45 protein-coding genes and 1 tRNA gene (1 of these 46 cut by a window edge) are annotated in these 57233 nt (G+C 70.5%); 23 read left to right on the top strand and 23 right to left on the bottom strand.

Going from position 1 to position 57233, the window contains the following annotated elements; translation table 11 throughout:
- Window positions 1-304, top strand: the 3' portion of a protein-coding gene (locus ACFWZ2_RS15930; RefSeq protein WP_384545911.1) for an ATP-binding protein. The gene continues 152 nt to the left of window position 1, outside the view; 304 of the gene's 456 nt are visible here — the last part of the coding sequence; its start codon lies off the left edge, out of view; its stop codon occupies window positions 302-304.
- A gap of 349 nt (window positions 305-653) precedes the next feature.
- Entirely contained in the window at window positions 654-2873 is a 2220-nt protein-coding gene (locus tag ACFWZ2_RS15925; protein WP_384545909.1) for a recombinase family protein, read from the top strand.
- Between the two features lie 1054 nt (window positions 2874-3927).
- Here the strand turns inward: ACFWZ2_RS15925 and ACFWZ2_RS15920 are convergent.
- Window positions 3928-4194 carry a transposase gene (locus ACFWZ2_RS15920; RefSeq protein WP_384545907.1) on the bottom strand — a complete coding sequence of 89 codons (267 nt, stop codon included), beginning with the start codon at window positions 4192-4194 and terminating at the stop codon, window positions 3928-3930.
- A gap of 920 nt (window positions 4195-5114) precedes the next feature.
- Between ACFWZ2_RS15920 and ACFWZ2_RS15915 the strand changes: the two genes are divergently transcribed.
- From ACFWZ2_RS15915 to ACFWZ2_RS15895, 5 genes are all read left to right on the top strand, one after another.
- A complete protein-coding gene (locus ACFWZ2_RS15915; protein WP_384545905.1) occupies window positions 5115-5549 on the top strand; it encodes a hypothetical protein in 435 nt (144 codons plus the stop codon).
- Between the two features lie 291 nt (window positions 5550-5840).
- The gene (locus tag ACFWZ2_RS15910) at window positions 5841-6548 is read left to right on the top strand and encodes a hypothetical protein (RefSeq protein ID WP_384545902.1); all 708 of its coding nucleotides are present in this window, start codon (window positions 5841-5843) and stop codon (window positions 6546-6548) included.
- Between the two features lie 361 nt (window positions 6549-6909).
- Window positions 6910-9315: a glycoside hydrolase domain-containing protein gene (locus tag ACFWZ2_RS15905; protein ID WP_384545901.1), complete on the top strand. Its 2406-nt coding sequence runs from the start codon at window positions 6910-6912 to the stop codon at window positions 9313-9315.
- 11 nt (window positions 9316-9326) lie between these two features.
- Window positions 9327-9782 (top strand): hypothetical protein, encoded by a 456-nt coding sequence (locus tag ACFWZ2_RS15900; protein WP_384545899.1) that lies wholly within the window; start codon window positions 9327-9329, stop codon window positions 9780-9782.
- Window positions 9760-10410 (top strand): hypothetical protein, encoded by a 651-nt coding sequence (locus ACFWZ2_RS15895; protein WP_384545897.1) that lies wholly within the window; start codon window positions 9760-9762, stop codon window positions 10408-10410. Before ACFWZ2_RS15900 ends, ACFWZ2_RS15895 begins: the two co-directional genes overlap by 23 nt.
- A 272-nt stretch (window positions 10411-10682) precedes the next feature.
- Here the strand turns inward: ACFWZ2_RS15895 and ACFWZ2_RS15890 are convergent, their stop codons facing one another.
- The 8 genes from ACFWZ2_RS15890 to ACFWZ2_RS15855 all read right to left on the bottom strand — a co-directional run bounded on the left by ACFWZ2_RS15890 (window position 10683) and on the right by ACFWZ2_RS15855 (window position 16510).
- Window positions 10683-11081, bottom strand: a complete 399-nt coding sequence (locus ACFWZ2_RS15890) for a type II toxin-antitoxin system VapC family toxin (RefSeq protein ID WP_384545895.1) — start codon at window positions 11079-11081, stop codon at window positions 10683-10685.
- The gene (locus ACFWZ2_RS15885; RefSeq protein ID WP_384545893.1) at window positions 11078-11308 is read right to left on the bottom strand and encodes an antitoxin; all 231 of its coding nucleotides are present in this window, start codon (window positions 11306-11308) and stop codon (window positions 11078-11080) included. Before ACFWZ2_RS15885 ends, ACFWZ2_RS15890 begins: the two co-directional genes overlap by 4 nt.
- A 282-nt stretch (window positions 11309-11590) precedes the next feature.
- Window positions 11591-11666: transfer RNA gene (locus ACFWZ2_RS15880), tRNA-Arg, on the bottom strand.
- Window positions 11667-11806: 140 nt separating this feature from the next.
- Window positions 11807-12037 carry a phosphopantetheine-binding protein gene (locus ACFWZ2_RS15875; RefSeq protein WP_384545891.1) on the bottom strand — a complete coding sequence of 77 codons (231 nt, stop codon included), beginning with the start codon at window positions 12035-12037 and terminating at the stop codon, window positions 11807-11809.
- Between the two features lie 7 nt (window positions 12038-12044).
- Window positions 12045-12713: an isochorismatase family protein gene (locus ACFWZ2_RS15870; protein ID WP_384545889.1), complete on the bottom strand. Its 669-nt coding sequence runs from the start codon at window positions 12711-12713 to the stop codon at window positions 12045-12047.
- Between the two features lie 17 nt (window positions 12714-12730).
- The gene (locus tag ACFWZ2_RS15865) at window positions 12731-14383 is read right to left on the bottom strand and encodes a (2,3-dihydroxybenzoyl)adenylate synthase (protein WP_384545985.1); all 1653 of its coding nucleotides are present in this window, start codon (window positions 14381-14383) and stop codon (window positions 12731-12733) included.
- 8 nt (window positions 14384-14391) lie between these two features.
- Window positions 14392-15606, bottom strand: a complete 1215-nt coding sequence (gene dhbC / locus ACFWZ2_RS15860; RefSeq protein ID WP_384545887.1) for an isochorismate synthase DhbC — start codon at window positions 15604-15606, stop codon at window positions 14392-14394.
- 97 nt (window positions 15607-15703) lie between these two features.
- On the bottom strand, window positions 15704-16510 hold the full coding sequence (locus ACFWZ2_RS15855; RefSeq protein ID WP_384545885.1) for a 2,3-dihydro-2,3-dihydroxybenzoate dehydrogenase: 807 nt from the start codon (window positions 16508-16510) through the stop codon (window positions 15704-15706).
- Window positions 16511-16613: 103 nt separating this feature from the next.
- Between ACFWZ2_RS15855 and fhuB the strand changes: the two genes are divergently transcribed.
- Both fhuB and fes read left to right on the top strand, forming a co-directional pair.
- On the top strand, window positions 16614-18857 hold the full coding sequence (gene fhuB / locus ACFWZ2_RS15850) for a Fe(3+)-hydroxamate ABC transporter permease FhuB (protein WP_384545883.1): 2244 nt from the start codon (window positions 16614-16616) through the stop codon (window positions 18855-18857).
- Window positions 18854-20089: an enterochelin esterase gene (fes, locus tag ACFWZ2_RS15845; RefSeq protein WP_384545881.1), complete on the top strand. Its 1236-nt coding sequence runs from the start codon at window positions 18854-18856 to the stop codon at window positions 20087-20089. The genes fhuB and fes overlap by 4 nt, the downstream gene beginning before the upstream one ends.
- Before the next feature lie 90 nt (window positions 20090-20179).
- Here fes and ACFWZ2_RS15840 read toward each other — a convergent pair whose 3' ends face one another.
- From ACFWZ2_RS15840 to ACFWZ2_RS15830, 3 genes are read right to left on the bottom strand one after another with little or no spacing between them, the layout of a single operon-like run.
- A complete protein-coding gene (locus ACFWZ2_RS15840; protein WP_384545879.1) occupies window positions 20180-21577 on the bottom strand; it encodes a DHA2 family efflux MFS transporter permease subunit in 1398 nt (465 codons plus the stop codon).
- Window positions 21574-21753, bottom strand: a complete 180-nt coding sequence (locus ACFWZ2_RS15835; RefSeq protein ID WP_384545877.1) for an MbtH family protein — start codon at window positions 21751-21753, stop codon at window positions 21574-21576. The genes ACFWZ2_RS15840 and ACFWZ2_RS15835 overlap by 4 nt, the downstream gene beginning before the upstream one ends.
- Window positions 21750-29024 (bottom strand): amino acid adenylation domain-containing protein, encoded by a 7275-nt coding sequence (locus ACFWZ2_RS15830; protein WP_384545875.1) that lies wholly within the window; start codon window positions 29022-29024, stop codon window positions 21750-21752. The genes ACFWZ2_RS15835 and ACFWZ2_RS15830 overlap by 4 nt, the downstream gene beginning before the upstream one ends.
- A gap of 71 nt (window positions 29025-29095) precedes the next feature.
- Between ACFWZ2_RS15830 and ACFWZ2_RS15825 the strand changes: the two genes are divergently transcribed.
- Window positions 29096-30304, top strand: coding sequence for a M20 family metallopeptidase (locus ACFWZ2_RS15825; protein ID WP_384545874.1), 1209 nt, complete (start codon window positions 29096-29098; stop codon window positions 30302-30304).
- Here the strand turns inward: ACFWZ2_RS15825 and ACFWZ2_RS15820 are convergent.
- Complete coding sequence (locus ACFWZ2_RS15820) at window positions 30294-31286, bottom strand: ABC transporter substrate-binding protein (RefSeq protein WP_384545872.1); 993 nt, start codon at window positions 31284-31286, stop codon at window positions 30294-30296. The genes ACFWZ2_RS15825 and ACFWZ2_RS15820 overlap by 11 nt on opposite strands.
- Window positions 31287-31458: 172 nt before the next feature.
- Here ACFWZ2_RS15820 and ACFWZ2_RS15815 point away from each other — a divergent pair, with 172 nt between their 5' ends.
- Together ACFWZ2_RS15815 and rho are read left to right on the top strand one after the other, a co-directional pair.
- Window positions 31459-32253, top strand: coding sequence for an ABC transporter ATP-binding protein (locus ACFWZ2_RS15815; RefSeq protein WP_384545870.1), 795 nt, complete (start codon window positions 31459-31461; stop codon window positions 32251-32253).
- Window positions 32254-32583: 330 nt separating this feature from the next.
- A complete protein-coding gene (gene rho / locus ACFWZ2_RS15810) occupies window positions 32584-33771 on the top strand; it encodes a transcription termination factor Rho (protein ID WP_384545869.1) in 1188 nt (395 codons plus the stop codon).
- Here the strand turns inward: rho and ACFWZ2_RS15805 are convergent.
- Entirely contained in the window at window positions 33758-35041 is a 1284-nt protein-coding gene (locus ACFWZ2_RS15805; protein ID WP_384545867.1) for a M6 family metalloprotease domain-containing protein, read from the bottom strand. The genes rho and ACFWZ2_RS15805 overlap by 14 nt on opposite strands.
- Window positions 35042-35349: 308 nt before the next feature.
- Between ACFWZ2_RS15805 and ACFWZ2_RS15800 the strand changes: the two genes are divergently transcribed.
- Window positions 35350-36012, top strand: a complete 663-nt coding sequence (locus tag ACFWZ2_RS15800) for a TetR/AcrR family transcriptional regulator (RefSeq protein WP_384545865.1) — start codon at window positions 35350-35352, stop codon at window positions 36010-36012.
- A 139-nt stretch (window positions 36013-36151) separates the two neighbouring features.
- Window positions 36152-37681, top strand: coding sequence for an MFS transporter (locus ACFWZ2_RS15795; protein ID WP_384545863.1), 1530 nt, complete (start codon window positions 36152-36154; stop codon window positions 37679-37681).
- A gap of 16 nt (window positions 37682-37697) precedes the next feature.
- On the opposite strand, the gene ACFWZ2_RS15790 is transcribed toward ACFWZ2_RS15795, so the two are convergent.
- Window positions 37698-38213 carry a MarR family winged helix-turn-helix transcriptional regulator gene (locus ACFWZ2_RS15790; protein WP_384545861.1) on the bottom strand — a complete coding sequence of 172 codons (516 nt, stop codon included), beginning with the start codon at window positions 38211-38213 and terminating at the stop codon, window positions 37698-37700.
- Between the two features lie 103 nt (window positions 38214-38316).
- Between ACFWZ2_RS15790 and ACFWZ2_RS15785 the strand changes: the two genes are divergently transcribed.
- Window positions 38317-39087, top strand: coding sequence for a dioxygenase (locus ACFWZ2_RS15785; protein WP_384545859.1), 771 nt, complete (start codon window positions 38317-38319; stop codon window positions 39085-39087).
- 107 nt (window positions 39088-39194) lie between these two features.
- Here the strand turns inward: ACFWZ2_RS15785 and ACFWZ2_RS15780 are convergent, their stop codons facing one another.
- Together ACFWZ2_RS15780 and ACFWZ2_RS15775 are read right to left on the bottom strand one after the other, a co-directional pair.
- A complete protein-coding gene (locus ACFWZ2_RS15780; protein ID WP_384545858.1) occupies window positions 39195-40271 on the bottom strand; it encodes a questin oxidase family protein in 1077 nt (358 codons plus the stop codon).
- A gap of 69 nt (window positions 40272-40340) precedes the next feature.
- Window positions 40341-40871 carry a GNAT family N-acetyltransferase gene (locus ACFWZ2_RS15775; RefSeq protein WP_384545856.1) on the bottom strand — a complete coding sequence of 177 codons (531 nt, stop codon included), beginning with the start codon at window positions 40869-40871 and terminating at the stop codon, window positions 40341-40343.
- 182 nt (window positions 40872-41053) lie between these two features.
- Between ACFWZ2_RS15775 and ACFWZ2_RS15770 the strand changes: the two genes are divergently transcribed.
- Window positions 41054-42052, top strand: a complete 999-nt coding sequence (locus tag ACFWZ2_RS15770) for an RNA polymerase sigma factor RpoD/SigA (protein ID WP_384545854.1) — start codon at window positions 41054-41056, stop codon at window positions 42050-42052.
- 606 nt (window positions 42053-42658) lie between these two features.
- Here the strand turns inward: ACFWZ2_RS15770 and ACFWZ2_RS15765 are convergent.
- On the bottom strand, window positions 42659-43696 hold the full coding sequence (locus ACFWZ2_RS15765; RefSeq protein WP_384545852.1) for a helix-turn-helix transcriptional regulator: 1038 nt from the start codon (window positions 43694-43696) through the stop codon (window positions 42659-42661).
- A 220-nt stretch (window positions 43697-43916) separates the two neighbouring features.
- On the opposite strand from ACFWZ2_RS15765, the gene ACFWZ2_RS15760 reads away from it, so the two are divergent.
- Window positions 43917-45470 carry an MFS transporter gene (locus ACFWZ2_RS15760; RefSeq protein ID WP_384545851.1) on the top strand — a complete coding sequence of 518 codons (1554 nt, stop codon included), beginning with the start codon at window positions 43917-43919 and terminating at the stop codon, window positions 45468-45470.
- A 139-nt stretch (window positions 45471-45609) separates the two neighbouring features.
- On the opposite strand, the gene ACFWZ2_RS15755 is transcribed toward ACFWZ2_RS15760, so the two are convergent.
- Window positions 45610-46863: an ABC transporter substrate-binding protein gene (locus ACFWZ2_RS15755; protein ID WP_384545849.1), complete on the bottom strand. Its 1254-nt coding sequence runs from the start codon at window positions 46861-46863 to the stop codon at window positions 45610-45612.
- Between the two features lie 138 nt (window positions 46864-47001).
- Between ACFWZ2_RS15755 and ACFWZ2_RS15750 the strand changes: the two genes are divergently transcribed.
- The 5 genes from ACFWZ2_RS15750 (at window position 47002) to ACFWZ2_RS15730 (ending at window position 52027) form a co-directional block, all read left to right on the top strand.
- A complete protein-coding gene (locus tag ACFWZ2_RS15750) occupies window positions 47002-47616 on the top strand; it encodes a TetR family transcriptional regulator (protein ID WP_384545847.1) in 615 nt (204 codons plus the stop codon).
- 186 nt (window positions 47617-47802) lie between these two features.
- On the top strand, window positions 47803-48564 hold the full coding sequence (locus ACFWZ2_RS15745; protein WP_384545845.1) for a DeoR/GlpR family DNA-binding transcription regulator: 762 nt from the start codon (window positions 47803-47805) through the stop codon (window positions 48562-48564).
- Complete coding sequence (gene pfkB, locus ACFWZ2_RS15740; protein WP_384545844.1) at window positions 48561-49508, top strand: 1-phosphofructokinase; 948 nt, start codon at window positions 48561-48563, stop codon at window positions 49506-49508. Before ACFWZ2_RS15745 ends, pfkB begins: the two co-directional genes overlap by 4 nt.
- Window positions 49509-49599: 91 nt before the next feature.
- Entirely contained in the window at window positions 49600-51624 is a 2025-nt protein-coding gene (locus ACFWZ2_RS15735) for a fructose-specific PTS transporter subunit EIIC (protein WP_384545842.1), read from the top strand.
- Window positions 51625-51775: 151 nt separating this feature from the next.
- Window positions 51776-52027, top strand: coding sequence for a hypothetical protein (locus ACFWZ2_RS15730; RefSeq protein ID WP_384545840.1), 252 nt, complete (start codon window positions 51776-51778; stop codon window positions 52025-52027).
- Window positions 52028-52078: 51 nt separating this feature from the next.
- Here the strand turns inward: ACFWZ2_RS15730 and ACFWZ2_RS15725 are convergent, their stop codons facing one another.
- The 4 genes from ACFWZ2_RS15725 to ACFWZ2_RS15710 all read right to left on the bottom strand — a co-directional run bounded on the left by ACFWZ2_RS15725 (window position 52079) and on the right by ACFWZ2_RS15710 (window position 56772).
- Window positions 52079-52846 (bottom strand): DUF6227 family protein, encoded by a 768-nt coding sequence (locus ACFWZ2_RS15725; RefSeq protein WP_384545838.1) that lies wholly within the window; start codon window positions 52844-52846, stop codon window positions 52079-52081.
- Between the two features lie 179 nt (window positions 52847-53025).
- Complete coding sequence (locus ACFWZ2_RS15720; RefSeq protein WP_384545983.1) at window positions 53026-54222, bottom strand: Ig-like domain-containing protein; 1197 nt, start codon at window positions 54220-54222, stop codon at window positions 53026-53028.
- Between the two features lie 211 nt (window positions 54223-54433).
- Complete coding sequence (locus ACFWZ2_RS15715) at window positions 54434-55477, bottom strand: P1 family peptidase (protein WP_384545836.1); 1044 nt, start codon at window positions 55475-55477, stop codon at window positions 54434-54436.
- Window positions 55478-55518: 41 nt separating this feature from the next.
- Complete coding sequence (locus ACFWZ2_RS15710; RefSeq protein WP_384545834.1) at window positions 55519-56772, bottom strand: low temperature requirement protein A; 1254 nt, start codon at window positions 56770-56772, stop codon at window positions 55519-55521.
- A 178-nt stretch (window positions 56773-56950) separates the two neighbouring features.
- Between ACFWZ2_RS15710 and ACFWZ2_RS15705 the strand changes: the two genes are divergently transcribed.
- Window positions 56951-57233 (top strand): hypothetical protein (locus ACFWZ2_RS15705; protein ID WP_384545832.1); only part of this gene is annotated, 283 nt, incomplete at its 3' end.

Below are 57233 nucleotides of genomic sequence, written 5' to 3'. Positions count from 1 at the left end.
CTCCATCGACGACTGCGTGCTCATGGTCTCGGAACTGGTCACCAATGCCATCCTCTGTGGGAAGGCGGACGAGCCATGGCGGATTCGCATCCGCTGGTACCGCGTTGGTGATGCGCTACGCGTGGACGTCCACAACCCCGGCTGCCCCGCCAACGTCCGTATGCGCTCTCCCGAAGCCACGGAGGCTCAAGGGCGTGGCCTGCTACTCGTCAATGTGTTGGCTGATGAGTGGTGGTCGGGCCCAAGTGGGCCTGGAGGGACGGTTGTTGTATTTGTTATGCACCGTGCCTTCAAGCCTGACTAAGGGGTTACTAAAGCCCGCTACCGGTGGGCTGCGTGTCGAAAACGTGCCCGGAATCCGGCCTCTTGGGGTGTCAGCGGTACTCACCCCTGGACTGGAGCAGCGTTGTGCACGCCGACCCGGAACACCCCGATGCCGAGCGTCCCGTTCGTGGCTCTGATCGGCAGCCTTGGCGCTATCGCCCCGCAGTGAATCGCGGCCAAACGTGGACGTACTACGGTCACGTGACCGGTGTGGGCGGCAGTGAAGGCGTCTGGCTGCGGAGCAGGCTGGCGGAAGTGATCCGTTCCCTCCTTGCGTGGGCCGCAGAGGACTCAGGCAAGGCCCGGCCGACCTCCGATGAGGAGGCCCCATGACAACACCCAAGAATCTCAGCGGCAGCGCCATGCCCTCCGTACCGGCCGCCCTGTCGGATCTTGCCGTCTCCCCGTTCGGCGTGCCTCTTGCTCTGCTGCACGGCGAAGTCAGAGTGGCCTGGGTGGGCCGCACCTCGACCGAGGAGCAGCAGGACCCGCGCCAGTCGCTCCTGCGGCAGTGGAACCGCTGCAAGTCCACGCTTCCCGAGGCATGGGCCATCGTCTGCCACTTCTACGATGTCGAGTCCGGCCGCAAGGAGCTCAGTGAGCGCAGTCGGGGCACGGACTTCGAACGCTTCGGGATTCCTATCGCTCGGGACGGTGGGATCGTCGATCTGCTGACCGAGGCCGCCCATCCCGACCGCCGATTCGATGCCGTCATCTGCGAGAGCACCTCCCGCGTCGCCCGGCGCATGTACGAGAACCTTTCCGTGGAGCGGGAGTTGGAGCATGCCGGGGTGCCGCTCTTCGCCTGGAACGAGCCGATCAAACTCGACGGTGGCCGTGCTCAGCAGATCTTGCAGCGGCGGATCAATCAATCCGTCGCCGAGTACGAGGTGTTCAACGCGCTGGAGACTTCGTGGGGCGGGCTCTGCACTCACGTACGCGAAGGCTGGAACATTGGGAAGCCGCCCTACGGCTACAAGGCGAAGGCCTACCGTCACCCCAACCCGGCCAAGGCCGCGCGAGGTGCGACCAAGAGCCGGTTGGAACCGGACGGGGTGAAGGCGGAGACGGTCACACAGATCGCGCTCTGGCGCCATCACGAAGGCATCGGGTACTCCACGATCGTGGACCGGCTCAACGCCGACCCCGACGCATACCCACCACCCACGCCGCCCGGTGGCAGCGCACGGGCGCGCGGGGCCTGGAGCAAGTCCACCGTCTGCGATCTGCTCCGCAATCCGAAGTACACCGGCTATCAGGTCTTCAACCGCCGAGCGACGCGGTCCAGGCGTGGTGCCGTCAACGGTCCTCAGCTGTGGGTGTGGTCGCCGGAGCCGGTGCACGAGCCGCTGATCCCCAAGTGGATGTTCGACGAGCTGGCTGCACGCCGTCAGGACAAGCGTGGGTCCCGTGACGGCAACGACCTCAACAAGCACCCTGCGGCCCGTCGCACCTACGTCCTGCGTGGCCTGATCCACTGCGCCTGTGGTCGCCGGATGTTCGGTAACCACCGGCACCGCACCACGTACTACACGTGCTGGCCTCGGGCGAACAATCGCGGCCGCCCAGACACCTACGCCGGACACCCCAAGACCCTCTACATCAACGAGTCTGACCTTCTCGATTCCATCGGCTGCTTCTTCGCGGACCGTGTCTTCGGGCCACAGCGCCGTGGGCTCCTCGCCGCAGACCTGCGGGACGCCGACGGCCGCGCGGTGCGGCAACGTCAGGCCGAGCGGGAACGTCATCAGAGGGCCCTCGCCGATGTCGAACGCCGTCAGGGGAACATCCTCCGCCAGGTACAGGACGAGGAGGGCGCCCCAGACGACCCCTTCGTCCAGGGACTCCGGCACGCCTACAACGAGCTGGAGGCTCAGGGGAAGGCCACTCTCGCCGTCCTCACCGACCTGGACGTGGCCGACGCCGCCGATCCAGCCCACCGGACTCCGCAGACGGCCGACCTCCTGGACGCTCTCCCGTACCTGGCGCTCAACCTTTGCCACGCCCCGGAGCGGCTCCAACGCCAGCTCTACGAGATCACCCAGCTCACCATCCGCCTGCACGCGAACAGCGACGACGTCACCCTCAGTATCAGGCTGCCTGCCGACCGGCTACCGGAGATCAGCCGCGCGGCGGAGGCGATCACCGGCTCCGGCCCCAGGCACACACAAGGGCCCGCGACCACCCAAGTCGCGGGCCCTTGCCCAAGCACACTCCGTACGGACCGTACGGATGCAATACGTGCCCCCGGCAGGATTCGAACCTGCGACACCCGCTTTAGGAGCACGACCCGAACCAGTCTTGTCGTCCGCGGACGACCGTACCCGTTCCCGCAGGTCAGAGGCTATAAGTGCAGGTCAGGCGGCTGTTCGTGGGGAAGGCGGGGCCTTGGTCGGCCCGGGAGCTCTTACCCTGTCTGTCCCTATCTCTCCTCGGTCATCCTCGGGGTTCTGTCCCCCGTGTGTCCCCCGGAAGTCACATCCCGTCGGGTGGTCGTCTGGGTGTGGGGAGCGACGTGTAGATCGCTGCAGGTGGTGGCCGTGGGTTGATTCGGTGACCACCGTTCAGGGTTCACGCCCTCGTTCAACCCGAGGCCGATCAGTTGGTGCTTGGGAGGGTCTGAGTGAGCGGGCGGTCGCCATACGGGGGAGGCTTGAGCCGAAGTGATCGGATTCCATCCCAGAATCGACACCCTCGCCGAAGCTCGACACCCATTTTGAGCCATCTTCAGGGTTGATCTTCGTCTGATTAACGCCAATTTCAGTGGTTCTATCCTCATGTCGCGGAGTGTGGCGAGGGGACACGCAACTGCGTACGGGCCGGGCGGTGGGCACGGGCTGATCGGTCGGTGAGGTGTCGCTGATCCGCCGCGGGGTCCCCGACCCTTGGGCTAATGCTGGTGAGGCCGGCTGGGAGCCTCACGCGTCTGACTAGCGTCCCTCCCACTGCCCGACCATCCACACGCGCCCGCACTACACCAGAGGCCAGGCCGTGCCCCAGTACGGAAGCCTCGGACGAATCCCCGGACTCGGAGCCCGACGGGGTCGCTAGGAGCGCACCGAGTCCGGCTTCTCTTCAAGGTGTTACTCCGCCATGGCGGGGTGAGCTCTTCTGTCCCTGATAGGTCGCGATATTTGGCTCACGTGCGCGGATGACTGCGGTGAACGGCGGGATTCGGGTCGGCCTTGGGCGGCGGATGCCCGAAAGATTTCCCAGACGTGGACCACAGCCCCTCCATTCGCTGCCGCCACGTTCGGTGCCCACCCGAGTGTGGGCAGGCGGACACACCGACAGCGACGGAGGATGACCACGGCGGGTGCAGCCGATGAGGTCGGAGGCGGGCATGGTCCAGCCGGACGTTCTGCTGCGCTGGTGCGGCCGAGGGCTAGTGCTCCGCCGAGAGACGGGTTCACTCCCGCGGCCTCCTACCTCCCATGGTGTTCCCGAGGCCCACCGCAATGATCACGGGGACGACGATGTCAAGAGGGCTGGGAAGAGGGCGGATAGCGACGAAGACACCGGCAATCACGAGCACGCCCCGGACAAGGTTCCAGTGCCGCCGAACTACAGGGCTACGGCTATTGATCCGAAACTCAAAGGGTTCTATTCGACGGTGTAGCGGATGTGCGGTCCGCCGAAATGGCCACGGACGACGTGTGGTTGGCATTGACGTCGATGGAAGAACCGGTGGGTATCCGCCGCGAGTTGAGCCTGCTCATGGGCTCGGCTGTGCATCGGCAGGCTGCGCTTGAGGTCGGCGTTGACCACCTCGTCGGGGTTCAGCTCGGGCGAATACGCGGGCAGGAAGTGCAGTTCGACGCGGTCGAAGTGGCCGATCAGCCGGTCCAGGCGGTCGGCTCCCCGCCGCATGAGCCCTTGTCACGCTCGGGTGAACCACCAGGGCGCCGCGGCGGAGAGCGGAGCCCTACCCCCGCTGGCCAGCCCAATTCAACCCTGCGGCACAGTAAAAGAGGCTCAGTCACGCTCGTCGGCGAGAACCCGGCGTGCGACCTCCCCATCTGAACCTGGGGAGTATCGGCCACTTGAGCTTTGCCTCCAGCCTGCGATGTCTTGTTCCGTGAGAGTCTCAGCGAGGCCGTGTTCAGAGCGGGAGTACCGCAGGAGGCGGTGCCCGGGTGTGGCCTGATGCTGCCCCTTTACCCTCTTGAAGATCGTTCGCACCTTCGATGAGCCAGCCGCACGGATTTAATCAATTTGTTGCGCACTCTATGGCGTTATGGCAGGTCACAAAGCAGCAAGAGGCCATTTCGCGCTCCCTCTGTTCCAAGTGAGAGGTAGAGTTCCGCTCGCGCTGGTCCTCAGTTTCACCACACCGAGAGCCCTTGGTCTGGACTTCTTGACGCAAATAACACCGTCCGTGTTACACCATTTTGTAGTGCTAAGTGAAAGTCTCGTGACCGCTGGGGCGCGCCCTGACTGCCTATGGTTACGGGCGACAGTCGCGCAATAGCCACTGGGGGGTGGAGCTGGTGCGTACGATGCTGGGGGCCGACTCTATGGGCAGGAAGATTCTGGCCCGTCTGAATGCAAGCTTGAATGGCTCTGCCGTCGCGCTGGAGTTGGGTCATGGTGTCAGTCTGACCGGCTAGCCTTCGCGGCAGGCACAGCATTTGCCGCCTATCTGCGCTGATGGCAGGGCGCCATCAGCGACTTCGGCACACTCTGACCATGTTGGTCCGCATCGTGAAGCCTCTCCAGCTGGATTCTTTTCACGCGATCCTCAGAGGCCGCCCATTCGATCCCCCTTCCTTAGTGACGAGAGAGAACCTGTGAGAAAGTCCAGCCTGTTCGTGACGTTAGCGACCGCGGCAGCGATAGCCGTTCCAGTTACTGCGCCGTCGGCATTCGCCGATGTCACCCCACAAGGCCCCACTCGCCGTTGCAACAACTACCAGGCCTGCTTCTATTTCAACTCAAATCAAGCTGGCGCTGTCGGGCCGATTGTCAACGGTGCCGCTAACCTCGACGGCCAGGTCTTCAAACCCGGCACTGGAACCGGAGCGGGGCGGCCTGTCGAGAACCATGCCGCATCGTGGGACAGTCGCACCCGCAACACGTCCTTCTGCGTGCACCGCGACCGTTGGTGGAAGGGCCCCTACAACTCGCTCAAGCCACAGGGGCGCAAGAACCTGAGCTCGGCAGTGAAGAACAAGAATTCGTCCACGAATTGGTACCCCCGCCACGGTGACGGCTCCGGTCACTGACCAGGGAAAGGAACTCCATCGATGCGTACGAGACATACCTCGGTAGCGTTAGTCGCTGCTTTTGGCGCTTTGGTTCTCTCCAGTTGCACGTCCAGTTCCGAGGGAACTGACACCCGCAACAGCCACGAGGCACCCAAGGCGGACGGTCACAAGGGGGGCGGGTCGAAGAAGGTCCAAGGCTCACCCATCCGGGAAGTTGCAGCGATGGCTCTGCCGTTGGATTCCTATCAGCTCTCACCGGCTGAGTATGAGCTGAGTCAGCAGGCAACGTGGTCCCTAACAGGATCCTGCATGGTCGACCTCGGGTTTAAGGACTTCGACTTCAAGCCCGTGCCCGTCGCTGGTGACCTCGAAGGCCACGAAGATCTCCGCTACGGCACCTACAGCGTGGCAGAAGCCGGCAAGTACGGCTATCGACCCGCCTACACGGCTGCTTCCGCCTCCCGCAGTGGCACCGTCGGAGGACAGGAGCCGGAATTTACTGCCGAAGAGGAAGCCGCACTCGACGGCGTATCCCCCGAGCGTACCGATGGTGCACCGAAGGCCGTAAAGAAGACAGCGAAAGGGGAAGCCATACCCAAGGATGGCTGCTATGGGCAGGCTCTTAGCAAGGTCACCGAAGGCCGGTCTAGCACCTATCTCAACGACACCACCATCGAGGATCTCGACGGCCAGTCGTACGAGAAATCTCTCACCGACCCGAAAGTAGAGAAAGCTTTCTCTTCGTGGGCGACCTGCATGAAGGGAAAGGGATATTCATACGCATCACCTATAGATGCGAACAATGACCCCAAGTGGTCGGAAGGTGAACCGTCGGACGCCGAGATCAAGACCGCGACTGCTGACGCCCAATGCAAGGAAGAGGCCAAGGTCCTCACGGTGTGGCATAGCGTCGAGGTCGACATTCAGAAGAGTCTGATCGCTGCGCACTCCAGCAAATTGGACCCGGTGCGGGAAATGAAACTCGCCACTGTCCGCAATAGTAAGCAGAATCTGTAGGACGTCTCAGGCGCGGTCCGCACTCCATCGGCTCCGCGGCCGCGCCGGCCAAAAGTGTCGTAGACACCAACGGTCACGATCCTGCTTGATGGCCGGCTGGCGAGCGCCCGCATCGCACCCGTCGATGTCCTCCGACGATGACAACGACAGCCCCGGACGCCACACGACCGGCTTCTCGGCACGACACGTCAGCGATTCATTAGAACCACGCATGTCGACCACGCCTGGTTCGGCACCTGAGTACATCACGGCAGTCGCACCCCGCAGCGTGCGACTGCTCGACAGGCAGGACGTCTCATTCTAATAGCGGGCGTCGCCTGCCTCTGTTCCCTAATCTGTCAAGAATTTCAGGAGATCCGGCATGGCCGACGAGAAAGTCCTCGAAGCGCAGAAGTGGGTCAACTCGACCTACAAGAGCATCGATGGCTACAAGAAGTGCCCAGAAGACGGCAAGATCGGCTGGTCCACGATGTATGCCCTCATCATGGGGCTGCAGAAGGAACTAGGCATCAGCCCCGTAGCGGCGAACTTCGGCGATGGAACCCTTTCCAAACTCGCGGCGCTCGGCGAGCTCGAAAGCGGCTGGGCAAAGAACAAAAACATCGTGAAAATCATCCGATACGGATTATTCTGTAAAGGGTACACCGGTGGATACTCCGACACTGGCTACTACGACCCGGATATCGCGCTTGCCGTCAAGAAGATGCAGAGCAATATGGGCCTCTCGCAGAGCGGCACCCTCCATGCGAAGGTGTTCAAGGCGCTGCTCAATATGGATGCCTACGTACTCACCGCCGGTGGGTCGGAGGAGGTGCGCTCCATCCAGCAGTGGCTGAACGGGCGCTACTGGACAAAGAAGACGGTCGACATTGGACCGGCCGACGGACACTACTCCCGCAGTGTCCAGCAGAACCTGATGAAGGCCATCCAGCTGGAAATTGGCATCGCCGAAGCAGACGCCACCGGTAACTTTGGGGCAGGAACGCAAGACGGCCTGAAATCCAAGGCCGTCGTCTCGGAAGGCTCGTCTGGGATCTACGTCCAGCTGTTCTCCGCCGCGTGTGTCTTCAACCAGCCGATCGTCACTGTAAACTCAAGCGGAGATACCGTCGAGACGAATACGGTGTTCAAGACTAAATTCGACAGCAATCTGGCAACCTTCGTCACCACCTTCCAGCGGTTCTCTGAGATATCCGCCGACGGCCGTGGCAACTATGCGACATGGGCTCAACTCCTCGTATCGATGGGGGACCCGGACCGCCCGGTCACCGCTTCCGATACCGCCTACACAATCACGGCGTCACGCGCCAAGAAAATGTACAGTGACGGCTACAGATATGTCGGCAGATACCTAAACGAGGCGTCAGGCGGCGGCGGATCGAAGATGCTCGAAGAAGGTGAGCTCGCCACCATCTTCGATGGCGGACTTCGGGTCTTTCCGATCTTTCAGGACAACGGTAGGTCCCTGTCCGAGTACTACTACGGGAACGGGTATGCCCACGCGCAGAAGGCCCACAACCAAGCCGTGCACTTCGGTTTCAACCGAGGAACTATCATCTACTTCGCCGTCGACTACGACGCCACCGATGGCGATATGCCGCTTATCCTAAATTACTTCCGAGGTGTCGCGTCCGGGCTCGGGAGCAAGGGAAAGCGGTACGTGCACGGGGTATACGGATCTCGGCACGTGTGTGCCGAGGTCACGAAGGAGACCTACGCCCGCTACTCGTTCGTGTCCGGCATGTCCTGGGGCTTCTCAGGCAACCTTGGCTATTCCCTCCCAGCGAACTGGTCCTTCAATCAAATCAAAGAATACAAGGTCACCAGCGGAACAGACACCTTCTGGCTGGACCGAGACGCTCACCGAGTCGGTAGCGACCCGGGCCAGAGCAGCGTCAACAGACCGTCCTCACCCGCAGATGAATTCATTAACTACATCAAGTCCCTCTATGACTTGGCCAAGGCGTACGGAAAGGGCAACCCGAACCAGCTCGTCATGGAATACCTCCGCAGCGAATCGTACAACGGCAATCCGTGGCGAGCGTTGATCGGGAAAGTGGACGGCGGCTTCGTCTCATATGTGAACGACCGTAATTTGAGTATCTGGCCAGAGTTTAAGGATCCGTTCACCGGCCAGCACCTTGGAATCGAGCACTTGATGGCCACGGCGAACGGCCAGTTCGTCAAGCCCAACCCGTCGGGAAACATCAGTCTTGGTGACGTCGCCGGCTGGGGCGGCGACCTGATGACTTTGTACGGCGAATGGCGGCGGGACCATGACTCCTACGCCTCTGGCGCTACCTACGTCAACGAGAAGATGGGCAAGATCGGCGTCTTCTCCAGCTTCGGATTCACCGACCTCGTCGAAGACGCCGACGGATACCTCATCGCCCAAGCCGTGCGTGGCGGTAAGAGCATCGTCGAGGCGGTCCGCGATCACTACCAAGGAAGCGGCGGTCTCACCCGGTTCAGGGACTACGTGCACCAGCGGTTCGGTGGCACCAAGAGCGAAGCAGCCGCTCAGGCGAAGAAGATGCTCACGGACGAGCCCGCCAGCGCGGACGGGGCAATCCTGGTGGGCGGCCGCATAAGCCTGATCCAGCAGTTCGGCGGCTTCCCCACCCTGATGCCGCACGCCCTCCCTGCCGACCAGCTCGACGCGTGGTGCAACGCATTCGGCAACAACCTCATGCAGCACGCCAACACGGAAACGCTCCGGCGAGCTCAGTACCAGGCCAACCAGCAGCGGCTCCTTGGATCGAAGTAGCGTCAGGACGCATGGAGCTCTTCGCACTCTTCGGCCCGCCCGCGATCACACTCTTACTCTTCGTCATCGCAGTGTTCCCCTACGGACTGTGGGTGACCAGGAAGAAGCCCACACGGACGGCCCGCCTGGCCGCGGTCGGAAGTGCCGTGGCCCTCGCCGCTTACGGTGCTGGCACCTTCTATGGTCTCGCCTACACGCACCCACTCGACCTCTGCGCAACGAAGACCGCCAGTGGCGACTACGTGGACTTCGCGGCGGAATACAGCCTGACGTCAGCGACCATCCACCACTTCCCCCCATCCGTTACCTGCCATTGGAGCAGCGGACATAGCACCAACAATGTGTCGTTCTGGACCACGCCTCTGCTTTACATGGGGCTGGCCTGCGCCACCGTCTGCTTCACCCTGTTACTCATCAACCGCTCTAAGCGCAGAAGGGCCCCCCATGACAACGAGCTTGACGCGTAGACGGGTTCTCAGCCTCGGGGCTGGAGCAGCAATAGCCGTCGCGGCCGCCGGCCCAGCACAGGCCGCTCCTACCGCCAACGAGCGCGCCTGGACCAAGAGCGAATCTGAAAACGGCTGGCCCACCCTCGACCAGGCCAGGGAGTTCCGGGTCGAAGGCACTAACGTCGACGTTTCCTTGCGGGAGGGGGACGTCGCAACAGTTCTGCTCTACGTCGCTCGCCGGTTCGCCTACGAAGTCGACATGCTCATGCCCGGTGACCTCCAGGGGCACACGACGGATCGTAAGTTCGACTCGGCATTCGAGTCGAACCACCTGTCGGGCACGGCCATCGCGATCCGACCCATGCACTACCCGCTGGGAGCTGACGTCAAGAACACCGGCATGAGCAAAGCCGAGCAGATCGTCGTCACAGACATACTTGCAGACTGCGAAGGCATCATTGTGTGGGGCGGGCAGCTGCAGCCAGTGAAGCAGTCCCACTTCCAAATCGCCGTCGAACCTGGAGATTCTCGTCTTAAGAATCTCGCCGACCGCATCCAGGGATGGAACAACACACCGGGTAGGGGTGCGGGAACGATCGACGCCTTCGCGCCGGCGAGCCGTCGCCGGTCAGCTCGATCCAGGTAGATCCGTGTCGAGCAGTCGGGCGAGGTAGCTGTAGGCGGGGAGAGGTTCCATGGCCTCTTGCTCACTCAGTTCATCACGGGTGTGCGTGGTGACGTTTCTGAAGTTTCCCCGTGATGTGGGCATCTGCGAACTATGCAGTCAAGTTCAGGCTACAGAGTGGGCCTGGCGCGCGAGGCCGATGCCGCTTGCTCAGGTGATCCGTAATCCGTGATCGGGATTCGAGGCTCTTTCGGCCCGTGACCAGTGATCTCCTCTGGAGGCCGCATCGAGGGTCAGGCAGCGAAGACTTCGACAGGGCACTTGGCTGCGCCGCTGCGGGCGATGCGTGCGTCGCAGGTGACCAGCGGGGTGCCGAGGACTTCAGCGAGGGCGACGTACTGGGCGTCGTAGACGGACAGGTTCTGGCGCAGGGTGCGGACGCGGTCGAAGAACGGCAGAGTGTCGTGCCGGGTCAAGGGCAATTGCCGGTAGTCGCCGATGGCCTTGGCGACTTGGTGCTCGGTCAGTTTCCCGCCGCGTTCCATGCCAAGGAGCGCGGACTGGATCTCGTAGTCCAGCAAAGTGGGGGCGAAGACGGTGGTTGCCTCGGCGATACGCGCACGCAGAAGGTGGGCGTCGGTGGCCCGGGAAGTCAGGGTGGGTACCAGGGCCGAGCAGTCGAGGACGATCAACGCCCGGCCCTCATCTCGTCAATGGCCTCGAGTACGTCGCGGGTGCTGACGTCGGCGGTCGCTTCACGGTCCAGGCGCTGCATCATCTCGCCCAGGGTCGGTTTGGCCGTCTCGCGCGCCAGGACGTCTTTCACGTAAGCCTGCAGACTCTGCCCGGCCTGGGCGGCTCGGACCTTGAGGGTCTGCATCTGGTCATCGGGCATGTCCCGGATCGTCAAAACCGTCATGCATTCACATTAGCGTCGGTGCATGCAAAATGCAGCACCACCCTGTCGCGCTCGCCGACCCCGCGGCCGCCTGTTGTAACCCCCTTCGCCCCCGGTCTACACGCTCCCCCTTACCTGCTCCGCGTAGGGATCGAAGCGGTGATGCCCGCTTTTCACTTCGGCGCCACTGGGAACGCTCGTTTCGTCCCCCGCTTGTCCCCCGCCGCGCCCCAAACAGGACAAAAAGCCCCCTCGGTGTGATCTCCGAGGGAGCTTTCTTACCCTGTCTTGCCTGGTCAGGCATGGTGCCCCCGGCAGGATTCGAACCTGCGACACCCGCTTTAGGAGAGCGGTGCTCTATCCCCTGAGCTACGAAGGCGGGGCTGGCATGGCCGGTGGGGTTCCGGCATGACCACTGACAGGGTAGCGGATGGCCTCGGTGGGGTGGGGCCGTGTTGGTGGTGGGGGTGGGTGGGGTGGTTGAGGGGTTGCGCAGGGTGGTGGACTCGAGGCTGTGTGTTACCGGTCGGTCGTGAGCAGCGGTACCCACTTCTCCAGTGCCGGCTGCTCCGCCAGGTCCGCGAAGGTTGCTGTGACGCCGTGGTCGCGGCGCCAGCGGCCGAGGAGGGTCATGAGGCGTACGGAGTCGAGGCCGTAGTCGACGAGGTTTTCGTCGGCGGGGATGTCGGACGGGTCCTCGCCGAGGACGTCGGCGACGTCGGCCCGGAGTTGGTCGAGGGTCAGGGGCATGGGGCGCTCAGCTTTCCGGAGAAGGGGAAGAGGAAGGGGAGGGGGAAGGGGAAGGGAAGACGGATTCCGTTGTGGTGACCACCGCGCACTTGCCTGCCGCCCAGTGCAGTGCCATCGCGTGGTCGTCCGCGGAGAAGTCGGCTACGGCGTCGGCGACCACGAAGGCCTGGATGTCCTGCATCCAGGCGTCGCAGGCCGTCATGAGGACGCCGATGTGGGCGTAGATGCCGGTGATGACCAGCTGGTCGCGGCCCTGTTCGCGCAGTCGTTCCAGGAGGTCGGTGCGGACGAAGCCGCTGTACTTCCACTTGGTGAGGACGGTGTCGGCGGGGGCGGGGCCGATCTCGGGGGCGATCGCTGCGGCCTGGGCGTCGTCGGGCAGGCCGGGGCCCCAGAAGTCCTGCTGGAGGCCGCGTTCGGCGGGGGTCTGGCCGCCGGGCTGGGCCGTGTGGACGACGGGGATGCCGAGGAGGGTGGCCTGTTCCTTCAACTCCCGGACGGCGGAGAGGAGTTCGGGGACCGGGGAGGCCTCGCGGTCGTACGCCGACAGGAAGTAGTTCTGCAGGTCGTGGACGAGGAGGACCGCGCGGGACGGGTCGACCGTCCAGTCGACGCGGTTCGCGGGCAGCTCGTCGGCCGACGGCATCGGGTAGGGGGTGATGGCGGGGAGGGCCATGGGGAGGGTGTTTCCGTTCAGGTCTGCTGGGTGGAGGGAGCGGAGGGGGTCGCCGCGGCGCGGAGGTCCTTCTTGGAGATCTTGCCTACGCCCGTCTGCGGGAATGCCGTCACGAACTCGACGCGGTCCGGCACCTTGTACGCGGCCAGGCCCCTTTCCCGTACGAACTTCTTGATCGCGATCGGCTTCACCGGGTCGGCTCCGGCGCGCAGGATGACGTACGCGCAGGTCCGCTCGCCCAGGTAGGGGTCGGGCTCGGCGACGACGTTGGCGTCGTGCACGGCGGGGTGGGCGAGGATGTGGTTCTCGACCTCCTCCGCCGCGATCTTCTCGCCGCCGCGGTTGATCTGGTCCTTGGCGCGGCCCTCGACGACGATGTGGCCGGTCCCGGTGAGGCGGACGACGTCGCCGGTGCGGTAGAAGCCGTCGGGGGTGAAGGAGCGGGCGTTGTGCTCGGGCGCGTTCCAGTAGCCGCGGATCGTGTAGGGGCCGCGGGTCAGGAGGTGGCCCGTCTCGCCGACGGGCAGGTCGTTGTCCTCGTCGTCGACGACGCGGATCTCGTCGTCGGGCGAGATCGGGCGGCCCTGGGTCGTGACGATCGTCTCCGTGTCGTCGTCCAGGCGTGTGTAGTTGACCAGGCCCTCCGCCATCCCGAAGACCTGCTGGAGCGTGCAGTCCAGGGCGGGCTTGACCCGGCGGGCCGCCTCCTCGCTGAACTTGGCGCCGCCGACGAGGAGTACGTCCAGGCTGCTCAGGTCGTACGCCGTGGCGGGCGCGGCCTCCGTCCAGACGAGGGCGAGCGGGGGCACGAGGCCCGTGATGGTGACGCCCTCGGACTCGATGAGCGGGAAGGCGACGTCGGGGCTCGGCTGCGGGCACAGGACCACGCGGGCGCCCGCGTACAGCGCGCCCAGCGAACCGGGCGAGGAGAGCGGGAAGTTGTGGGCCGCGGGCAGGGCGACCAGGTAGACGGACGACTCGTCGACCGCGCACAGCTCGTTGGAGCCCCACAGCGAGTAGATGTAGTCGTCGTGGGTGCGCGGGATCAGTTTCGGTACGCCCGTCGAGCCGCCGGAGAGCTGGAGGAACGCCAGGTCCGACGGGGTGGGCGGGTCGGGGATCTCGACCGGTTCCGCGGGTACGTCGGACAGCGCCTCGAACGCGCCCGGGTCGCCGTCCGCCACGAACACATGCCGCAGGGACGGGACTTCGGCCAGGACCTTCGCCGCCAGGTCGCGGTAGTCGAAGCCGCCGTGCTCGGCGGGGATGACGTAGGCCGCGGCCCCGGTGAACTCGCAGAAGTAGCGGATCTCCGTCTCGCGGTGCGCGGGCAGCGCGAAGACCGGCAGCGCGCCGATGCGGAACAGGGCGAAGATCGTCTCGAAGAACTCGGCGATGTTCGGGAGCTGGACGACGACCTTGTCGCCCTTGGCGATGCCCCGGGCCAGCAGGCCCGCGGCGAGCCGGTCGGCGCGCAGGTCCAGTTCGCCGTACGTCCAGCGGCGGTCCGACGCCGGGTCGACGATCGCGATCCGGTCGGGGTGTTCGGCCGCCCGGTCGCGCAGCAGCCGGCCGAACGTCTCGCCGCGCCACCAGCCCGCGGCGCGGTAGCGGGCCGCGAACTCCTCGGGCCAGGTGGGGGCTTCGGGGGTGCCCGCGGGAGTGCCCATAGGAATGCTCACAGTTCCGCTCCTACCGCGTTCAGGAACGTACGGAACTTCGCGCCCGTCTCGGCCGTCTCCGCCGCCGGGTCCGACGCGGCGACCACGCCCGCGCCCGCGTACAGACGGAGGCTGCGCTCCTCGGCCTCGGCGCAGCGGATCGTCACGACCCACTCGCCGTCGCCGTTCGCGTCGCCCCAGCCGACCATGCCGGTGAAGAAGCCGCGGTCGAACGGCTCCGTCTCGCGGATCACGTCCCGCGCGGTCGCCGTCGGGGTGCCGCACACCGCGGGGGTGGGGTGCAGCGCGCAGGCCAGTTCGAGTGCGGAGGTCTCGGGGGATGCGACCGTGCCGGTGATCGTCGTGGACAGGTGCCACATGGTCGCCGTGCGGATGAGGGTGGGGCGGGGCGGGACCGTCAGGTCCGTGCAGGAGGCGGCGAGCGCCTGGTGCACGGCGTCCACCACGACCGCGTGCTCGTGCAGGTCCTTGGCGGACTCCAGGAGCGCGGCGGCGCGGCGCACGTCCTCGGCGAGGTCGTCGCTGCGGGGTGTGGAGCCCGCGAGGGGGTTGGCGACGACCTGGTGGCCGCGGCGCGAGACGAGCAGTTCGGGGCTGGCGCCGATGAGGGTGCGGCCGGGGGCCGTGGGCAGCGCGAAGGTGTAGCCGGAGGGGTCGCGGCGGGCCAGGCGCTGGAGCATCACGGGGAGGTCCAGGGGGGCGGGCGCGGTGAGTTCGAGGGTGCGGGCCAGGACGACCTTGCTGAAGTCGCCGCGCCACATGCGGTCCACGGCCGATGCGACGCCCGCGCCGTATGCCTCGGGGGAGGGGACGGGGCGGATCTGCCAGTCGGTGGCGTCCGGGGTCTCCGCGGGGAGCGCGATGAGCGGGTCCGCGGTGAGCGGGGGTGCCGTGCGCAGGGCGGCGGGGACGGCGAGGGCCGCGGGGGCCGTGTGGTCGAAGGGGATCGCGCCCACGACGTACGGCTTGGTCACGCCCGTGCGGCGGGCGTCGGCGAGGGTGGCCGCCATGCGGTGCGGCAAGGGTCTCTCGTCGTGCGGGACTTCCGCGTGGACGCCCTCGGCGAGCAGGGTGCGGGTCGGTGTCGCGAGGAACCGGGCGCCTGGGGTGTAGGCGTCCAGGAGGGACGTGGCCGCGCCTACGGCGGGGTGCGCCTGTTCGGCGGCCGTCGTCTTCGTGACGTGTGTGGCGACCTCGGGTGCCGTCGACACGGGGGCTCCAATTCTTGGGCTCGGGTGGGTGCGGGGTGCTCTTGTGGCTTGGGTCCACCCCGTTGTGCGGCCCCTCGGGCCGTCTTGCGGCTGCGGCTCAGCGCAGAGTTGCTCCGCCGTCCACGTACAGCTCCTGGAGGGTGATGTGGCGGGCCCTGTCGGAGGCGAGGAAGACGACTGCCTCGGCTATGTCCTGGGGGTCCGCGATACGGCCCAGGGGGATGCCTGTGCGGTACGTCTCGGGGTCGCCCGCGATGACGGCGGCGGGGGCCTCCGACTGGCCTTCGGGCCACAAAGCCCGTTGCATCGCCGTGTCCGTGGAGCCGGGGGCCACCACGTTGCAGCGGACGCCGCTGCGGGCGATCTCCAGGCCGAGGCACTTGGTGAACATCGTGGCCGCCGCCTTGGACGCGGCGTACGCGGCCATGCCGGTGCGGGGGATGCCGGCGGCGTTGGAGGCGACGGTGACGATGCAGCCGGAGCCGCGCGCGGTCATGTGGGCGGCCGCGGCGCGGGAGGTGTGGAAGACGCCGGTGGTGTTCACGGCGAAGGTGTCGGCCCAGTCGGCGTCGGTCAGTTCGGCGACGGGGGCGGTGCGCAGGATTCCGGCGACGTTGACGAGGAGGTCGAGGGCGCCGTGGTCGCGGACGATGTCGGCGATGACGGTGGTGACGGCGGTGGGGTCCGTCACGTCCATCACGCGGGGGGTGATGCGGTGGGACGTGTCCCTTGCGGCCGCGGCCAGTTCGTCGATGCCGTGTGCGTCGCGGTCGGTGGCGACGACGTGGGCGCCGCGCGCGGCGAGTGCGGTGGCGACCGCGGCGCCGATGCCCTGGCCCGCGCCGGTGACCAGCGCGGTGCGTCCGGCGAACTCGCCCGGCTCCTGCGGTATGTGCTCTGGCATGGTGTGAGCGACCTCCCCCAACTTTTTAGGTAAGCCTAACCTAACGTATAACTACTGCCCAGAGGTCGCTACCCCATTCAAACAGTTAGGCTAGCCTCACCTTATGCGCATGCCGAGTGCGGGGGTCAAAGCCTCCGGCCCCCAACACCCCGACGACCAGGGTGAGTTGGTCGAGAAAAGCGGTCCTGGGGCGGCTCCCGCGCGGGCGCCGCGGCGCACCGTCGCCTGGGCAGTGGCGGGATTCACGTGCGCCGTTCTCCTCCTCGCCGCCCTTTCGCTGAGCGTCGGCGCGGGCGAGGTCGGGCCCGGCGGCGTCCTCGACTATCTGTTCAACCGCGGTGGTGCGCGCGGTGACTCGCGGCTCGACCTCGTCGTCGGCGATCTGCGCATCCCCCGTACGCTCACCGCACTGCTCGTCGGCGGCGCGCTCGGCGTCGCCGGATGCCTGCTGCAGGCCGTCACCCGCAACCCGCTCGCCGAGACCGGGCTGCTCGGCGTCAACGCCGGTGCCTCGCTGGGTGTCGTCGCGGGCATCGCGCTGCTCGGGCTCGATTCCGGATACGCCTATCTGGTGTGCGCGTTCGTGGGCGCCGTGGTCGCGAGCGGGCTCGTCCTGCTGATCGCCGGGCGCAAGGGCGGCGGCTCGCCCATGCGGCTCGTGCTCGCCGGATCCGCGCTCGGCGCCACCTTCGGCGGACTCACCAGCGTCATCGTCGTCAACTCCGCGGAGACGTACGACAAGTTCCGCTTCTGGGTGCTCGGCTCGCTCGCCGGGGTCGAGGGGTACGGGGAGCTGGGGCGGCTCGCGCCCGTGCTCGTCGCGGGCTTCCTGGTCGCCGTCCTCGTCGCAAGGCCGCTGTCCGCCCTCGCGCTCGGCGACGACCTGGCGCGCAGTCTCGGGCACCGGCCGCCCGTGATCCGTACCGTCGTCGCCGTGGGCGTGACGCTGCTCACCGCGGCCGCCGTCGCGCTCGCCGGGCCCATCTCCTTCCTCGGGCTGCTCGCGGGCTTCCTCGCCCGCGCCATCGCGGGCACCCGGCTGCCCGCGCGGCTGCTGCTCGCCGGGCTCATCGGGGCCTGTGTGCTGACCGCCTCGGATGTCGCCGCCCGCGTGGTCTCCCGGCCCTACGAGGCCCCCGTCTCCGTCATCGTGGCCCTGATCGGCGCCCCGGTCCTCATCCTCATCGTCCGCTCCAAGCAGCTCGCGACGATGGGCATGACGGACCCCGCGGCCGAGGAACGCGGTGCCGAGAAGAAGCGGCGCCGCACGCTCCGGCTGCCCCGGCGTGCGGCGCGCACGCCCCGGGTGCGGCCCGCCGACACGTTCGTACTGCGGCGCGGGCCCCTGTCGTTCCTCGTCGCGCGGCGTGCCACGTTCGCGGCGCTGCTGCTCGCCGCGCTGCTCGTGGTCGCCGTCGTGTTCTCCGCGTACGCGGGGCAGAGCGACATGAGCGTCACCCGGACCTTCCGGGCCGTCTTCGGGTACGGCGACCACTTCGACGTCCTGCTCGTGCAGAAGTTCCGGCTCGGGCGCATCGTCGCCGGACTCACCGCGGGCGCGGCCCTCGGGCTCGCCGGATGCCTCACCCAGACCCTCGCCCGCAACCGCCTCGCCACCCCCGAACTGCTCGGCGTCAACGACGGCGCCACCGCCGCCGTCCTGGTCTCCGTCACCTTCAGCGCCTCCGGGTCCTTCGGCGCCTGGTGGGCCGGGCCGATCGGCGCGCTCGTCGCGGTCGTCGTGGTGACCGTCGTCTCCGGCGGGCTCGGCCAGCGCGGCTACCGCGTCCTCGTCGTCGGCCTCGCCATGTCCGCGCTCGCCTCCGCCGTCACCCAGGTCGTCCTCTCGCGCCGCTCCCTCAACTCCGCGAGCTCGCTGTACGTGTGGACATCGGGAAGCCTCAACGGGCGCGGATACTCCGTGGCCGTGCCCGTCCTCATCGGGCTCGCCGTCCTCGTCCCGCTCGCCCTCGCCGTCGCCCGCCACCTCGGCGTCCTCCGCTTCGACGACGCCACCGCGGCCTCGCTCGGCTCCAACGCCGGGCGTACCCGCCTGATCTGCCTGCTCCTCGCCGTCGCCCTCGCCGGGCTCGCCGTCGGCATCGCCGGGCCCGTCGGCTTCGTCGCCCTCGCCTCGCCCGTCATCGCGTCGCGCCTCGCCGGGCCGCTGCGGGTGCCGCTGGTCGGCTCGATGCTGACCGGCGCGACCCTCGTCGTCGTCGCCGACACCCTCGGCCGGATCGCCTTCGACGGATCGGAGCTGCCGGTGGGCGTCGTCACGACGGTCCTCGGCGGCCCCTTCCTGCTGTGGGTGCTGCTCGGCAGGTCGGCGGCCACCCGCGTATGAGTGCCGACTCCAGAAAGGTCCCCGCCGTGCGCAGTCCCCTTCTCCGTACGCTCCGTCAGGCCGTCCGCGCCCAAGTGCCCGCGGCCGAACGCGACTTCTGGAACCGGGTGGAGGCGCAGGGCACCCCGCTGGTCGAGGCCGACCCGGACGGCGACCCCGCCCACCGCCTCGTCACCTTCCTGTGGCGGGACGACCCGGGGCACCCCGCCACCGACGTCCTCGCGCTGCTGCACACCGTCACCGACAAGGACCGGCACGCGGGCGACCTCACCCCGCACCTCATGGAGCGGGTGCCGGGCACCGGCGTCTGGGCGCTCAGCCACCGGCTGCGCGCCGACCACCGCGCCTCCTACCAGTTCCACGTCGCCCACGGCCCCCGCGAGGAGACGCTGCGCACCGACCGCGCCGCCTGGCTGAAGGTCCTCGACGAGGCCGTGCCCGACCCGTACGCGGCCGCCCCCGGACTCCCGTCCCGCGACGGCCGCAACCCCGCCTCCGTGATGGAACTCCCGGACGCGCCCCCACAGCCGTACGTCCAAGGGGACGCGGCCACCACGGGGAAGACCCTGTCCGCCGAGGTCGACGGCAGGCGCGTCACCCTGCACCTGCCGCCCGACCCGGTCACGCCGCTCGCCGTGGCCGTCCTCCTGGACGGCGAGATGTGGGGGCCCGTGCTCGACGCCCCCCGCATGCTCGACCGGCTGCACGCCACCGGCTCGCTGCCGCCCACCGCGCTGCTCCTCGTCGACACGATGGGGCGCCGCATGGAAGACCTCAGCTGCAGCGGGGAGTTCGTCGACTGGCTCGCCGATGTGCTGCTTCCGTGGGCGGCTGACACGTACGACGTCACCGCGCCCCCGGAGCGAACGGTCATCGCGGGCCAGAGCGCGGGCGGCCTGACCGCCGCGTACGCCGCCCACCGCCGCCCCGACCGGTTCGGCCGCGCCCTCTCCCAGTCCGGCTCCTTCTGGTGGCCCGACGAGAACGCGCCCGACGGCGCGGGCCCGGAATGGCTCACCCGCCAGTACGCCACGGCTCCGCGCCGGGCCGTCCGGCTCCACCTGGAGGTGGGGGCCCAGGAGTGGATGCTCCTCGCTGAGAACCGTCGCCTGCGGGATGTCCTGCGGACGCGGGGCTATGAGGTGACCTACGCGGAATTCAACGGGGGGCACGATTACGCGTGTTGGCGTGGGGGGCTGGTGGAGGGGCTTGTGGGGCTGTTGGGTTCGTAGGGGCGGCCGTTGTCGTCTGCGGGTGGGTGGGGGCTTGTCGCGCAGTTCCCCGCGCCCCTGACGGGGCGCAGGCAACGCAGAATCCGCAGCCTACGGAGGCCCAGGCGGACCAGCCACCACCCGAGGCAGCCGCAAGGCAAGTGCCGAACCAGCCGCCACAAGCCCCGCAGTGACAAGCACCGCGACCCGGTACGGCCCCGGGTCCGAGAACCCCGTCCCATGCCCCCCGATCACCGCCGCGCACGCGGCGATCCCCAGCGCGCCGCCCAGCGTACGGACGATCTGGAAGAGCCCCATCGCCTGCCCCATGTCCGCCGGGGAGACCTCCTCGAACCCGGCGATCTGGATGGTCAGGACGGCCGTGCCGAGGACGAGACCCACGGCGAACATCAGGCCCCGCACGGCCCACGCGTTCTCCGCGACGCCGGGCGCGGCGAGGGCCGCGAAGACGCAGGCCGCGAGCAGCAGCGCGGGCACCGCGAGGCGCCGCGGGCCGAGGCGCGGCAGGAGCCGGTCGACGGCCTGGGACGCGAGCATCAGGCCGAGCGCCTCGGGGAACACGGACAGGCCCGCATCCAGCGCGGACGCGCCGAGCGCGGCCTGGTAGAGGAGCGGGAAGACGAACAGGACGCCCATCAGGCCCGCCGCGCTGAACAGGGCGAGCGCGGAGGCCGCTCCGTAGACGCGGTCGGCGAGCAGGCGGAGCTTCAACAGGGGTTCGGACACCCGGAGTTGATGCACCACGGCGGCGACCAGCAGGACCACACCGGCGACCGCGCTGACCGCCACCGAAGGGCGGCCCCAGCCGTGCGAGGGGCCGAAGCCGAGCGCGTACGTGAGGAGTCCGAGCGCGGGCGTGGCCAGCCAGAACCCGACGTGGTCGAAGCGGCCCTCCGTGCCCTCGACATGCTCGCGCAGCGCGAGCGCGCCGATCAGTACGGCGGCCGCGCCGATCGGCACGTTCACGAAGAACAGCCAGTGCCAGGAGAGGTGTTCGGTGAGGAAGCCGCCGAGCGGTGGCCCGAGCGCGGGCATCAGCGCGGTCGGCACGATCAGGACCTTGGACAGCTTCACGCGTTCCTCGGGCGGGAACGCGCGGAACAGCAGGGTCATGCCGACCGGGGTGAGCAGGCCGCCCGCCAGGCCCTGGGCGGCCCGCGCCACCACGAGGGTGGTGAGGTCGGGGGCCAGGCCGCACACCGCCGACGCCGCCGTGAACGCGGCGAGGGCGAGCAGGAAGACCCGCTTGGTGCCGAACCGGTCGCCGAGCCAGCCCGCCACCGGAAGGGCGAGGGCGAGCGCGACGAGGAAGGCCGTCTCGACGGTGTTGGCCGCCGAGACCGGGCGGCCGAAGTCCTCCGCGATGGTGAAGAGGGCCGGGTTGACGATCGTCGAGTCGAGGCCGTTCATGCACATCGCGGCCGTGTAGACGAGGACGACCGCGACCTTCGGGCGGATCCGGGGCTTGACCAGCAGGCCGCCGCTCACCGGTTCGTGACCCAGTCCAGGGCGTCCTGGCGCGGGCAAGGACCGTGCTCGGCCGACCAGCCTTCGGGGACGGCGGCGAAGAGCGGCCACAGCGACAGCTCGCCGCGGTCGTTGGCGAGCACCAGGAACTCGCCCTCCGCGTCGAAGGGGTTGGCGGGGGCTTCGCTCGTCGTCACTGCTGCTTCTCCAGCTCGGTAAGGCGGTCGGCGACCACGCGGGCGATGTGCGCGATCGGTTCGGGCAGGGTCATGTCCTTGTGGGAGCAGGCCACGTTGGTGTTGGCGATGCGCCCGGTCACGTACGGCGTCCAGGTCTCGGGCGTCAGGGTGTCGTCGATCGTGTCGACCGTGGCCCGGAAGAACTGCACGTCGCCGTCGAAGCGGCGGTGGTCGTAGGCCCGTACGAGGTGGTTGGTGTTGAGGTAGATGTCGCGCAGCGCCTCGAAGGTGGCGGGCGGGAGCGCGGCCAGCGGGCTGCCTTCGCGGCGCAGCACGTCGACGACGTTCTGGGTGGTCAGGGCCTTGCCCGCGAGGCTGTCGGGGCCGTAGCCGCCCATGGTGAGCAGCGATTCGAGGGCCTCGGCCTCGTCGGGGACCGGCAGGTCGCGGAAGCCTTCGGCGGGGTAGGCGTCGAGGATCGCGAGGAGTTCGACCTCGTGTCCTGTCTCCTGGAGGTGCGCGGCCATCGCGTGGGCGATGATGCCGCCGGTCGACCAGCCGAGCAGGCGGTACGGCCCGGTGGGCTGGACCTCGCGCAGACGGCTGACGTAGTGGGCCGCCAACTCTTCGAGCGTGCGCGGGAGTTCCTCGTCGGCGGTGGCCGTGCCGACGCCCTGCGCCTGGAGTCCGTAGATCGGCACGTCGGCCGGCAGATGGCGGATCAGGCCCGCGTAGCACCAGCTCAGGCCGCCCGCGGGGTGCACGCAGTGGACGGGGGCGCGGTCGCCGGGCCGGGCGGGGCGCAGGGGGAGCAGGACGTCCAGGGGGTCGTCGCGGTGGTCGGATCCGGCGTCGAGCGCGGCGTCGAGGGCCGCGGGCGTCGGCGACTGGAAGACCGTGCCGATGGAGACCTCCGCGCCGAAGGCCGCCTTGACGCGGCCCGCGAGGCGTACGGCGAGCAGCGAGTGGCCGCCCAGGTCGAAGAAGTTGTCGTCGACGCCGATCCGGTCCGCGCCGAGCACCTCGGCGAAGATCGCGCAGAGCTGCTCCTCGCGGGGGGTGCGCGGGGCGCGGCCCGCGGCGGCGGACGCGGGCCGCTCGGGGGCGGGCAGCGCCTTGCGGTCCAGCTTGCCGTTGCTGGTGAGGGGCAGTCGGTCGAGCAGGACGACCGTCGAGGGGACCATGTGGACGGGGAGTTCGCGGGCCGTGTGCTCGCGCAGCTCGGCCGGTTCCGCGCCGTCGGCCACCGCGTAGCCGACGAGCCGCTTGTCGCCGGGGACGTCCTCGCGGACGACGACGGCGGCGTCGGAGACCGCGGGATGGCCCGCCAGCACGGCCTCGATCTCGCCGAGTTCGATGCGGAAGCCGCGGATCTTCACCTGGTGGTCGGCCCGCCCGAAGTACTCCAGGGAGCCGTCGGCGCGGCGCCGCGCGAGGTCGCCGGAGCGGTACATGCGGCTGCCGCCGCCGCCGAACAGCGCGGCGTAGGGGTCGGCGACGAAGCGCGTCGCGGTCAGGTCCGGGCGGCCGAGATAGCCGTCGGCGAGGCCCTCGCCCGCGACGTACATCTCGCCGGTGACGCCGGGCGGCACGGGCTGGAGCCGGTCGTCGAGGACGTATACGCGCAGGTCGGGGATGTTCACGCCGATGGTGCTCGAGGTGGAGGCGGCGGCGGTCGCGCGGTCGAGGGCGAAGTAGGAGACGTGCACGGTGGTCTCGGTGATGCCGTACATGTTGACGAGCGTGGGACCGCTGTCGCCGTGCCGGTCGTACCACTCGTCGAGACGGCCGAGTTCGAGTGCCTCGCCGCCGAACACGACGTAGCGCAGGGCGAGTTCGCGTCCCGATTGGTCCTCGCGGTCGGCGGCCGCGAGCTGGTGGAAGGCCGACGGGGTCTGGTTGAGGACGGTGACGCCCTCGTCGGCGAGCAGCGTCCGGAAGGCGCCCGGGTCGCGGCTCGTCAGATGCGGTACGACGACGACCTTGCCGCCGTACAGGAGCGCGCCCCACAACTCCCATACGGAGAAGTCGAAGGCGTAGGAGTGGAAGAGCGTCCACACGTCGTTCTCGTCGAAGCCGAACCAGTGGTCGGTGGCGGTCATCAGACGCGTGACGTTGTGCTGGGTGACGACGACGCCCTTGGGGCGGCCCGTGGAGCCCGACGTGTAGATGACGTAGGCGGGGTCGCGCGGGGTGAGCGGCCGGGTGCGTTCGGCCTGGCCGAGGGGGTGCGTGGGGTATGCGTCGGGGGCCTCGCCGTCGACCGTGACGAGCGGCAGGGCCTGCGCCTGCGCGGGCAGCCGGGGCGCGGTCGCGGTGTCGGTGATCAGGGCGGCGGGCCGCGCGTCGTCGAGCATGTAGGCGAGGCGGTCGGCCGGGTAGTCCGGGTCGAGGGGGAGGTAGGCGGCCCCGGACAGCGCGACCGCGAGCAGGCCGGTCACCAGGTCGGTGGAGCGGGGCAGCGCGAGCGCCACGATGGAACCGGGGCCGATGCCGCGCGCGGCGAGCAGGCGCGCCAACTGGTGGGCGCGGGCGGACAGTTCGGCGTAGGTGAGGGCATGGCCCTCGTACGTGACGGCGGTGCGCCGGGGGTGGCGGGCGGCAGCCTGCTCGTAGACGTCGGCGAGCGTGGTGGCCGCCGAACCTGCCTGGTACGGCTGGGTGTTGGCGGCGACCAGGGCCTGGTGGCGCTCCGTCTCGCTGAGCAGGGGGAGGAGGTCGAGAGGGGTGTCGGGGTTCTCGGCGGCCGCGGTGAGCAGGCGCGCGAGCCGGTCCGCGAGAGCCTGCGCGGTGGTGCGGTCGAACAGGTCGGTGCGGAACTCCAGGAAGCCGGATATGCCGCCGTCGTCCGGCAGTTCGCCCGCGTTCAGGGTCAGGTCGAACTTGGCGGTGCCCGAGGGCACGGCGCCCAGGCGGGCCGTGGTGTCCGGGCCGAGCGCGAAGTCGCCGTCGGGCAGCGACTGCCAGGCCAGCATCACCTGGAACAGCGGGTGCCGGGCAAGGGAACGCGGCGGGTTCAGCTCCTCGACGAGCTGGTCGAAGGGGAGTACGTCGTGTTCGTACGCGGCGAGCGTGGTCCCCCGCACGCGGTCGAGGAGCGTACGGAAGCCGGGGTCGCCCGAGGTGTCCGTGCGCAGCACGACGGTGTTGGTGAAGAACCCGACGAGGTCCGCCGTCGTGTCGTCGTCGCGCCCGGCGACCGGGGTGCCGAGGGGGATGTCGGTGCCGCAGCCGTGCCGGGTGAGCAGCGCGGCGAGGCCCGCCTGGACGGTCATGAAGACCGTGCCGCCGGTCGTGGCGGCGAGCCGCTTGAGGGCCCGGTGGGTGGCCGGGGTCAGCGCGAAGGGGACGGTGTCGCCCGCCGAGGTGGCCACGGGCGGGCGCGGCCGGTCGGTGGGCAGCTCCAGCTGGTCGGGCAGGCCCGCGAGGGCCTCCTTCCAGTGCGCGATGTGTGTCTGCGCGAGGCCGTCGGCCAGCAGCTTCTGCTGGTGGGCGCTGTGGTCCGCGTACTGCAGGGGCAGCGGCGCGAAGCCGGGCGCGCGGCCCGCCGCGCGGGCGGTGTACGCGGTCGCGAGGTCGCGGGAGAGGGGCGTCGTGGAGGCGCCGTCGCCCGCGATGTGGTGGAGGAGCAGGAGGAGGGTGTGGCGGGTGGGGTCGGCGGGGTCGGTGAACAGAGTGGCGCGGAGCGGGGGTTCGTCGGCGAGGTCGAAGCAGTGCCGCACGGCGTCGGTCAGGGCGCCTTCGGTGAGCTGCCCGAGGTGCAGTCGGGGGTGGGCCAACGGGTGCCCGGCGTCGAGGATCCGCTGGTGGGGGCGGTCGTCGGCGTCGGCGGACAGGGCGTTGTCAGTGGCCGGATATACCGTTCTGAGTGTCTCGTGGCGCGCGGTCAGATCGTGCAGGGCGAGCTGCAGCGCGGCGTGGTCGACGGGGCCGTTCAGGGTCAGGACGAGCGGGATGTTGTAGGTGGGGCTCGGGCCTTCGAGGCGGTGCAGGAACCACAGGCGCTGCTGGGCGGGGGAGAGGGGGAGGGTGTCGGTGCGGGGGATACGGGGGATGGAGCCGGGGCTCGTGGGGATGGCCGGAGTGACCGGAGGCGTGGCGTCCTGTGCGCGCAGAACGGCCGCGAGGGCGGCGGGATTCGAGGCGCGGAAGACGTCGGCGATACCGACGGCGGCGGTGAACCGCTCGCGAATACGGGCGGCCAGGCGCCCGGCGAGCAGCGAGTGACCGCCCAGGTCGAAGAAGCCCGCGTCGGGTGAGGGCCACCCGGACTCCAGGCCGAGCACATCGGCGAAGAGGCCGCAGAGGACCTCGGTGTGCGGGTCGCCGGAGGCGGAGGCGGAGGCTGTGCGGGCGGTGGGGGCGAGGCCAGTGGTGGCCGGTTCCGGGTCGGGCAGGGCCCGGTGGTCCAGCTTGTCGTTGGCGGTGCGCGGCAGCTCGGCGAGGAGTGTCACGGTCGCCGGGACCATGTGCCCGGGGAGGGTCTCCGCGAGATGGGCGCGCAGGGCGTCCGGGGTGACGGCGGCGCCCTCGCGCGGCACGGCGTAGGCGAGCAGCCGCTTGCCGTGCGCCGCGTCACGGGCGATCACGGCGGCCTGGGCGAGCGCGGGGTGGGCGGCCAAGGACGCCTGGATCTCGCCGAGTTCGATGCGGAAGCCGCGGATCTTCACCTGGTCGTCGCCGCGCCCCAGGAACTCCAGGGTGCCGTCGGTACGGCGGCGCACCAGGTCCCCGGTGCGGTACATGCGGCCGCCACAGTCGCCGTGCAGGGCGCCGAACGGGTCGGCGACGAAGCGTTCGGCGGTCAGCTCCGGACGGCCGAGATAGCCGCGGGCCAGACAGGCCCCGGCCACATACAGCTCGCCGGTGACGCCGGGGGGCGTCGGACGGAGGGAGGAGTCGAGGACGTAGACGCGGGAGGCGCGCACGGGGTGGCCGGTGGTGGAGCCGTCCGGTGCGGGCAGCCAGTAGTAGGCGTCGACGGTGGTCTCCGTCGGCCCGTACAGGTTGGTCGGCCGTGCACCCTTGGTCGCCGCGAGCCGGTCCCACAGCGGCGTCGGGACGGCCTCGCCGCCGACCACCACGACGGCCGGGTGGTGCCTGCCGTCGTCCAGGAGGCCCTCGGCGATGAGGGCTTCGGCGTAGGAGGGGGTGACGTCGAGGTAGTCGACGCGCTGCTCGTCGACGTACGCGGCGAGCGCGGCCGGATCGCGGTAGGTGGCGTCGTCGAGCAGATGCAGCTCGTGGCCGTGGACCATCCACAGGACCGGGTCCCAGGACGCGTCGAAGGCGAACGACGCGCTGTGCGCGACCCGCAGCCGGTCGCGGCCCGTGCGGGCGACGGCGGGCGCGATGTGGTCGGTGGCGTGCCCGGCGAGGAGGTTGGCGAGCGAGGCGTGGGTGACGAGGACGCCCTTGGGGCGGCCCGTGGAACCGGAGGTGTGAATGATGTAGGCGGGGTCGGCCGGTCGGGGTGCGGCGGCCGCGGGGGACCGGGCCGGGAGCGCGGCGAGCGATGCCGACGTGTCCGGGTCGTCGAGCGCGAGCACGGGCAGGCCGTGCGCCGGGAGCGCGGCGAGGGTCTCGCGGGTGCCGATGACGTACGCGGGGCGGGCGTCGTCGAGCACGGCCAGGGTGCGCGCCGCCGGGTGCCCGAGGTCGAGCGGCTGGCAGACGCCGCCCGCCTTCAGGACGGCGAGCAGCGCCACGACCGTGTCGGTGCTGCGGGGCAGGGCGAGGGCGACGGGCGTGCCGGGGGCCAGGTCGGCGGCCAGGCGGTGGGCGAGGCGGCCCGCGGCGGCGTCCAGTTCGGCGAAGGTCAGGGAGGCGCCGCCGCTGCGCACCGCCACGGCCTCGGGGGTGCGGGCGGCCTGCGCGGCGAACGCCTCGGGCAGGGTCTGCTCGGCGGGCGGTTCGGTGCGGCCCGCGGTGGCCGCGCGGATCTCGTCGGGGGTCAGCAGGTCGAGGGTGCCGACGGGGCGGTGCGGGTCGGTGAGGAGGAGCTCGGCGAGGCCGTCCAGGTAGGTCGCCAAGGTGTGCTCGTGGCGGGCGAGTTCGGCGTCCGCGTAGCGTCCGGCGTTGGCGTCGAGGGAGAGCCTGAGCCGGCCGTCCGCGCGCGGCGACGCACCGACGGCGAGGTCCTCGACGGGGCCCGCGGCGAGGTTGTGCACGGTGCCGGGCAGGCCCGCGAAGTCGAGGTCGGACTCGAAGGGCTTGATGTTGACCATGGGTCCGGTCAGCGGCTCGCCCGCGGTGCCGAGCGCGAGGTCGCGGCGCAGGTCGGCCTGCGGATAGCGCTGGTGGCGGCGGACCGCGCGGACCTCCAGGACGACGCGGCGCAGGAGTTCGGCGCCGGTGTCCCGGGGGCGTACGGCGATGCGCAGCGGCAGTACGTTGACGGTCATCGCCGGGGTGCGCAGGGCGGCGGGCCCGCGCCGGTTGGTGAGCGGCAGGCCGAGCACGATGTCCTCGGCGCCCGTGACGCGGTGCAGATGTCCCGCGGTGGCGGCGATGACGAGTTCGGCCCAGGTGGCCTTCACGGCCTGCGCGGCCCGGGTGAGGCGGTCGACGGAGCCCTCGGGCAGGTCGACGGCGCGGCGCAGGAGCGCGTCGGTGCCGGTGGCGTCGGGGCGGGCGGCGAGGGTGGCGGGGGTGGTGTGCCCCGCGGTGCGCTCGGCCCAGAAGGCGCGGTCGGTGGCGTACTGCTCGCTGCCGAGGTAGCGCGTCTCCTCGCCGGTCAGCTCGGCCATGGGGGCGAACTGCTGGGCGGGCGGCTCCTGTTGGGCGGCGAGCGCGGTGTACAGCTCGGCGACGCGGGCGCCGATGAGCTGGAGCGCGTAGGCGTCGACGGCGAAGTGGTGGACGCGCTGGTACCACCAGTGGCGGTCGTCGGCGACGCGGAAGAGGGCCTGGGTGACGAGCCCGCCCGCGGCGGCGTCGCCGGTGAGGTCCACGGGGCGGTCGAGGTCCGCCCGCATCCACGCGTCGGCGGCCGCCTCGGGGTCGGTCTCGGCGCGCAGGTCGATGCGGTGCAGGCGTACGGGTGCCGCGGCGGGGTCGACGGTCTGCCACGGGTCGCCGTCCGCGTCCTCCGTCACCCGCAGCGCCAGTGTCTGGGCCTCGGCGACCGTGCGGTGCAGCGCTGTCTCGAACAGGGCGTCGTCCAGCGGGCCTTGGATCTCCACGCGGTCGGCGGTGTTGAGCGCGGTGCTCTCCGGGGCCAGCTGCTGCGCGTAGAGGATGCCTGCCTGCGCGGTGAGCAGGGGAAGGCGATCAGGTCGCTGATGCATGTGTGTGACGACTCCCGTGAACCTGAACCTACCAGTACTAACTTAGGTTAGCCTAAGCTATCTTGCTGGTCATGGAGAAGACGACCACCCCCGCCGAGCCGCCCGCCGCCCCCGCAGGGCCCGGACCCGCCGCCCCCGCCGAGCTCAAGTCCGCCCTGCGCAAGGGGATCGAGAGCCACCGCGAGACCCTGCTCGCGCTGAGCTCCCGCATCCACGGCCACCCGGAGACGGCCTTCGAGGAGCGCCGCGCCGCCGCCTGGTGCGCCGAACTCCTCGGCGAACACGGCTTCGAGGTGACCGCGCCCGCCTTCGGCCTGGACACCGCGTTCCGCGCGAGCGTCGGCTCCGGCCCCGTCACGGTCGCCATCGCCTGCGAGTACGACGCGCTGCCGGGCCTCGGCCACGCCTGCGGCCACAACCTGATCGCCGCCGCGGGCGTCGGTGCCGCGCTCGCCCTCGCCCCGTACGCCGATGAACTCGGCCTCACCGTCCGGGTTCTCGGCACCCCCGCCGAGGAGCGCGGCGCGGGGAAGGCGCTGCTCATCGACGCGGGCGCCTTCGACGGCGTGGATGCGGCGATGATGGTCCACCCCTGCCCGTTCGAGCTGGCCGACTTCCGCTCCTTCGCGCTCGGCACGCTCTCGGTGACGTACACGGGGAAGTCCGCGCACCCCAGCCTCAACCCGCACGAGGGCCGCAACGCCGCCGACGCCCTGACCGTCGCCCAGGTCGCCATCGGCCTGCTGCGCCAGCAACTCCCGCCCCAGTGGCGGGTGCACGGCATCACCACGGCCGCCGGTTCGGCGCCGAACGCGATACCGGACCGTGCCACCGCCGAGTACGAGATCCGTGCCCTGGCCGCCGAGGACCTGCGCGAGCTGCGCCAACGCGTCGAGAACTGCTTCCGCGCCGGAGCGCTCGCGACCGGCTGCGAGGTCACCCTGGAACGGCCCGAACCCGACTACCTCGACTTCCGCGGCGACCCCGGTCTGATCGCCCTGTGGAAGGCGAACGCGCGGGCCCTCGGCCGCGCCGAACCCGTCGAGCGCGAGCCGTTCGCGTGCACGGACATGGGCAACGTCTCGCACCTGGTGCCGTCCATCCACCCCGTCCTGGACATCAGCGGCGGCGCCTGCGGCCCGCACGAGCCGGAGTTCGCCGCGGCAGCCGTCTCCCCGGCCGCCGAACAGGCCCTGCTCGACGGCGCGCTCGGCATGGCGTGGACGGCGGCCGACTTCGCGACGGCCGCCGCCCGGGCCCGCGAGGCCGCTACTTCTTGAGCGCCTTGCTGATGTCGTTCATGACCTCGTCGGCGGCCAGCGGGCCGCCGCGGGTCGACCAGACCGAACCGTCCACGGTCACGACGTGGTTCTTCTCGACCGCGCCGAGGTCCTTGTAGGCGGGCTTCTTCTGGACGTCCTTGAGGGCCTTCTCGCCGTCCGAGGTCAGGGTGGAGAGGAACAGCCAGTCGCCGTCGATCTCGTTGATCTTCTCCAGGCTCAGCGACGGGGTGTGCGCGTTGCCGTCCTTGTTCTGGTTCTTGGGCCGCTTCAGGCCCATCTCCAGGGCGACGCCGCTGGCGAACTGCTTGTTCTCCATCCAGCTCGGGCCGTCCGGGTTCCAGCGCACGATGGAGACCTCGGCGCCCTTGTTCGCGCCGAGCCCGGCGCCCGCCTTCTTCGCGGCGGCCTCGTGGTCGGCGATGACCTTGTTGGCCTTGGGCAGGTCGTTGACGGCGTTGCCGATGCCCCGCAGGGTCAGCTTCCAGTCGTCGGTGGGCGCCATCGTCACGACGGTCGCGGGCGTGATCTCGCGCAGCTGCTTGAGCACCTGCTCGTCCTGCATGTCACCGGCGAGGATCAGGTCGGGCTTGGCGGCGACGACCTTGTCCATGACGGGCTGCAGGAGATTGCCGACGACGTCGATGCCCTTCACCTTGTCGGCGAGGTAGGCCGGGGGCTTGTCCAGGCCCTGGCCGTTGGTGATGCCGACCGGCTTCACGCCGAGCGCGAGGACGGCGTCCAGGTCCTCCTGGGTCAGCGTCACCACGCGCTTGGGGTGCGCGGGCACCTTCACGGCCTTGCCGGTGGCGTCCTTGATGGTCCGGGTGTCGGCGGAGCCCGAGCCGCCCTTGGCGGAGTCCTTGTCGGAGCCGTCGTCCGAGCCGCAGCCGGTCAGGAGCAGCGCCGCCGCGCCGAGCGCGGCGACCGACTGGGTCGCGCGTCGGGAGGCGATGGAGAAGGGGCGGCGGGGGACGGTCATCAACAGCTCCGGGGTCAAGGGGACATGATGGGATGGTCGTCAGCGACCATGCTTTTCGCTAAGGTTAGCCTTACCTTAGGCCAATGCCGCAAGGGCCTCAGGCCAACGTCGCAAGGGCCTCAGGCCAACGTCGCAAGGGGTGAGCCCCCTCGAACCCGGAAAGGCACGTCCCGTGGAACTCCGCGTCGAGCAGCTCACCGCCGGATACGGCGGCGATCACACCGCCGTCGACGGCGTCGACCTCACCGTCGAATCCGGCAAGGTGGTCGCCATCGTCGGCCCCAACGGCTGCGGCAAGTCGACCCTCCTGCGCTGCATGGCCCGGCTCCACCAGCCCACCTCCGGGCGGGTGTTCGCGGGCGACGCCGACCTCTGGAAGCTCAGGCAGCGCGAGACGGCGCACCGCGTCGCCCTGCTCCCGCAGTCCCCGCAGGCCCCCGAGGCGGTCACCGTCGCGGGGCTCGTACGGTACGGGCGCCACCCCCACCAAGGGCTCTTCCGCCAGTGGTCCGCCGAGGACGAGACCGCGGTGACGCGCGCCCTCGAGGCGACCGGGACCGCGGAACTCGCCGAGCGGCGCATCGACCAGCTCTCCGGCGGACAGCGGCAGCGGTGCTGGCTCGCCATGGCGCTGGCCCAGGAGACCCCCGTCGTACTCCTCGACGAACCGACCAGCGCGCTCGACATCGGGCACGCGGTGGAAGTCCTCGATCTCGTACGGGAAGTGGCCGCGGAGGGGCGGACCATCGTGATGGTCGTCCACGATCTTGCCGCGGCGGCGCGGTATGCGGATGTGGTCGTCGCCATGCTGGCGGGGCGGATCGTTGCCACGGGGGCGCCGCGGGATGTCGTGGACGAGGATCTCGTGCGCAAGCTCTATGGCATCGAGGCGGAGATCTTGCGGTCTGCTTCGGACGGGGCGCCTGTGGTCGTTCCCGCGGTTCGGCCCCGGGCCGTCGTGAGCTGAATTCTTTCCCGCTCGCCCGCTCGCCCGTTGCTCCGTACCGGGGCATGGGCGTAGGGGCTTTTGGCCCCTGCCCCTCCCCGAAGCCGTGTGTTACCTTGCAAGCAGTGCGGTTGTACGTCCCGTCGGGGCGCCCGTGCTGCATCTCGCTTCCGGTCCGTTCTTGGTGACCGGGAGCCGCAACCCTTCTCTTCCCCGGTTTCCCGGGGTCTGTACAGGCCGTTCGGGCCTTCTCTCCGCGCTCTCGCAGCGCGCGTTCCGCCCGTCGTACGGGGCGTGGTTCATGCCGCCCCGCCGGGCCCCTCATTCGCATGTCCGCGAAAGGACCACACCATGACTGCCACATCAACAGAACACGTACCCACCCGTACCTCAACTCCCGTGTCCTGCACCGGAGTTCTCGACATCGCGCGGGACGGCCGAGGGTTTCTGCGGGGCGCGGGCTGCCTGCCCGCCTCCGCCGACGTCCAGGTGCCCGCCCCGCTCATCCGCCAACTCGGCCTGCGGACCGGCGACGTGGTCGACGGCGAGCACGGGGCGCGGGCCCGCACCCTCACCGGTGTCCACCGGGTCAACGGACGCGTGCCCGAAGCGCTGGCCGGGCGGCGCCGGTTCGGGGACCTCACCCCGCTGCACCCCCGCGAGCGGATCCGTCTGGAGACCGCGGGCGGCCCGGCCGCCGGGCGGCTCATCGACCTCGTCGCGCCCGTCGGCAAGGGGCAGCGCGGCCTGATCGTCGCGCCGCCGCGGACCGGCAAGACCGTGCTGCTCCAGCAGATCGCCGCCGCCGTCGCCGAGAACCACCCCGAGTGCCACCTCATGGTGGTCCTGCTCGACGAACGCCCCGAGGAGGTCACCGACATGCGGCGCTCGGTCCGCGGCGAGGTGCTCGCCTCGACCTTCGACCGGCCCGCCCAACAGCACATCGCGCTGGCCGAACTCGCCGTGGAGCGCGCCAAGCGCATGGTCGAGGACGGGCGCGACGTCGTCATGCTCTTCGACTCGCTGACGCGGCTGTGCCGGGCGTACAACAACGTGGCGTCCAGCGGCGGCCGCACCCTCAGCGGCGGCGTCGACGCCGCCGCGATCCAGGGCCCGAAGAGGCTCTTCGGCGCCGCGCGCCTCGCCGAGGAGGGCGGCTCCCTGACGATGCTCGCGACCGTGCTCGTGGACACCGGGTCGCGCGCCGACGACTACTACTTCGAGGAGCTGAAGAGCACCGGCAACATGGAGCTCAAGCTCGACCCGGGCATCGCGGGGCGGCGCCTCTTCCCGGCTGTCGACATCACGCCCTCCGGCACGCGGCGCGAGGAACTCCTGCTGCCTACCGACGAGTTGACCGCCGTGCGCGGGCTGCGGCGGGCCCTGCGCGGCCGCGAGGTGCAGTCGTCCCTCGAAGTGCTGCTCGAACACATCAAGAAGACGCCCGACAACGCCGCCTTCCTGCGGCAGCTGCGCCAGACGGTGCCGGGGGCCGCGCCCTCGGCCGGACGAGCGGTCACCGGCCCTAGGGCCGAGTGACGTGCACGCGGTAGTCGCCGTCGTGCGTCACGCCCGCGACCGTCACCCGTACCCCTGTCTTGCGGTCGGTGAAGGTCTCGCCGGGGCCGTAGGGGGCGTCGGAGAGTTCGGCGTGGACGTTGGGGCTGCGGGTGCAGCCGCCGCTGTCGGGTGTGGAGTCGGCGACCGTGACCGGGCCGTGGCCCGTGTCGACGTCCGCGTCCACGCGGTAGACCAGGACGCCCGGCCTGCAGACCGCCTCGTCGTTGCCGCCGGGGGTGCGGACCTCGATGGCGTACCCCGTCTTCTCGGTCAGCGGGACGAACGCGAGCTTCGTGCCGGCCGGACCGGCGAGCGGGGACAGGACGTGCTCCGTCGTGCCGGGGTTGGCCGCGCAGCTGATCTGGTCGTCGTCGAGCCAGCCCAGCTTCCACTTGTGCCAGGCGAGCAGGTCGTTGTTGGCGCCCCAGTCCTCACTCATGATGTCCCAGTGGCCGACCGCGCCGCCGCCCTCCTGCGTGTAGAGGTCGGGCAGCCCGAAGACATGGCCGTTCTCGTGCGGCAGGACGCGGTAGCCGGTCTCGCGGTAGTTGCCGGAGCCGTCGTCCTGGCGGCTGTAGACGAAGGACGCGTTGGCGACGGGGACGCCGTCCGCGACCGGCGCCTCGTGGTTGCCCGCGAAGGTCACCGAGAGGACCGTGTCCAGCGCGGAGGGGCCCGCGTTCGGGGTGATCAGGATGTTCACGAGGTCGTACGCCCGGAAGTCCACGTCCGGGTCGGCGGCCGCCACGATGTCCTCGACGAGTTCGCGGTAGCCGGGGTCGAAGGGGGCGCCGCGCTCTATGCCGTACTCGGCGAACGTCCTGGGCATCCGCAGCCAGTCGGGGACGGGCGATTCGGGCCGGTAGTCGAGGCGCCCGTACGAGCTGGTGCGGAACCAGTCCGAGGTCTGCGGGAAGAACTCCGCGAGGCGGTCCATCGCACGGCCCTGACCGGGGGCGTCCGAGAAGTCGACCATGAGGTTCAGGGCCCGGACGGTGCCCGTGGAGCGGGAGTAGCCGGGCGGTGTCGGCACGCCCTCCGACATCTGCACGCCGAGCGCGCCGCTGATCATGCAGGGGCCGAGCGCGGTGCTGCGGGCCAGCGAGACGGGGCCCGCCGTGGTGGGCGATTCCTCCATCAGCCGTCCGGTGCTCGCCGACGTGGTGACCGCGAGGGCGAGCGCGGCGACGGAGGCGAGGGCGACACCGCGGCGGGCGGGGCGTATCCGCCGCCAGGTCGGCTGCTGCATGCGTGGGCCTTCCACTCCGCGGCAGCCGCCGGTCCTGGCTGCACCCTGTCCGATCACCCTGTGCCGGGGGGTGCGCGGGCGCTCGCTGGGTGCGACCGATCGTGGGTTTCTCGCCGGTTCGCATGTGACTCAGGTCACAGGAATTGCGGGGAGGTGCGGGAAATATCCGGGGACTGTCTCCCCGTTTAGACCTGTGTCCGCGAAAAACGGGGAGACAGTCCCCGCATCGCGGGGAGACACTCTCCGCATCGCCGGACACCGGACCCAAGCGAGCCAGAGCCCCAGAGCCAGTGACCCAAGGAGGAGCCGTGGACACCGCCACCGCCACCGCCACGCAGCGCCGAGTGCCCCGCCCGCGGGCCGACGCCCTGCGCAACCGGGAGCGGATCGTCGGCGCCGCACGCGAGATGTTCGTGGAGCACGGCTCTGACGTGCCCCTCGACGAGATCGCGCGCCGCGCGGGCGTCGGCAACGCCACGGTCTACCGCCACTTCGCCGACCGCGCCGAACTGGTGCGGCAGGTCGTCCTCGCCGTGACGGACCGCGTCGCGGACCACGCCGAGGAGGGCATCGCCGCCGCGGACAGCGGCGAGAGCACCGCCTTCGACGCCCTGCGTGCCTTCGTGCACGCGGCGGCCGACGAGCGGATCGGCGCCCTGTGCCCGATGCTCTCGGCGGGCTTCGACCCGTACCACCCCGACCTGCTCGAAGGCCGCGAGCGCCTGGAGGGGGCCATCGCGGGGCTCATGGACCGGGCCCGCGCGGCCGGGCAGCTGCGCACCGACATCGCCGTCGGTGACCTGATGATCGCGCTCTCCCAGCTCTCGCGCCCGCTGCCGGGCACGGCCTGCGTGAACGTCGACCGCTTCGTCCACCGTCATCTGCAGCTGTTCCTCGACGGCCTGATGACACCCGCCCGTTCGGAGCTCCCGGGGGAGGCGGCGACCCTGGAGGACCTGCGCAGGCACTGACCACGCACTGACCACGCACACGATCCGTACGTCTCTCTTCACCGACTCGTACGTCTGTCTTCACTGACCCGTACGTCTCTTCTCGGCACGACCCGTACGTCTCTTTTTCACCACTCCGTACCGCTAGGTGGGCACACCCATGTCTGAAACAGCTCTCAAGCCCGGCGCCGGGCCCGACACCGGACCGGACTCCAACCGCTGGAAAGCGCTGATCTTCATCGCGCTCGCACAGCTGATGGTGGTCCTCGACGCCACCATCGTGAACATCGCGCTGCCCTCGGCCCAGCAGGACCTCGGCATATCCGACGGCAACCGCCAGTGGGTCATCACGGCCTACGCGCTCGCCTTCGGCGGCCTGCTGCTCTTCGGCGGCCGCATCGCCGACCTGTGGGGCCGCAAGCGCACCTTCGTGACCGGCCTGATCGGCTTCGCCGCGGCCTCCGCGCTCGGCGGCGCCGCGACCGGCGAGGCCATGATGCTGGGCGCCCGCGCCCTGCAGGGCGTGTTCGGCGCGCTGCTCGCGCCCGCCGCCCTCTCGCTGCTCGCGGTGATGTTCACCGACGCCAAGGAGCGCGCCAAGGCCTTCGGCATCTACGGTGCGATCGCCGGTGGCGGTGGCGCCGTCGGTCTGATCCTCGGCGGCTTCCTCACCGAGTACCTGAACTGGCGCTGGACCTTCTTCGTGAACATCCCGTTCGCGGTGGTCGCCGCCCTCGGCGCGTACTTCGTCATCCGTGAGCCGGCCGGTGGCCGCAACCGCTCGCCGCTCGACATCCCCGGCGTGGTCCTGTCCACCCTCGGTCTCGTCGCGCTGGTCTACGGCTTCACGCGCGCCGAGTCCGCGGGCTGGTCGGACGGCGTGACGATCACGATGTTCGTCGCGTCCGCCGTGCTGCTCGCCGCGTTCGTCCTCACCGAGGGCAAGGTCAAGTCGCCGCTGCTGCCGCTGCGCGTCCTGACCGAGCGCAACCGCGGCGGCGTCTACCTGTCGCTCGGCCTCGCGGTCATCGCGATGTTCGGCCTGTTCCTGTTCCTCACGTACTACCTGCAGATCGTGAAGGGCTACTCGCCGGTCAAGACCGGCTTCGCGTTCCTGCCGATGATCGTCGGCATGATCGTGGGCTCCACGCAGATCGGCGCCCGTCTGATGACCCGCGTCCCGCCGCGTCTGCTCATGGCCCCGGGCTTCCTGCTCGCCGCCGTCGGCATGCTGCTCCTGACGCAGCTGGAGATCGGCACCTCGTACGCCGGTCTGATCATGCCCGCGCAGCTGATGCTGGGCCTCGGCATGGGTACGGCGTTCATGCCCGCGATGTCCCTGGCCACGCACGGCGTCGAGGCCCGCGACGCGGGTGTCGCCTCCGCGATGGTCAACACCTCGCAGCAGGTCGGCGGTGCGATCGGCACGGCACTCCTGAACACCATCGCCGCGTCGGCGACCACCGCGTACCTCACGGACCACGCGGCCGGCGCCACCAACCCGAAGCTCCTCCAGGCGCAGGCCATGGTTGAGGGCTACACCAGCGCCATCTGGTGGGCGGTCGGCATCCTGGTCGTCTCCGCACTGATCGCGGCGACGTTCATCAACACGGGCGCCCAGGGCGGCACTTCGTCCTCCTCGCAGGACGACGTGGAGGACGAGCTGAAGGTCCCGGTGATGGCGCACTGACCCCCTTGTCGGGGACCTAGCGGAGCCAGGGGAGGTCCGCCCCGGCCTCCTTCGGCTGAAGTCCCTCGGCGACGATCTTCATGATCTCGCCGAGGGACTTCTGCTGTTCCGGGCTGAGCCGGTCGAAGAGCGCCTGCCGGACCGCGGTGACATGGCCCGGCGCGGTCCGGCGCAGCACCTCGAACCCCTCGTCGGTAAGGATCGCCAGCTGCCCGCGCTTGTCCGAGGGGCAGTCCTCGCGCCGCACCCAGCCGCTCTTCTCCAGGCGCGCGATCGCGTGCGAGAGCCGGGACCTGGTGATCTTCATCTTCTTGGCCAATTCGGTCATCCGCAGCCGCCGTCTGGGGGCGTCGGACAACTGGACCAATAGGCCGTAGTACATGTGCGGCATGCCCGCGTCGCGTTGCAGCTGGCGGTCGAGGTGGTCGTCGAGGAGAGTGGTCGCCTGGAGGTAGACCCGCCAAACGCGCTGTTCGTCGCCGTCCAGCCAGCGCGGCTCGTCGGCCGGGGACGGAGTGGGTGCCGTATCCATGTACACCACTGTACGAGGCCCTTTCTTGAATCTTGAACAAACCACGCGTACGGTGGGACTGTAGAGCTTGAGAGTTCAAGTATCCAGTGCCCGGAGGTGCGCGATGACCCGCATGCCCGCCCTGTATCTCAGCCACGGGGCCCCGCCGCTCGCCGACGACCCCGTCTGGCCCGGCGAACTCGCCGCCTGGTCCGCCGAGTTGCCACGCCCGCGGGCGATCCTCATGGTCTCCGCACACTGGGAAGAGGCCCCGCTCGCGCTCGGCGCCACCGAGACGCTGCCCCTCGTGTACGACTTCTGGGGCTTCCCCGAGCACTACTACGAGGTGACGTACGCGGCCCCGGGCGCCCCCGAACTCGCCGATTCCGTACGCGCGTTGCTGCGCGCACCCGGCACGCCCGTGCAGGACGTGCCGGACCGCGGGCTCGACCACGGTGCGTACGTCCCGCTGGTGGAGATGTACCCGGACGCCGACATCCCGGTGCTCCAGATCTCCCTGCCGACCCTCGACCCGCGCCGCCTCATGGACATCGGCCGCAAGCTCGCGCCGCTGCGCGACGAGGGCGTGCTGATCGTCGGCAGCGGCTTCTTCACGCACAATCTGGCCGCACTGCGGCAAGGCGGCATCCCTTCCTGGTCGGCCGAGTTCGACGCCTGGGGCCGCGAGGCCCTGGCCGCGGGCGACGTGGACGCGCTGCTCGACTTCGGGCACAAGTCCCCGGCCGGACAGCTCGCCCACCCGCGCACCGAGCACTTCGCCCCCCTCTTCGTCACACTCGGCGCGGCCGACGCCACGGGGGACCTCGGCGGGCAGCGCAGCGTGATCGAAGGCTTCTGGATGGGCCTCGCGAAGCGCTCGGTGCAGTTCGGCTGAACCTTTCAGGGGGGACTTGAGCGGGCGGCTCGCGGAGCTTGAGGGCCCCGTAGGGGCGCGGGGAACTGCGCGCTCAGCCGTACTCGGCCCGCAGCCGGGAGATCACGTCATCCAGCGGAGCGCCAGAGCGGCTCGCCCAGTTCGATGGAGCGCAGGGCCGCCGTCAGGGCCCGCTCGTCGCCGACGTCGAGTGCCGTGTCCGTCATCTTGATGACGTGCTCGTCGCCGTGGGTCAGGGCCCGTTCGAAGACCTCGTCGGCGGTGAACGTGCCGGGCGGCTCGTACGCGACGGGGGCGTCCGGCGCGTACATGGCCGTCACCGCGGCCGACGCCGTCCACGCGGCGTGCAGGCTCGGCACCCACAGGGCGTGGGGGAGTGCGGGCAGGGCGCGCAGCACCGCGTTGGGCGCGGTCGCCGCGTGCACCAGCATGACCTCGTCGCCGTGGCCGTGCGTGGCATACCGGTGGGTGGCCGCCCGCACCAGCTCGGTCAGCGCCCGCCGAGCCTCGTCGGGCTCCGTCACGGCGGCCGCCCACACCGGGAGGTCCTTCACCCGGTCGAGCCGGTCGGGGAAGCCGCCGTCACGCACCGCGATGGGCACCACCGCGTCCAGGGCGGCGGCCGCCGCGGCCGCCCCGGGCAGCGGGGTGAGGCCGGTGACGCGGCGGTGCCGGGCGGCCCAGTAGCCGAGCCCGTGCGCGAGTTCGGCGAGGCGGGGGCTGCCGGGCTCCACGGCACCGGCTCCGCGCTCGGTCCCGGTCTCGGTTTCGGTCTCGGTCTCAAGGAGCGTGCGGACGGCGTGGCCCACCCGGATCACCGGGTGCGTCGACCCGCCGTACATCCCGGGCAGGAGCCGCGGCCACCACTCGGCGAGCACGTCGCGCCAGGGCCGCTGCTCGTCGGCGAGACGGCGGTCGAAGTAGCCGATCCAGTCGGCGGCCCGGCGCGGATCGCCCAGCGCGGCACGCCAGTTGGCGTCCGTGACCGGTTCGACGGCGGCAGGGAACTCCTCCAGTTTGGGGGCGTAGAGATCGAGCCAGCGGTGCACCGCCTCCGGCCGCCCGCGCGCGGCGAGCGCTTCGACGGCCATCGGCGCATGGTTGGTGAGCCGCCCGAGCCGCTCGGGCCCGGAGACGTGCAGCCGCTGCAGTGCTTCGTCGAGGGTGCCTGTGGTGTCACGCATGGGGGGACGCTAAGTCCGGCGGGGCCTGGTGCGGATCGGGCCGGGGGACCAGGAAGGGGGCGGACGGGCCTAGGTCCGTGGGCCCAGAGGCAGCTCGTACCAGGCGACGTCCCAGTACCGCCCGAACTTCCTGCCCACCTCCTCGTACGTCCCGACGTGCCGGAACCCGAAGCGCTCGTGCAGCCGTACCGACGCCTCGTTCGGCTGCGCGACGCCCGCGTACGCGCGGTGCAGGTCCTCGTCCGCGAGGGCGTCGAAGAGTGCCCCGTAGAGCAGCGTCCCGATGCCCCGGCCCGCGGCGTCCGGCGCGCAGTAGACGCTGACCTCCACGGAGGTGGAGTAGGCGGGCTTGGCACGGAAAGGGCTACTGGTGGCGTATCCGAGCACCCGACCGGAATCCCGTTCCTGGGCAACCATCAGGCGGTGAGGGCCGTCTTTGGGGTGGGAGAGCAGCCAAGGGCGGCGCTCTTCCGGCAGGAAGACGACGGTGTCAAATGTGACGGCCGTCTCACGTACGTAGTGGTTGTAGATGTCCGTGAGGGCCGCGAGATCGGCCTCGACGCCCGGTCTGACCTGCACCTCTGTACGTACCGACGGCATCCGGCCTCCCTGTGTGGCGGCACAGGGTACTGCAACGTCAGGAAAAAAGATGGGCGGCTTGGGAATTCTGTCCTGATTCCAGTCGTTGTTTCCATCGGATGCAGGGCACCCGGGAGGGTGTGCCGTCCACCACAGAGGTCCCACCGGACCGACCAGTAGCCCACGATCGCAAGGGAGCACGCATGGCAACCCGTGCCGTCGCCCGTCGTAAGTCCGCCTCCGGCGAGACCGACGCGGCACGCAGTGTTCGCGCCGTAGGCGGGGAGATCGCCGACCGCGACCTGGTCGGCATGTACCTCGACGAGATCGCGCGTACACCGCTGCTCGACGCCGCCAAGGAAGTCGAGCTGTCCCAGATCATCGAGGCGGGTGTGTACGCCCAGAAGATCCTCGCCGGAGTGGTCGAGGACAGTGCGGTCACCGCGTCCCGCGAGGAACTCGAAGCGCTGGTCGCCGACGGCGAGCGGGCCAAGGACGTCTTCATCCGCTCGAACCTCCGCCTGGTCGTCGCGGTCGCCCGCCGCTACCCGCGCAGCGGCCTCCCCCTCCTCGACCTGATCCAGGAGGGGAACGCGGGCCTGGTGCGCGCCGTCGAGAAGTTCGACTACGCCAAGGGCTTCAAGTTCTCCACGTACGCCACGTGGTGGATCCGCCAGGCCATCACCCGGTCCATAGCCGACCAGTCCCGCACCATCCGCCTCCCCGTCCACCTCGTCGAGGAGCTCGGCAGGATCCGCCGCGTCCAGCGCGAGTTCAACCGCGAGAAGGGCCGCGAGCCGGAGCCCGCGGAGATCGCCGCCGAGCTGTCGTCGACACCCGAGCGCGTCGTCGACGTCCTGGACTGGGCGCGCGACCCCGTCTCCCTGAACATGGGCGTGGACGACGAGGGCGACACCCAGTTCGGCGACCTCCTCGAAGACACCTCGGCCGTCTCGCCCGAGCAGTCCGTCCTCTCCCTGCTGCGCAGCGAGGAACTCGACGGCCTGATCGGCCGCCTCGACCAGCGCACCGCCTCCATCATCAAGATGCGGTACGGCATCGAGGACGGCCGCGAGCGGACGCTGACGGAGGTCGGCAAGGAGCATGGCCTCACCCGCGAGCGGATTCGGCAGATCGAGAAGCATGCGCTTCTGGAGCTGAAGAAGCTGGCGCGGGACACGGGGTTCGACGCGGCGGCCTAGGCGGCCGGCCTTGACCGGGCCCACGTCCGGGCCCACGTCCGGGCCCACGTCCGGGCCCACGTCCGGGCCCATGACCGGGCCCTGACGCCGACCCCTCCGGCGGCGGGGCCCCTTCCGTGGGCCCTGCCCCCGCGCCCGGCGCCGGGCCCCTCCTCCCGCTCCGCGTGACGCTTTCCCACCCGCCCGCCCGTTGCTGTCACCCGTGACCCCGGGTCCTTCTTCCGCGCTCCGCGCGATCTCTCTCCCTCCCCGCCTGTTGCTGTCCCCGTGGCGCCGGGCCTCCTTGCCGCGCTCCGCGCGATCTTTCCCCACCCACCTACCCGTTGCTGTCACCCTTGGCGCCGGGTCCTTTTTCCGCGCTTCGCGCGATGCTTTCCCACCCACCCACCCGTTGCTGTCACCCGTTGCTGTGACCTGTTGCTGTGGCCCGTTGCTGTGGCCCGTTGCTGTGAACCCGTTGCGCTGACCCGCCGCCGTGACCCGTAGCCGTGCCCCATCACCGCCCCCCTGCCGCCTCCCTGCCGTCCCCCAGGGGGTCTGTCCGCCCGCGGGTGCGGAGTGTTGGGTGGGCGGGTGGGAGGGATCCGCCGCGGAGCGGCGGGGTTGTTACGCCCCTGCGGGGGAGGGGTCAGGACCGTTACCCCGAGCCGGAGGCGCCGACGCGCGGGTGAGGCGGGCGCCCAGTTCCCGTACGCAGTCGACCAGCTCACGCGGCGCCGACACCGTGAAGTCGCAGTCGGCCACCGCGAGGCGGACGGCGAGCCATTCGATGGAGTCGGACACGGTCCCCCGCAGGCGGCAGTGGTTCGCGTCGAGGGGCTCCACCGTGCCGAGGGTCGACGGCAGTCGCGCCGTGACGAATTCGGCGGGGGCGGCGAAGGTCACGTCCAGGGCGTACGACTGGTGGCGGCCGCGCCGCATGGACTGCCGGATGTACTCCGCGGCGTCCCCCTGCGGCAGCTCGCGCGGTAGGAAGCGGGCGCCGGTCGCGAAGGGGTCGGAGACCCGGTCGACCCGGAAGGTCCGCCAGTCCTCGCGGTCGATGTCGAACGCGACGAGGTACCAGCGCCGCCCCGTGGAGACGAGGCGGTACGGCTCGGTGAGGCGGCGGGACTGGGTGCCGTCGCCCGCGCGGTAGGCGAAGCGGAGGCGTTCGTGCCCGGCCGCGGCCGACGCCATCACCGTGAGGGTCTCAGGCGCGATGCTGGCCCCGTCCCCGCTGGTCAGCGCGGTGGTGGCGATCTGGAGTGCGGAGACCCGGTGGCGCAGGCGGGCGGGCAGGACTTGTTCCAGTTTGGCGAGGGCCCGTACGGACGCCTCCTCCACGCCCTCCACGGCGTGCCCCGCGCCGGCCCGCAGGCCGACCGCGATCGCCACGGCCTCCTCGTCGTCGAGGACCAGCGGCGGCATCGCCTTGCCCGCGACGAGCCGGTAGCCGCCGAGCGCGCCCCGGCTGGCCCGCACGGGATAGCCGAGGTCCCGCAGCCGGTCGATGTCGCGCCGCACGGTGCGCCTGCTGACGCCGAGCCGTTCGGCGAGCTCGGCACCGGGCCACTCGCGGGGTGTCTGGAGGAGCGAGAGAAGCTGAAAGAGCCGCGCCGGCGTATCGGCACCCGCCACTCCCGCCACACGGTCCCCGCTCATGCCAGCCCCTCCGTGATCACACCGCACCGCCTGTCGAGCCGGTCGAGCCCGTCCTCATCGCCTCCGCCGTCATGCCGCACCCACCGCCTGTCGAGCCTGCCGGACCTGTCGAGCCTGCCGGACCTGTCGAACCCGTCCTCATCGCCTCCACCCTCACGCCGTCCAGCATGCCGGAGAACTAGGTCGTGAGCTGACCTATATGACCTCTAGCCTTGCGGACATGACTTCACCGAGCACCCTTTCCACCCCCGGGGAACCGGCGACCGCGTCCGCAGGCGCGGGCGCGGGCGACCGGCGACGATGGTTCGCCCTGGCCATCGTGATGACCGCGGCCTTCATGGACCTGGTCGACGTCACGATCGTGAACATCGCGATCCCGTCGATCCAGCGGGACGCGGGCGCCACGTTCGGCCAGATTCAGTGGATCACCGCGGGCTACACCCTGGCCTTCGCCGCCGGTCTCATCACGGGCGGGCGGCTCGGCGACATCCATGGCCGCAAGCGGCTGTTCCTGATAGGCATCACCGGCTTCACCGTGGCCTCCGCGCTCTGCGGTTTCGCGGCGAACCCGGAGATGCTGGTCGCCTCGCGCATTCTGCAGGGCGGCATGGCGGCGATGATGGTGCCGCAGGTGCTCTCGATCGTGCACGCGACGTTCCCCGCGCACGAGCGGGGCAAGGTCTTCGGTCTCTTCGGCATGGTCGTCGGCCTCGGCGCGGTCTCCGGACCGCTGCTCGGCGCGCTGCTGACCGAGTGGAACATCTTCGGCCTGGAGTGGCGGCCGATCTTCCTGATCAATCTGCCGGTCGGCATCGCGGGCATCATCCTCGGCCGCAGGTTCATCACGGAGTCGAAGGCGCCGAGGGCGCTCAAGCTGGATCTCGTCGGCGTCGTCCTGGTCACGCTGGGCCTGCTGATGATGCTGTACCCGCTCACCCGCGGCCGGGAGCTGGACTGGCCGGTCTGGGGTTACGTGATGATGGCGGGCTCGCTCGTCGTCTTCGGCGCCCTCATCGCGTACGAGAAGCGGAAGACCGCGAAGGACGGTTCGCCGCTCGTGGAGCTGTCGCTGTTCAAGGTGAAGAGCTTTGCCGCGGGCATCGCGGTGCAGACCGTGTTCGGCGTCGCGTTGGGCATCTTCTTCCTCGTCTGGACGCTGTACATGCAGGTCGGTCTCGGCTGGAGCGCGCTGCGTGCGGGCCTGACCGGTGTGCCGTTCTCGATCGCCGTCTCGGTGGCGGCGGGCCTGTCCGTGCAGAAGCTGGTGCCCCGTTTCGGGCGCAAGGTGCTGCAGGCGGGCGCCTTGACGATGGCGGTGGGTGTGCTGATCTACATCTGGGAGGCGGGCCGGTACGGCGCGGACATCGCGTCCTGGCAGATGGCGCTTCCGCTGACCGTGATGGGCCTCGGCATGGGCCTGATCGTGGCCCCGCTGACGGACGCGGTCCTCTCGAACGTGCCGAAGGAGCACGCGGGTTCGGCCTCCGGCCTCATCAACACGGTCCAGCAGATGGGCACCGCGCTCGGCCTCGGCCTGGTCTCGGTGGTGTTCTTCGGCGTGATCGACGACCACGTGGCACCGCAGCGTATGCCCATGGAGTTCATGGACGGCTTCCAGAACGCGCTGTGGTGGGTCACGGGCGTACTCGTGGTCATCTTCCTGCTGATCTTCGCCTTCCCCGCGAAGCCGCGGCAGCACGTGGAGGGCGGCGCGGGCGACGAGCCCGGGGCGACGGACGAACTCCGGGACCGCGAACCGGCGTTGACCTCCTGACCGCCGCGGCCGTACGACGTCTGGCCCGCGCCCTGCACGGGGTGCGGGCCAGACGTGCGTTCGGAGCCCTGCACGGGGTGCGGGCCAGACGTGCGTTCCGCGCCCTTCGGGCCGGACGTGCGTTCGCCCCGGCGGAGCGTCAGAGTTCGGCCTGCGCCGCTGCGGCGTCCAGGTCCTCAAGGACCGCCTTGGGGCTGCCGCCCACGGCCACCGCGGCGCCGATCCGCTTGCGGACGGCGCCCCGCACCTCGGGCCACGACCCGAGGTTCGTCGGCTGGAACTGGGCCAGCGGCATCTGGTCGATGAAGTCCCACATGGGCCGCTGCCGCCGGTCCTTGCGCAGTGCGTCGGACGCGGAACTGGTGACGGGCAGTGCCGACTGCCCGCCGCCGTACGCCATCGCGGTCTTGCGTCCGTACAGGAAGCTCAGGAACGTCCCGCACTGCTCGCGCCGCCCGCCCCGCTTGAACGCCATCAGCCAGTCGTTGAGCCCCACGGGGGGCGCGGCGCCGCCGAGCTTCTTGGGGAAGGGGGCGTGCGCGTAGGGGAACTTGGCCTTGTCGGCGGCGCCCATCAGGACCGGGTGCGCGATCATCATGCCGATCTTGCCGCGCAGGAACTGGGCGTACGCCTCGGTCCTCGTCAGCGTCGCCGGGTTCTTGCCCGCGAGGCCCTGCTTGACGAGGTTGTCGCGCAGCCAGGTGAGGGTCTGGATGTTGCTGGGGTTGGCGAAGTCGTAGCCGGTGAGGCCGGAGTAGCCGCCGCCGTCCGCGAGCAGCCAGGCGAGCGCCTCGTCCTCGGCGGCCTCGGGGCCGAGCTGGAGGCCGTAGGGGGTCTCCACGCCGATCGCCTTCAACGCCCGTGCGGCGTCGTGCAGTTCGGCCCAGGAGCGGGGCGCCTTGACGCGGGCCTGCTTGAAGAGGGCCTTGTTGTAGAAGAGCCGGGGCGTGCTGGCGAGGAACGGCATGCCGTACTGGACGCGGCTGACCATGCCCGCCTCCGCGTAGGAGCGGATGAAGTCGCCCTCGGTGCGTACGTCGAAGAGGTCGGACGCGCCGTAGAGCTTGCCGTCCTCGGCGTAGGGGGCGAAGAAGTTGGACTGGGCGATGTCGGGGGCGTCGCCGTCCTGCACGCGCCGGGCGAGGGTCTGGTCGAGCTTGGCGAACGGGATGCGTTCGAGGGCGATCTTGATGTCGGGGTGCGCCTTCTCGAAGGCGTCGATGACGCTGCCCCACTGGTCGCCGATCGAGGAGCCCACGCTCTCGTCGTAACTGGCGACGAGGAGTTTGAGGGGGGTGTCCGTCTCCGCGGAGCAGGCGCTGAGGCCGGCGGCGCCGAGTGCGGTGGCGCCGGTGAGACCGGCCGTGTGGAGAAGGAACTGCCGACGACGCACCGCTGTTTGCCACCTCTTGCTCGCACCGCGTGCGCGGGTGCGCGCTGCCCGCACCGCGCCTTACGGTGGCAGATTCTGCCACACAGGCAGTACGTGCCTTCGGGGCCCCGTGTCGGAGGCTGGCATAACCTGCCTCACATGGCTGCAAGTTCGCTGACGGAGCGACGCAAGAACGAGACCCGCCTGGACATCGCCCGCATCGCGGCGTCGCTCTTCGCCGCGGACGGACTGCGCGCCACCCGCGCCGAGGACATCGCCCGGGCCGCGGGCGTCGCGCCGCGCACCTTCTACCGCTACTTCGCGACCAAGGAGGAAGCGGTCGCGCCGCTCTTCGCCGCGGGCGCGCAGCAGTGGGCGGAGGCGGTGCGCCGGGCCCCCGCGGACCTTCCGGTCCCGGACGCGCTGCGGCACGCGGTGGCGGACGCGCTCGCCGCCGATGACGCGGCAGCCGTGGAGTCCCTGGACTGGGTGCGTTCGCTGCTGCGCATGGCGCAGGAGAGCCCGGCGCTGCGCGCGGTGTGGGCGGACGCGTGCCATGCCTCGGAGGAGACGCTGCTCGCGCTGCTCGTGGAGCGGGTGTCCGCCGCCGAGCCCTCGCCCGAGCTGCGCCTCGCGGCGGGCGTGGCCAGTGCCGCGGTGCGGGTGGCCGTCGAGTCCTGGGCGGCCGGGGACGCCCCGGCCGCGGGCGACGAAGGGCTTGCCGCGCTCGCCGCGCGCTGCCTCGGCGCGCTGGACGCCTTCCCCTGGCCGTAGGTCCTCGCGGCCCCGGGCCGAAGGGGTGCCTTCTCGGGCCTCCCCTCGGGCCTCCCCTCGGGCCTCCCCTCGGGACGTAAGTCCGTTTGTGTCTGCACGACACCCGAATCTGTTTACTTTCCGTGAATCCGGCCGTAGCCTCCGAGTGAAACCACACGTTCGGGCATACGGCGGAGGCAAACGGACATGTACGCACCGGAGCGGCAGCAGGAGATCCTGCGGCTCGCGCGCGACGGCGGACGGGTCGACGTCCTGTCGCTCGCCGAGACGTTCCAGGTCACCGCCGAGACCATCCGGCGTGACCTGAAGGCGCTCGACCGGGCCGGACTCGTGCGCCGCGTGCACGGCGGCGCCATACCGGCAGGGCGGCTCGACTTCGAGCCCGACCTCGCCGAGCGCGAGGGCACCGCCGCCGACGAGAAGGACCGCATCGCCCGCGCCGCCCTCGCCGAGCTGCCCACCGAGGGCAGCGTCATCCTCGACGCCGGATCGACCGTCGCACGGCTCGCGGCGGCGCTCCCGCTGGAGTCGACGCTCACCGTCGTCACGCACGGACTGCCCACCGCCGCCCGCCTCGCCGACCACCCCGGCATCCAGCTCCACCTCATCGGGGGCCGGGTCCGGCAGCGTACGCGCGCGGCCGTCGACGCCTGGGCCCTGCGTGCGTACGGCGAGATCCGCGCCGACGTCCTCTTCCTCGCCGCCAACGGCTTCTCCGCCGACGGCGGCCTCACCACCCCCGACCTCGCCGAGGCCGCGGTGAAGCGCGCGGCCGTCGCCGCCGCCCGCCGCGTCGTACTGCTCGCGGACTCCGCCAAGCACGGCCAGGAGCACTTCGCGTGCTTCGGCGACCTCGCGGACGTGGACCTGCTCATCACCGACACCGGCCTCGCCCCCGACGACGCCGCGGCCATCGAGGCCGCGGGCACGGAAGTAGTACGCGCATGATCCTCACCGTCACCCCGAACCCCTCCCTCGACCGCACCTACGAGGTCCCCTCGCTCGACCGCGGCGAGGTCGTCCGCGCCACCGGCGACCGCATGGACCCGGGCGGCAAGGGCGTGAACGTCTCACGGGCCGTGGCCGCGGCGGGAGTACGGACGGTCGCCGTACTGCCGTTGGGCGGTGCGCCCGGCGCGCTGGTCGCCCAGCTCCTGGACGAGCAGGGCATCGAGGCCGCCCCGGTGTCCGTGGCCGGGCAGACCCGTTCCAACATCGCGGTCGCGGAGCCGGACGGCACGCTCACAAAGATCAACGCCCCGGGTCCGGAACTGACGCAGGCGGAGCAGGAGTTGCTGCTCTCCACCGTCGGCGAGCGCTCCGCGGGCGCCGACTGGATCGCCTGCTGCGGCAGCCTCCCGCGGGGCCTGCGGCCCTCCTGGTACGCCGAGCTGGTGGCCCGCGCCCATGCCGCGGGCGCCCGGATCGCCCTCGACACCTCGGGCCCGGCGCTGCTCGCCGCCCTCGCCGAACGCCCCGACGTCGTCAAGCCGAACGCCGAGGAACTCGCCCAGGCCGTCGGCCGCCCGCTCGCCACGGTCGGCGACGCGGTCAAGGCGGCGGAGGAACTGCGTGAGCTGGGCGCCCGCGCCGTCCTCGCCAGCCTCGGCGCCGACGGCCAGCTCCTGGTCGACGCCTCGGGCGCGTACTTCGCGAGCGCCCCCGTCGACGCCGTGCGCAGCAACGTCGGCGCGGGCGACTCCTCGCTCGCCGGATTCCTGATCGCGGGCGGCACGGGCCCGGACGCCCTCGCCTCGGCCGTGGCGCACGGCGCGGCGGCCGTCCAGCTGCCGGGCAGCGTGATGCCGACCCCCGCCGACCTGGTGCCGGAAGCGGTCACGGTGACGGACGAGGTCCCGCTGAACCGCGTACTGAGTGAGCCCGCCGCATGATCCCGCCTGCCACTGCCGCTGCCGCTGCCACTGCCACCGTCCCCACCCCAGCCCCCGCCCGCCGGGCGATACGCGTGCGAAGGAGCCCGCGATGACCGACATGATCACCGCGGACCTGGTCGACCTCGAACTCGACCTGTCCGCAGAAACCAAGGAAGCCGCGGCCCGCTCCCTCGCCGAGCGCATGGTGGCCCTGGGCCGGGTGACCGACCTGGACGGGTTCCTCGCCGACGTGGCGGCCCGCGAGGCCCAGATGCCGACGGGCCTGGACGGCGGCATCGGCATCCCGCACTGCCGCAGCGCCCATGTCACCGAACCGACCCTGGCCTTCGGCCGCTCGGCGCGCGGCATCGACTTCGGGGCGCCGGACGGCCCCGCCGACCTGATCTTCCTGATCGCGGCCCCTGCGGGTGCGGACGACGCCCATCTGACGATTCTTTCGTCGCTGGCACGGCAGTTGATGGACGAGGAGTTCACGGGGGCGCTGCGGGGTGCCGCCGACGCGGCGTCGGCGGCGGCGCTGATCAGCGGTGAGGAGGTGCCGGGGGACTCCGGCGAGGAAGCGCCGTCGGACTCCGGCGAGGAGGCGCCGCGGGGCTCCGGTGAGGAACCCGGTCGGTCTTCGGACTCCGAAGGCAGGTTCAGGATCGTCGCGGTCACCTCCTGCCCCACGGGCATCGCCCACACCTACATGGCCGCCGAGTCCCTGGAGAACGCCGCCCGCGACGCGGACGTGGAACTGACGGTGGAGACACAGGGCTCCGCCGGATTCACCCGCCTCGACCCGGCGGTCGTCGCCGCCGCGGACGCGGTGATCTTCGCCCATGACGTCCCGGTACGGGACAAGGACCGCTTCGGCGGCAAGCCCACCGTCGACGTGGGAGTGAAGGCGGGCATCAACCGCCCGGCCGAACTCATCGCGGAGGCACGGGAGAAGGCCGCGCGAGGCGAGACGACCGCGCCATCGGGGCCGAGCCCCGTCGACAACGCGGGGGACAGCGGCGACGGCTACGGGACCAAGCTCCGCAAGTGGCTGATGTCCGGCGTCAGTTACATGGTCCCGTTCGTGGCCGCGGGCGGCCTCCTCATCGCCCTCGGCTTCGCCATCGGCGGCTGGAAGATCGACAAGGCCCCGTCCGTCGCCGAGCACTTCATCTGGACGGACCACACCAGCTGGGCCGCGCTCCTCTTCCAGATCGGCGGGCTCGCCTTCGCCTTCCTCGTCCCGGTCCTCGCGGGCTACATCGCGTACGGAATGGCCGACCGGCCAGGACTGGTCCCCGGCTTCGTCGGCGGCTCGGTGGCGGTCACCATCAACGCGGGCTTCCTCGGCGGCCTCGCCGCGGGCCTGATCGCGGGCGCCGTGGTGATGGGCATCCAGCGGGTGCGGATCCCGGCCGTGCTGCGCGGCATCATGCCGGTCGTGGTGATCCCGCTGATCTCTTCGGCGGTCGTCGGCTTCCTGATGTTCCTCGTGATCGGCAAGCCGATCGCGTCCCTGCAGAGCGCGCTGACGGACTGGCTGGAGGGCCTCTCCGGCGCCAACGCGATCATCCTCGGCGTCATCCTCGGCCTGATGATGTGCTTCGACCTCGGCGGTCCGCTGAACAAGGTCGCCTACGCCTTCGCGGTCGGCGGCCTCGCCCACCCGACCGACGGCAGCCTCAAGGTGATGGCCGCGGTGATGGCCGCGGGCATGGTCCCGCCGCTGGCCATGGCGCTCGCCACGACCGTCCGGGGCCGTCTGTTCACCAAGACCGAGCGGGAGAACGGCAAGGCGGCCTGGTTCCTCGGCGCCTCCTTCATCACGGAGGGCGCGATCCCGTTCGCCGCGGCCGACCCGCTGCGGGTGATCCCCGCTTCGATGGCGGGCGGCGCGGTCACCGGCGCCCTGTCGATGGCCTTCGGCTGCACGCTGCGGGCCCCGCACGGCGGTGTCTTCGTGGTCCCGCTGATCGGCCAGCCGCTGCTCTACCTGGTCGCGATCGCCGCCGGTGTCTGTGTCTCGACGGTCGTGGTCGTGCTGCTCAAGGGGGCGCGGAAGCAGGCGCCTTCGGGCCTTGAGGGCGCCGAGACGGCGTCGGCGGAGGGGGAGCGGGTCCCGGCGGCCGCCTGAGGCGCTCCTGGGCGCTCCTGCCACGGGGTTCCTGCCATGGAGCTCCTGGCGGGGGGCTCTTGTCAAGAGGTGTGCGACTTGCGTCACTTCGGGACCTAAGTCCCATAACCCCCCTGTCGTAAGTCCTGCCCCTTGTTGTCTACTGGGCCGCATGTTCCAGGATGTCTCGATCGTTCAGCAGATAGGCGTGGCCGTGCTCGCCGTGGCGACCGTCGTCTGGGCCGTCGGCCTGGTGCGGGTGCTGCGCAGGGACCGGTTCGACGTGGACGCGTGGCGGCAGGCGCAGGCGCCGCGCGGTCTGCCTGCCCAGCCGGGCCCGCCGCGCGCGGAGACGGTGGAGCTCACGGCGGACGAGCGGGCCGCCTTCGCCGGTCTGGTACGGCAGTTCGGGGACAGGGCCTAGGGGGCCCAGGGGTCCTGGGGGCCTGGAGGCCGGGGCCCCAGGGGCTTCGGTCTAAGGCCTGTCCTGCGGCACCCCGTCGCGCGCCCTGCGCTCCATCGCGGCGCGGGCCTCCTCCTCCGTGACGTACACCTCGCACCGGTGCCGTCCGTCGGGCGTGAGGGTGTGCTCGACCTCCCACAGGCTGACCTCGCCGCCGTCGAAGAGCAGGAACGCGTGCTCGTAGAGGGCGAAGCAGAGGCGGGCCTCGCCCGCCAGGCAGGGGCGACCGAAGGCCTGGGTGATCTGGTGCGCGAACGCCGAGCGCAGCAGATGCGCGACGTCCTCGCCGGGGCGGTCGCCGGTGTTCTCCGCGCGGCGCAGGAGGCGGCGCGCGTGGTCCGCGGAGTCGTCGGGGACGTACGCATGACGGGGCTCGGAGTCGGCCGGGAGCTGGAGCACGACGGGCCTGCCGCAGGCGGGCGAGTCGGGCGGCAGCGGCAGGCGAGAGGTGGCGACGCCCGCCTCTTCCTCGTCGGTGTAGATCTCGTGCTGCGGGGCACTGCCCGGCGCGGTGTTGTGGACGAGCTCCCAGAGCGTGAGCACCGTCGCGTCGGCGAGCAGCCAGGTGTGTCTGTACGTCTCGCGGTGCAGGCCCGCGCTGTGGTGCGCGGAGTGCAGGGAGCTGTTGTGGGCGAGCGCGGAGTCGAGGCGGCGCAGGACCTCGTCCGGCAGGTCGAAAGAGTTGAGGGCACGGCCGAGGAGTCGCTCGAGATGCTCCTCCGGAGAGTGTGGCTCGGGCGACTCGGGTGGCTCGTACGCCGTTTCGTACGGAACGCTCAAGGCTTCTCCCGGCGTTGCTGCATGTCACCTGGTGAGTGCATACCGTAGCCCCTGGGTCGGACATCATGCCCGGGAACGGGAAAACGTGCGAGCCACGTGGGAAGTTCCCACGTGGCTCGCTCAGTTGGGGCTGCCGGTCGGCCCGGTGAGGGGGCGCGTCGACCAGGTGAGGGGGCGCGTCAGCTCGCGCTGCCCGCCGTCCACTCGCTCCAGGACATGTTCCAGCCGTTGAGGCCGTTGTCCGGGGCGATGGTCTTGTCGGGGGAGCCCTTGACCGTCACGATGTCGCCGATCAGGGAGTTGTTGAAGAACCACGCGCCCGGAGTGTTCGGGTCGCCCGCGCCCTGCGCGTCCTGCAGGCCGACGCAGCCGTGGCTGGTGTTGCCGCTGCCGAACGGCGCGCCCCAGTAGTTGCCGTGGATGAACGTGCCGGAGGTCGACAGACGCATCGCGTGCGGCACGTCCTTGATGTCGTATTCGCCGCCGAAGCCGACCGTCGAGCCGTTCATACGCGTCTGCGTGAACTTCTCGGAGATCACCATCTTGCCGTTGTACGTCGGGTTCGACGGGCTGCCCGCCGAGATCGGGATGGTCTTGATGACCTTGCCGTCGCGCTCGACCGTCATCTGGTGCGTCTTGGCGTCGACGGTGGAGACCTGCGCGCGGCCGACGGTGAAGGTGACCGTCTTGTTCTGCACGCCGGTGGCGCCGTTCGCGCCCTTCACGCCGTCCAGGGCGATCTTCATGGTGACCTTGGAGCCGGCCTTCCAGTACTCCTCGGGCCGGAAGTCCAGGCGCTGGTTGCCGAACCAGTGGCCGACGACCTTCTGGCCGCTGTCGGACGTCACCGTGATGTGCGACTGGACGTCCTTCTTCTCCGTGATCGCCTTGTCGAAGGTGAAGGAGACCGGCATGCCGACGCCGACCTTGGCGCCGTTGTCGGGCGTGTAGGTGCCGATGAAGCTGTTGGCCGAGGAGACCGTGGTGAACGTCGCGTTCTCGGTCGCCGCGTTGCCCTCGCCGTCCTTGGCGTTGGCGGTCACCTTGTACTTGGTGCCGCGCTCCAGCTGGGACTTGGGCTTCCAGGTGGCGCCGTCGCCGGAGATGGTGCCCTCGACCGCGGCACCGGACGTCACCGACGTCATCTTCACGCTGGTCAGCTTGCCGCCCTTGACCTTGACGCCGGTGGCGTTGATCGAGGCGTCGGTGGCGCCGTCCTTGGAGGAGATGGTGATGTCGGCGCCCTTGGTTGCCGAGCTGCCGCCCTTCTTGTCGTCCTTGGCGTCGGCGTCCCCGCCGCAGGCCGAGAGGGTCAGCGCACCCACGGCGGCGAGCGCGGTGGCGGCCAGCAGGGCACGGCGCCGGGGGTTGACTATGACCGACCTTGTCACGGGCTGCTCCAAGTACGTGTTCTGATCCAGTACGGGTAAAGAGCGGCCTGTGGGGCGGAGAGGTTCCCTCCATATGGTGTGAGCGCGGGCACATTATGGAGGCGCGCGGGCACTCAACGCGTCGGGCGCGGAAGGCATTTGCCCGTTTTGTTGCCGTTTACGCGACGCTACTTCGCGTAGAGGTCTTCAGAGGTCTTCAGAGGTCTTCTGAGGTCTTCTCGTAGAGGTCGCGATACGAGGGGAACGTGCCGCCCGGCGTCGCCACGGATTCCGCGGCGAGCAGCGCCCGCACGATCGCACGCGTCACCAGGTCCGCGCCCGCGGCGAGGATCTCGTTCAGGGCGAGCGGGTTGTCGGCGGCGAGTGTCCGCCCGCCGGTCGCGAGGGCGAAGACGGTGTCACCGTCGTTGAGGAGATGGACGGGCCGCACGGCGCGCGCCATGCCGTCGTGCGAGGTGCCCGCGAGCTTCTGCGCCTGCGCCTTGGTGAGTTCGGCGTCGGTGGCGACGACGGCGAGCGTGGTGTTCAGCGGCGGCGGCCCGTTCTTGGCGGCGGCCTCCGCGAGGCGGCGCTGCGCCTCCTCGTGCACCTCGGGCGCGGGGTGATCCACCCGCCGCTCCCCGAAGTACTGCCCGTACAACACCCCCGTCGCGGGATCGAGCCCCGAGCCCGACGCGTTCGCCACGACCAGCGCGGCCACCGTGATGCCCGAGTCGAGGCGGACGCTCGCACTGCCGACGCCGCCCTTGATCCTGCCGACCACGGCGCCGGTGCCCGCGCCGATGTTGCCCTCCTCGACCGGCGTGCCCGGCGCGGTGGCCGCGGCGGCCTCCACCGCGGCCCGGCCGGTCGCCGCATCGGGGCGGGCCGTGAACTCGCCGCCCCGGCCCAGGTCGAAGACGCAGGCGGCCGGGACGACGGGCACGACGTGCGAGGGATCGAGGCCGACCCGCACCCCGCGCCCCTGCTCCTCCAGCCACGCCACCACCCCGGACGCGGAGTCCAGGCCGTACGCACTGCCCCCGGTGAGGACGACCGCCTCGACGCGCTGCACCAGATTCCGCGGGTCGAGCGCGTCCGTCTCCCGGGTGCCGGGACCGCCGCCGCGCACGTCCACGGCGGCGACCGCCCCGCCCTCGGGCGCCAGCACGACGGTGGTTCCTGTCAGTTGTCCTGCGCCGGTCCGGGTGGCGTGTCCGACACGCAGACCGGCGACATCGGTCAGGGAGTCAGTAGTCATACGTCGATGCGTATCACGCACGACGGAGGCGGGGGGCCGGGTCAGGCGCGGCGGTTCATCCGGGTGGTGAGCGTCACCCCCGTCGCGACCGTCGCCGCGGTCACGAGACCCGCGACGAACACCGCCCAACGCCCCGCGAACGTACTCGCGAGCACCGCCAACGCGCTGACCGGCAGCACCAGTTGCTGCGCGAGACCCACCTTGTAGTAACGGGAGTGCAGCGCCCACACGGTGATCAGATAGAGCGCCGTCGGCACGGTCACCGCGGCGGACGCCGCCGCCGTCGAGATGTGCGCCTTGCCCACGGCCTGCTCGATCGCCACCTCGATCCCGGCGCCGATCGCCGCGGCCGAGCCGAGGATCACATAGTGGCCGTAACCCCACAGGAACGCCTGCCGGTTGCTGCTCAGCCGTCCGTGGATGGGCACCACGAAGTAGATCCACCACGCGGCGAACACGATGAGGAGACCGCCCGCGGCGATGGGCAGCAGCTCGTCGAGCGCGTCGTGCTCCTCGATGCCCGACTTCACGGCCACGGTCGCCGCGGCGATCGTCTCGCCGAGCACGATGATGGTGAACAGGCCGTACCGCTCGGAGATGTGATGCGGGTGCCAGGCCGTCGTGAACACCCGCTCGGCGAAGACCGGCACGCTCATCTCGGCGATCGCCATCCCCAGGAACAGCCACGGCCGCGCGCCCTCGGGCAGGAACAGCAGCCCCGTCCAGCCGATCTGACAGGCAAGCACCCCGAACGCGTACCGCAGCGCCGTCGTGCGCTCGGCCCCGCTTGCCGCCTTCGCCACACGCAGCCACTGCGAGGAGAGCGCGATGCGCATGATCAGGTAGCCGAGCCAGATGAGGAGGAAGTCGTGCTCCTCGAAGGCCCGGGAGACCCCGGCGGCGAACACGAGCACACCCGCGATCTGCACGAGCGTGACCACGCGGTACAGCACGTCGTCGTTGTCGTACGCCGAGGAGAACCACGAGAAGTTGACCCAGGCCCAGAACAGCGCGAAGAAGAGCATCGCGTAGTTGAGGATGCCCTCGCCCGTGTGCCCCTCGGCGACGGCGTGCACGAGCTCGGCACCGGCCTGCGCGACCGCCACGACGAAACAGAGATCGAAGAACAGTTCAAGCGGCGTCGCCGCGCGGTGCTCCTCATCACGGCCACGGGCCAGCAGCGGCCGGAACGGCTTGGGGAACGCGGGCGGCCCGGCATGCGGCGCCGAGGGGTCGGAACGGTGCGGGGAGGGGCCGGCAGGGTCGGATGCGGCAGCAGCGTCGGAGGACGTCATGCCCCCAGAACAGCAGAACCCACCCCCCGTTTCAGGCTGCGGCACCCACCGACGCGACCCGTCCACCCGGGCGAAGCAAGCGGGGCTCGCGCGGCGGGGCTGGCTTGTGGAGTGGGGTGGGGTTGTGGGGTGGGGTGGCCTTGCGCGGTGGGGCTGGCTCGTCGAGCGGGGTGGGGTCGTGGCGTGGGGTGGGCTCGCGTGGCGGGGCTGGGTCGTGGAGCGGGGTGGGCTCGCGTGGCGGGGCTGGGTCGTGGAGCGGGGTGCCCACGCGCGGCGGGGCTGGGTCGAGGAGCGGTGCTGGCTCGTGCGGCGGGGCTGGCTCGTGGAGCGGGGTGCCCACGCGCGGCGGGGCTGGCTTGTGGAGCGGGGCTGGCTCGTGCGGCGGGGCTGGCTCGTGGAGCGGAGTGCCCACGCGCGGCGGGGCTGGCTCGTGCAGCGGTGCTGGGTCGTGCGGCGGGGGT

It is taken from the genome of Streptomyces sp. NPDC059002, from assembly GCF_042740435.1.
Taxonomy (GTDB): domain Bacteria; phylum Actinomycetota; class Actinomycetes; order Streptomycetales; family Streptomycetaceae; genus Streptomyces.
The sequence above is the reverse complement of the archived record's forward strand: the minus strand, read 5'-3'. Positions and strand labels throughout refer to the sequence as shown.

Coding starts and splice junctions, on each gene's coding strand:
- ACFWZ2_RS15925 (WP_384545909.1), top strand. CDS start 654: ATGACAACACCCAAGAATCTCAGCGGCAGCGCCATGCCCTCCGTACCG.
- ACFWZ2_RS15920 (WP_384545907.1), bottom strand. CDS start 4,194: ATGCGGCGGGGAGCCGACCGCCTGGACCGGCTGATCGGCCACTTCGAC.
- ACFWZ2_RS15910 (WP_384545902.1), top strand. CDS start 5,841: ATGGTCGACCTCGGGTTTAAGGACTTCGACTTCAAGCCCGTGCCCGTC.
- ACFWZ2_RS15905 (WP_384545901.1), top strand. CDS start 6,910: ATGGCCGACGAGAAAGTCCTCGAAGCGCAGAAGTGGGTCAACTCGACC.
- ACFWZ2_RS15900 (WP_384545899.1), top strand. CDS start 9,327: ATGGAGCTCTTCGCACTCTTCGGCCCGCCCGCGATCACACTCTTACTC.
- ACFWZ2_RS15895 (WP_384545897.1), top strand. CDS start 9,760: ATGACAACGAGCTTGACGCGTAGACGGGTTCTCAGCCTCGGGGCTGGA.
- ACFWZ2_RS15885 (WP_384545893.1), bottom strand. CDS start 11,308: ATGACGGTTTTGACGATCCGGGACATGCCCGATGACCAGATGCAGACC.
- ACFWZ2_RS15875 (WP_384545891.1), bottom strand. CDS start 12,037: ATGCCCCTGACCCTCGACCAACTCCGGGCCGACGTCGCCGACGTCCTC.
- ACFWZ2_RS15870 (WP_384545889.1), bottom strand. CDS start 12,713: ATGGCCCTCCCCGCCATCACCCCCTACCCGATGCCGTCGGCCGACGAG.
- ACFWZ2_RS15865 (WP_384545985.1), bottom strand. CDS start 14,383: ATGGGCACTCCCGCGGGCACCCCCGAAGCCCCCACCTGGCCCGAGGAG.
- ACFWZ2_RS15855 (WP_384545885.1), bottom strand. CDS start 16,510: ATGCCAGAGCACATACCGCAGGAGCCGGGCGAGTTCGCCGGACGCACC.
- fhuB (WP_384545883.1), top strand. CDS start 16,614: ATGCGCATGCCGAGTGCGGGGGTCAAAGCCTCCGGCCCCCAACACCCC.
- fes (WP_384545881.1), top strand. CDS start 18,854: ATGAGTGCCGACTCCAGAAAGGTCCCCGCCGTGCGCAGTCCCCTTCTC.
- ACFWZ2_RS15830 (WP_384545875.1), bottom strand. CDS start 29,024: ATGCATCAGCGACCTGATCGCCTTCCCCTGCTCACCGCGCAGGCAGGC.
- ACFWZ2_RS15825 (WP_384545874.1), top strand. CDS start 29,096: ATGGAGAAGACGACCACCCCCGCCGAGCCGCCCGCCGCCCCCGCAGGG.
- ACFWZ2_RS15820 (WP_384545872.1), bottom strand. CDS start 31,286: ATGACCGTCCCCCGCCGCCCCTTCTCCATCGCCTCCCGACGCGCGACC.
- rho (WP_384545869.1), top strand. CDS start 32,584: ATGACTGCCACATCAACAGAACACGTACCCACCCGTACCTCAACTCCC.
- ACFWZ2_RS15805 (WP_384545867.1), bottom strand. CDS start 35,041: ATGCAGCAGCCGACCTGGCGGCGGATACGCCCCGCCCGCCGCGGTGTC.
- ACFWZ2_RS15795 (WP_384545863.1), top strand. CDS start 36,152: ATGTCTGAAACAGCTCTCAAGCCCGGCGCCGGGCCCGACACCGGACCG.
- ACFWZ2_RS15790 (WP_384545861.1), bottom strand. CDS start 38,213: ATGGATACGGCACCCACTCCGTCCCCGGCCGACGAGCCGCGCTGGCTG.
- ACFWZ2_RS15785 (WP_384545859.1), top strand. CDS start 38,317: ATGACCCGCATGCCCGCCCTGTATCTCAGCCACGGGGCCCCGCCGCTC.
- ACFWZ2_RS15780 (WP_384545858.1), bottom strand. CDS start 40,271: ATGCGTGACACCACAGGCACCCTCGACGAAGCACTGCAGCGGCTGCAC.
- ACFWZ2_RS15775 (WP_384545856.1), bottom strand. CDS start 40,871: ATGCCGTCGGTACGTACAGAGGTGCAGGTCAGACCGGGCGTCGAGGCC.
- ACFWZ2_RS15770 (WP_384545854.1), top strand. CDS start 41,054: ATGGCAACCCGTGCCGTCGCCCGTCGTAAGTCCGCCTCCGGCGAGACC.
- ACFWZ2_RS15765 (WP_384545852.1), bottom strand. CDS start 43,696: ATGAGCGGGGACCGTGTGGCGGGAGTGGCGGGTGCCGATACGCCGGCG.
- ACFWZ2_RS15760 (WP_384545851.1), top strand. CDS start 43,917: ATGACTTCACCGAGCACCCTTTCCACCCCCGGGGAACCGGCGACCGCG.
- ACFWZ2_RS15750 (WP_384545847.1), top strand. CDS start 47,002: ATGGCTGCAAGTTCGCTGACGGAGCGACGCAAGAACGAGACCCGCCTG.
- ACFWZ2_RS15745 (WP_384545845.1), top strand. CDS start 47,803: ATGTACGCACCGGAGCGGCAGCAGGAGATCCTGCGGCTCGCGCGCGAC.
- pfkB (WP_384545844.1), top strand. CDS start 48,561: ATGATCCTCACCGTCACCCCGAACCCCTCCCTCGACCGCACCTACGAG.
- ACFWZ2_RS15735 (WP_384545842.1), top strand. CDS start 49,600: ATGACCGACATGATCACCGCGGACCTGGTCGACCTCGAACTCGACCTG.
- ACFWZ2_RS15730 (WP_384545840.1), top strand. CDS start 51,776: ATGTTCCAGGATGTCTCGATCGTTCAGCAGATAGGCGTGGCCGTGCTC.
- ACFWZ2_RS15715 (WP_384545836.1), bottom strand. CDS start 55,477: ATGACTACTGACTCCCTGACCGATGTCGCCGGTCTGCGTGTCGGACAC.
- ACFWZ2_RS15710 (WP_384545834.1), bottom strand. CDS start 56,772: ATGACGTCCTCCGACGCTGCTGCCGCATCCGACCCTGCCGGCCCCTCC.